At 60.3% G+C, this 56,034-nt stretch carries 56 protein-coding genes and 1 tRNA gene (1 of these 57 only partly in view); 22 read left to right on the top strand and 35 right to left on the bottom strand.

Features of this window, described 5'->3' with window-relative positions; translation table 11 throughout:
• The 3 genes in view from THS5294_RS00455 to THS5294_RS00445 are tightly spaced (each overlapping or abutting the next) and all read right to left on the bottom strand, a layout consistent with a single transcriptional unit that may run on beyond the window.
• A protein-coding gene (locus THS5294_RS00455) for a DUF2948 family protein (RefSeq protein ID WP_038006182.1) crosses the window boundary here: on the bottom strand, window positions 1-29 show its 5' end (the start). The gene continues 430 nt to the left of window position 1, outside the view; only the first 29 of its 459 coding nucleotides appear in the window; it begins with the start codon at window positions 27-29; its stop codon lies beyond the left edge, outside the window.
• Complete coding sequence (gene murA, locus THS5294_RS00450) at window positions 22-1,296, bottom strand: UDP-N-acetylglucosamine 1-carboxyvinyltransferase (RefSeq protein ID WP_058122170.1); 1,275 nt, start codon at window positions 1,294-1,296, stop codon at window positions 22-24. Before murA ends, THS5294_RS00455 begins: the two co-directional genes overlap by 8 nt.
• Complete coding sequence (locus tag THS5294_RS00445; RefSeq protein ID WP_038006188.1) at window positions 1,289-1,492, bottom strand: hypothetical protein; 204 nt, start codon at window positions 1,490-1,492, stop codon at window positions 1,289-1,291. The genes murA and THS5294_RS00445 overlap by 8 nt, the downstream gene beginning before the upstream one ends.
• Window positions 1,493-1,585: 93 nt before the next feature.
• Between THS5294_RS00445 and THS5294_RS00440 the strand changes: the two genes are divergently transcribed.
• Window positions 1,586-1,660, top strand: a tRNA-Thr gene (locus THS5294_RS00440).
• A gap of 53 nt (window positions 1,661-1,713) precedes the next feature.
• Here THS5294_RS00440 and THS5294_RS00435 read toward each other — a convergent pair.
• From THS5294_RS00435 to THS5294_RS00420, 4 genes are all read right to left on the bottom strand, one after another.
• Window positions 1,714-3,300 (bottom strand): hypothetical protein, encoded by a 1,587-nt coding sequence (locus THS5294_RS00435; RefSeq protein ID WP_058122169.1) that lies wholly within the window; start codon window positions 3,298-3,300, stop codon window positions 1,714-1,716.
• A 184-nt stretch (window positions 3,301-3,484) separates the two neighbouring features.
• On the bottom strand, window positions 3,485-4,969 hold the full coding sequence (locus tag THS5294_RS00430) for a tripartite tricarboxylate transporter permease (protein ID WP_082644910.1): 1,485 nt from the start codon (window positions 4,967-4,969) through the stop codon (window positions 3,485-3,487).
• Window positions 4,966-5,457 (bottom strand): tripartite tricarboxylate transporter TctB family protein, encoded by a 492-nt coding sequence (locus THS5294_RS00425; RefSeq protein WP_058122168.1) that lies wholly within the window; start codon window positions 5,455-5,457, stop codon window positions 4,966-4,968. The genes THS5294_RS00430 and THS5294_RS00425 overlap by 4 nt, the downstream gene beginning before the upstream one ends.
• Window positions 5,458-5,539: 82 nt before the next feature.
• Window positions 5,540-6,517, bottom strand: coding sequence for a tripartite tricarboxylate transporter substrate binding protein (locus THS5294_RS00420; protein WP_038006196.1), 978 nt, complete (start codon window positions 6,515-6,517; stop codon window positions 5,540-5,542).
• Window positions 6,518-6,701: 184 nt separating this feature from the next.
• On the opposite strand from THS5294_RS00420, the gene THS5294_RS00415 reads away from it, so the two are divergent.
• Together THS5294_RS00415 and ltnD are read left to right on the top strand one after the other, a co-directional pair.
• On the top strand, window positions 6,702-7,325 hold the full coding sequence (locus tag THS5294_RS00415; protein WP_058122167.1) for a glutathione S-transferase family protein: 624 nt from the start codon (window positions 6,702-6,704) through the stop codon (window positions 7,323-7,325).
• On the top strand, window positions 7,322-8,212 hold the full coding sequence (gene ltnD, locus THS5294_RS00410; RefSeq protein ID WP_058122166.1) for an L-threonate dehydrogenase: 891 nt from the start codon (window positions 7,322-7,324) through the stop codon (window positions 8,210-8,212). Before THS5294_RS00415 ends, ltnD begins: the two co-directional genes overlap by 4 nt.
• Before the next feature lie 53 nt (window positions 8,213-8,265).
• Here ltnD and THS5294_RS00405 read toward each other — a convergent pair whose 3' ends face one another.
• The 11 genes from THS5294_RS00405 to THS5294_RS00355 all read right to left on the bottom strand — a co-directional run bounded on the left by THS5294_RS00405 (window position 8,266) and on the right by THS5294_RS00355 (window position 16,821).
• Window positions 8,266-9,147: a bile acid:sodium symporter family protein gene (locus THS5294_RS00405; protein ID WP_058122165.1), complete on the bottom strand. Its 882-nt coding sequence runs from the start codon at window positions 9,145-9,147 to the stop codon at window positions 8,266-8,268.
• 4 nt (window positions 9,148-9,151) lie between these two features.
• Window positions 9,152-10,864, bottom strand: coding sequence for an AMP-binding protein (locus tag THS5294_RS00400; protein ID WP_058122164.1), 1,713 nt, complete (start codon window positions 10,862-10,864; stop codon window positions 9,152-9,154).
• 108 nt (window positions 10,865-10,972) lie between these two features.
• Complete coding sequence (ureG, locus tag THS5294_RS00395) at window positions 10,973-11,596, bottom strand: urease accessory protein UreG (RefSeq protein WP_058122163.1); 624 nt, start codon at window positions 11,594-11,596, stop codon at window positions 10,973-10,975.
• A complete protein-coding gene (locus tag THS5294_RS00390) occupies window positions 11,593-12,225 on the bottom strand; it encodes an urease accessory protein UreF (RefSeq protein WP_038006213.1) in 633 nt (210 codons plus the stop codon). Before THS5294_RS00390 ends, ureG begins: the two co-directional genes overlap by 4 nt.
• The gene (locus tag THS5294_RS00385; protein ID WP_058122181.1) at window positions 12,215-12,685 is read right to left on the bottom strand and encodes an urease accessory protein UreE; all 471 of its coding nucleotides are present in this window, start codon (window positions 12,683-12,685) and stop codon (window positions 12,215-12,217) included. Before THS5294_RS00385 ends, THS5294_RS00390 begins: the two co-directional genes overlap by 11 nt.
• A 71-nt stretch (window positions 12,686-12,756) precedes the next feature.
• Window positions 12,757-13,353 (bottom strand): hypothetical protein, encoded by a 597-nt coding sequence (locus THS5294_RS00380; protein ID WP_058122162.1) that lies wholly within the window; start codon window positions 13,351-13,353, stop codon window positions 12,757-12,759.
• 9 nt (window positions 13,354-13,362) lie between these two features.
• Entirely contained in the window at window positions 13,363-15,123 is a 1,761-nt protein-coding gene (gene ureC, locus THS5294_RS00375) for an urease subunit alpha (RefSeq protein WP_058122161.1), read from the bottom strand.
• 48 nt (window positions 15,124-15,171) lie between these two features.
• Window positions 15,172-15,366, bottom strand: a complete 195-nt coding sequence (locus THS5294_RS00370) for a hypothetical protein (protein WP_058122160.1) — start codon at window positions 15,364-15,366, stop codon at window positions 15,172-15,174.
• Window positions 15,366-15,671, bottom strand: a complete 306-nt coding sequence (locus THS5294_RS00365) for an urease subunit beta (protein WP_038006225.1) — start codon at window positions 15,669-15,671, stop codon at window positions 15,366-15,368. Before THS5294_RS00365 ends, THS5294_RS00370 begins: the two co-directional genes overlap by 1 nt.
• A 12-nt stretch (window positions 15,672-15,683) precedes the next feature.
• On the bottom strand, window positions 15,684-15,986 hold the full coding sequence (locus THS5294_RS00360; RefSeq protein WP_058122159.1) for an urease subunit gamma: 303 nt from the start codon (window positions 15,984-15,986) through the stop codon (window positions 15,684-15,686).
• Window position 15,987: 1 nt separating this feature from the next.
• On the bottom strand, window positions 15,988-16,821 hold the full coding sequence (locus THS5294_RS00355) for an urease accessory protein UreD (RefSeq protein WP_233486368.1): 834 nt from the start codon (window positions 16,819-16,821) through the stop codon (window positions 15,988-15,990).
• 160 nt (window positions 16,822-16,981) lie between these two features.
• Here THS5294_RS00355 and THS5294_RS00350 point away from each other — a divergent pair, with 160 nt between their 5' ends.
• From THS5294_RS00350 to THS5294_RS00325, 6 genes are all read left to right on the top strand, one after another.
• A complete protein-coding gene (locus tag THS5294_RS00350; protein WP_058122158.1) occupies window positions 16,982-18,784 on the top strand; it encodes a sensor histidine kinase in 1,803 nt (600 codons plus the stop codon).
• Window positions 18,781-20,112, top strand: coding sequence for a sigma-54-dependent transcriptional regulator (locus THS5294_RS00345; protein WP_038006228.1), 1,332 nt, complete (start codon window positions 18,781-18,783; stop codon window positions 20,110-20,112). The genes THS5294_RS00350 and THS5294_RS00345 overlap by 4 nt, the downstream gene beginning before the upstream one ends.
• Window positions 20,113-20,361: 249 nt before the next feature.
• A complete protein-coding gene (locus THS5294_RS00340; protein WP_038006231.1) occupies window positions 20,362-21,348 on the top strand; it encodes a TAXI family TRAP transporter solute-binding subunit in 987 nt (328 codons plus the stop codon).
• A 106-nt stretch (window positions 21,349-21,454) separates the two neighbouring features.
• Window positions 21,455-23,917 carry a TRAP transporter permease gene (locus THS5294_RS00335; protein WP_058122157.1) on the top strand — a complete coding sequence of 821 codons (2,463 nt, stop codon included), beginning with the start codon at window positions 21,455-21,457 and terminating at the stop codon, window positions 23,915-23,917.
• A 158-nt stretch (window positions 23,918-24,075) separates the two neighbouring features.
• A complete protein-coding gene (gene hisD, locus THS5294_RS00330; RefSeq protein ID WP_058122156.1) occupies window positions 24,076-25,404 on the top strand; it encodes a histidinol dehydrogenase in 1,329 nt (442 codons plus the stop codon).
• A 151-nt stretch (window positions 25,405-25,555) separates the two neighbouring features.
• Entirely contained in the window at window positions 25,556-26,287 is a 732-nt protein-coding gene (locus THS5294_RS00325; RefSeq protein ID WP_072936795.1) for a hypothetical protein, read from the top strand.
• A gap of 13 nt (window positions 26,288-26,300) precedes the next feature.
• Here THS5294_RS00325 and THS5294_RS00320 read toward each other — a convergent pair whose 3' ends face one another.
• The 6 genes from THS5294_RS00320 to THS5294_RS00295 all read right to left on the bottom strand — a co-directional run bounded on the left by THS5294_RS00320 (window position 26,301) and on the right by THS5294_RS00295 (window position 32,293).
• A complete protein-coding gene (locus THS5294_RS00320; protein ID WP_038006622.1) occupies window positions 26,301-27,272 on the bottom strand; it encodes a DMT family transporter in 972 nt (323 codons plus the stop codon).
• Between the two features lie 192 nt (window positions 27,273-27,464).
• The gene (gene leuB / locus THS5294_RS00315; protein WP_038006241.1) at window positions 27,465-28,568 is read right to left on the bottom strand and encodes a 3-isopropylmalate dehydrogenase; all 1,104 of its coding nucleotides are present in this window, start codon (window positions 28,566-28,568) and stop codon (window positions 27,465-27,467) included.
• A gap of 82 nt (window positions 28,569-28,650) precedes the next feature.
• Window positions 28,651-29,583, bottom strand: a complete 933-nt coding sequence (locus THS5294_RS00310; protein WP_199484371.1) for an endonuclease/exonuclease/phosphatase family protein — start codon at window positions 29,581-29,583, stop codon at window positions 28,651-28,653.
• A 92-nt stretch (window positions 29,584-29,675) separates the two neighbouring features.
• A complete protein-coding gene (locus THS5294_RS00305; protein WP_038006247.1) occupies window positions 29,676-30,494 on the bottom strand; it encodes a hypothetical protein in 819 nt (272 codons plus the stop codon).
• Window positions 30,495-30,812: 318 nt separating this feature from the next.
• A complete protein-coding gene (gene leuD, locus THS5294_RS00300) occupies window positions 30,813-31,418 on the bottom strand; it encodes a 3-isopropylmalate dehydratase small subunit (protein ID WP_038006249.1) in 606 nt (201 codons plus the stop codon).
• Window positions 31,419-31,468: 50 nt separating this feature from the next.
• Entirely contained in the window at window positions 31,469-32,293 is an 825-nt protein-coding gene (locus THS5294_RS00295) for a DUF4198 domain-containing protein (protein ID WP_072936794.1), read from the bottom strand.
• 1 nt (window position 32,294) lies between these two features.
• On the opposite strand from THS5294_RS00295, the gene THS5294_RS00290 reads away from it, so the two are divergent.
• From THS5294_RS00290 to THS5294_RS00270, 5 genes are all read left to right on the top strand, one after another.
• The gene (locus THS5294_RS00290; protein ID WP_072936793.1) at window positions 32,295-33,431 is read left to right on the top strand and encodes a HupE/UreJ family protein; all 1,137 of its coding nucleotides are present in this window, start codon (window positions 32,295-32,297) and stop codon (window positions 33,429-33,431) included.
• Window positions 33,432-33,519: 88 nt separating this feature from the next.
• Window positions 33,520-33,834, top strand: a complete 315-nt coding sequence (locus tag THS5294_RS00285; RefSeq protein WP_058122152.1) for a hypothetical protein — start codon at window positions 33,520-33,522, stop codon at window positions 33,832-33,834.
• Between the two features lie 63 nt (window positions 33,835-33,897).
• Window positions 33,898-34,725, top strand: a complete 828-nt coding sequence (gene fghA / locus THS5294_RS00280) for an S-formylglutathione hydrolase (protein WP_038006255.1) — start codon at window positions 33,898-33,900, stop codon at window positions 34,723-34,725.
• Window positions 34,722-35,342, top strand: a complete 621-nt coding sequence (locus THS5294_RS00275; RefSeq protein ID WP_058122151.1) for an HAD family hydrolase — start codon at window positions 34,722-34,724, stop codon at window positions 35,340-35,342. The genes fghA and THS5294_RS00275 overlap by 4 nt, the downstream gene beginning before the upstream one ends.
• A gap of 9 nt (window positions 35,343-35,351) precedes the next feature.
• Entirely contained in the window at window positions 35,352-36,266 is a 915-nt protein-coding gene (locus THS5294_RS00270) for an alpha/beta fold hydrolase (protein ID WP_058122150.1), read from the top strand.
• On the opposite strand, the gene THS5294_RS00265 is transcribed toward THS5294_RS00270, so the two are convergent.
• Window positions 36,263-37,513 carry an MFS transporter gene (locus tag THS5294_RS00265; protein ID WP_058122149.1) on the bottom strand — a complete coding sequence of 417 codons (1,251 nt, stop codon included), beginning with the start codon at window positions 37,511-37,513 and terminating at the stop codon, window positions 36,263-36,265. The two genes, THS5294_RS00270 and THS5294_RS00265, sit on opposite strands and share 4 nt — an antisense overlap.
• A 187-nt stretch (window positions 37,514-37,700) precedes the next feature.
• Between THS5294_RS00265 and zapE the strand changes: the two genes are divergently transcribed.
• Window positions 37,701-38,774 carry a cell division protein ZapE gene (zapE, locus tag THS5294_RS00260; protein ID WP_058122148.1) on the top strand — a complete coding sequence of 358 codons (1,074 nt, stop codon included), beginning with the start codon at window positions 37,701-37,703 and terminating at the stop codon, window positions 38,772-38,774.
• Between the two features lie 9 nt (window positions 38,775-38,783).
• Here the strand turns inward: zapE and THS5294_RS00255 are convergent, their stop codons facing one another.
• The 4 genes from THS5294_RS00255 to THS5294_RS00240 form a co-directional block, all read right to left on the bottom strand.
• Window positions 38,784-40,070, bottom strand: a complete 1,287-nt coding sequence (locus tag THS5294_RS00255) for a bifunctional folylpolyglutamate synthase/dihydrofolate synthase (RefSeq protein ID WP_058122177.1) — start codon at window positions 40,068-40,070, stop codon at window positions 38,784-38,786.
• A gap of 92 nt (window positions 40,071-40,162) precedes the next feature.
• A complete protein-coding gene (gene accD, locus THS5294_RS00250; protein WP_058122147.1) occupies window positions 40,163-41,104 on the bottom strand; it encodes an acetyl-CoA carboxylase, carboxyltransferase subunit beta in 942 nt (313 codons plus the stop codon).
• Window positions 41,105-41,201: 97 nt separating this feature from the next.
• Window positions 41,202-42,113, bottom strand: a complete 912-nt coding sequence (locus THS5294_RS00245) for a fatty acid desaturase (protein ID WP_082644909.1) — start codon at window positions 42,111-42,113, stop codon at window positions 41,202-41,204.
• Between the two features lie 151 nt (window positions 42,114-42,264).
• Window positions 42,265-43,086 carry a CPBP family intramembrane glutamic endopeptidase gene (locus THS5294_RS00240; protein WP_158508568.1) on the bottom strand — a complete coding sequence of 274 codons (822 nt, stop codon included), beginning with the start codon at window positions 43,084-43,086 and terminating at the stop codon, window positions 42,265-42,267.
• Window positions 43,087-43,279: 193 nt separating this feature from the next.
• Between THS5294_RS00240 and ilvD the strand changes: the two genes are divergently transcribed.
• The 4 genes from ilvD (at window position 43,280) to THS5294_RS00220 (ending at window position 49,114) form a co-directional block, all read left to right on the top strand.
• Window positions 43,280-45,013: a dihydroxy-acid dehydratase gene (gene ilvD, locus THS5294_RS00235; RefSeq protein WP_058122145.1), complete on the top strand. Its 1,734-nt coding sequence runs from the start codon at window positions 43,280-43,282 to the stop codon at window positions 45,011-45,013.
• Between the two features lie 87 nt (window positions 45,014-45,100).
• Complete coding sequence (locus tag THS5294_RS00230) at window positions 45,101-45,949, top strand: hypothetical protein (protein WP_139278665.1); 849 nt, start codon at window positions 45,101-45,103, stop codon at window positions 45,947-45,949.
• Window positions 45,950-46,044: 95 nt separating this feature from the next.
• A complete protein-coding gene (locus tag THS5294_RS00225; RefSeq protein ID WP_058122143.1) occupies window positions 46,045-48,060 on the top strand; it encodes an NADPH-dependent 2,4-dienoyl-CoA reductase in 2,016 nt (671 codons plus the stop codon).
• A 148-nt stretch (window positions 48,061-48,208) separates the two neighbouring features.
• Window positions 48,209-49,114, top strand: coding sequence for a LysR family transcriptional regulator (locus tag THS5294_RS00220; RefSeq protein WP_038006279.1), 906 nt, complete (start codon window positions 48,209-48,211; stop codon window positions 49,112-49,114).
• Between the two features lie 68 nt (window positions 49,115-49,182).
• Here THS5294_RS00220 and THS5294_RS00215 read toward each other — a convergent pair whose 3' ends face one another.
• From THS5294_RS00215 to THS5294_RS00200, 4 genes are read right to left on the bottom strand one after another with little or no spacing between them, the layout of a single operon-like run.
• A complete protein-coding gene (locus THS5294_RS00215; RefSeq protein WP_058122142.1) occupies window positions 49,183-50,088 on the bottom strand; it encodes an OmpA family protein in 906 nt (301 codons plus the stop codon).
• Window positions 50,085-50,654 carry a peroxidase-related enzyme gene (locus tag THS5294_RS00210; RefSeq protein ID WP_058122141.1) on the bottom strand — a complete coding sequence of 190 codons (570 nt, stop codon included), beginning with the start codon at window positions 50,652-50,654 and terminating at the stop codon, window positions 50,085-50,087. The genes THS5294_RS00215 and THS5294_RS00210 overlap by 4 nt, the downstream gene beginning before the upstream one ends.
• 5 nt (window positions 50,655-50,659) lie before the next feature.
• Window positions 50,660-51,376, bottom strand: a complete 717-nt coding sequence (locus tag THS5294_RS00205; RefSeq protein WP_058122140.1) for a GNAT family N-acetyltransferase — start codon at window positions 51,374-51,376, stop codon at window positions 50,660-50,662.
• Window positions 51,373-52,104: a competence/damage-inducible protein A gene (locus THS5294_RS00200; protein WP_058122139.1), complete on the bottom strand. Its 732-nt coding sequence runs from the start codon at window positions 52,102-52,104 to the stop codon at window positions 51,373-51,375. Before THS5294_RS00200 ends, THS5294_RS00205 begins: the two co-directional genes overlap by 4 nt.
• 48 nt (window positions 52,105-52,152) lie before the next feature.
• Here THS5294_RS00200 and sfsA point away from each other — a divergent pair, with 48 nt between their 5' ends.
• From sfsA to radC, 3 genes are read left to right on the top strand one after another with little or no spacing between them, the layout of a single operon-like run.
• Window positions 52,153-52,875, top strand: coding sequence for a DNA/RNA nuclease SfsA (gene sfsA / locus THS5294_RS00195; protein WP_058122138.1), 723 nt, complete (start codon window positions 52,153-52,155; stop codon window positions 52,873-52,875).
• Window positions 52,876-52,923: 48 nt separating this feature from the next.
• A complete protein-coding gene (gene map / locus THS5294_RS00190; protein ID WP_038006289.1) occupies window positions 52,924-53,736 on the top strand; it encodes a type I methionyl aminopeptidase in 813 nt (270 codons plus the stop codon).
• 60 nt (window positions 53,737-53,796) lie between these two features.
• Window positions 53,797-54,585 (top strand): RadC family protein, encoded by a 789-nt coding sequence (gene radC / locus THS5294_RS00185; protein WP_058122137.1) that lies wholly within the window; start codon window positions 53,797-53,799, stop codon window positions 54,583-54,585.
• A gap of 121 nt (window positions 54,586-54,706) precedes the next feature.
• Here radC and THS5294_RS00180 read toward each other — a convergent pair whose 3' ends face one another.
• Both THS5294_RS00180 and THS5294_RS00175 read right to left on the bottom strand, forming a co-directional pair.
• Entirely contained in the window at window positions 54,707-55,138 is a 432-nt protein-coding gene (locus tag THS5294_RS00180) for a DUF6641 family protein (RefSeq protein ID WP_058122136.1), read from the bottom strand.
• A gap of 512 nt (window positions 55,139-55,650) precedes the next feature.
• Window positions 55,651-56,034, bottom strand: a 384-nt coding sequence (locus THS5294_RS00175) for a DUF6626 family protein (RefSeq protein WP_233486367.1), incomplete at its 5' end; no start/stop codon positions are given.

Raw genomic sequence — 56,034 nt, 5'->3', positions numbered from 1 at the left:
GCACCGTCTTGGAATGTTGCGTCAGACATCGTCCTTCACCCGCTCGATTTTCGCACCAACACCGCTCAGCTTGCGCACAACATGCTCGTACCCGCGATCTAGGTGATAAACCCGGCTGACCTTCGTTTCACCCTCGGCGGCCAAACCCGCAAGGATCAACGACACGGACGCACGCAGGTCCGTCGCCATCACCGGGGCGCCGCGCAAACGGTCCACGCCGGTTACAGTCGCCGTGCCGCCATGGACGTCGATCTTGGCCCCCATGCGGGTCAACTCAGGTGCATGCATAAAGCGGTTTTCAAAGATTTTCTCGTCCAGAACACTCGTGCCCTCGGCGGTGCATAGCATCGCCATCATTTGTGCCTGCAAATCCGTGGGAAAGCCGGGGAAGGGGGCGGTTTCGACATCCACTGCCCGCATCGGCCCATTCGCGCGCCGCACCGTCAGGCCCGCGGGGCTTTCGGTCACTTCGGCACCTGCGGCCTCAATCCGCTCACAAAACGCCTCCAGCAAACCACGGCGCCCGCCCTGAAGCGTGACCTCACCACCCGCGATCAGCGGGGCCAGCATGTAGGTGCCCAATTCGATCCGATCTGTCACAACAGGGTGCGTGGCACCGTGCAGCCGGTCCACACCTTCAATCGTCAGCGTGCCGGTGCCTTCGCCCTCAATATGCGCACCCATCGCCCGCAAACACTGGGCCAAATCCACGATCTCAGGCTCGCGCGCGACGTTTTCAAGAACAGACGTGCCCTTGGCTAAAACAGCCGCCAGCAACGCGTTTTCCGTGGCCCCAACCGACACAATAGGAAAGGCATAGCGCCCGCCCTTAAGCCGCCCACCGGTGGCCTTGGCATGCACATAGCCCTCGCGCAGGTCCAACTCCGCCCCCAACGCCTCAAGCGCCTTGAGATGCAAATCAACGGGCCGCGCGCCAATCGCACAACCGCCGGGCAGGGACACAATCGCATGGCCATCGCGCGCGAGCATCGGCCCCAGCACAAGGATCGAGGCCCGCATTTTGCGCACAATATCATAGTCGGCAGTGTGGTTGTTGATGTCATGCGATGACATCGCCAGCACACCACCCTCCGCAAGGCTCGATACCTCAGCCCCCAATGACTGCAACAGCAGCGTCATCGTGCGGATATCCGACAGCCGAGGCGCATTCGTCAGGGTCAGCGGCTCTTCGCTCAGAAGGGTCGCGGGCATCAGCGTCAAACACGCGTTCTTGGCCCCCGCAATGGGGATTGACCCCTTCAGAGCCTGCCCGCCCTGTACGACTATACTATCCATGGCTCTCGTCCTCATTGTGCGCGTTAGCGTCCGCCTCGGTCCCCGGTTGCGAATCCGTCTCTGATCGCGCTTTTGCACGGGCCTGCGCCTTGCGGCGGCCCATGTTGGCCTTGAGCGCGGCCTTCAGGCGTTGTTCACGCGCAGCAGCCGCTTTTGCGGCCGGTGTCTCGGGGTGTTTGGCTGGGTTTTTTGTCATCTTAGAGACGGGTGTAGCCTGCCTTGCAAAAAGGGTCCAGATTGCCCTTGCGTGGATGTTCATTCCGGTCTAATCACCCGCCACCGGAAACATGCTGTGGTAGCTCAGTGGCAGAGCACACCCTTGGTAAGGGTGAGGTCGAGAGTTCAATCCTCTCTCACAGCACCACCGGCCCTCCCTTGAGATTGCTGGTGATAAGTTTCCACGCTGCTTCGGTGCCTTTAGCGCGCCACTGGATGAAATTCCAAAATCTCAAAGAATGATCCCCGGGCCAAGGGCGCGCCCAGATTGTGCAGCCCGGCGGCTTGGGCACGCGCGGCCTCGTCCGGCGCAAAAAGCACCAATGTATGCGTGTAAAAATCACGCCAATCCGCCAGATAGCTGTCTGCTTCAAAGACCTCATGGTCTTGGTGAATAGGCATCAAGACCTGCCAAGGGATTGGAAACAAATGCGTCTTGTCGCGCGGGGCATAGGCGGGCAGGGGGGCGATGGCGTTGCCTCCGGTGAAGACCCCGGTCCAATACGGCCCCCGGTCACGCAGGATATACGCGGCAGAGTGGGAATGCAGCCGGATCGTCTGCGCCTGCTCATGCCGTGTCACCAATAGCCGATCCTGCGGCGACAAAACGGCCGCCGCAGCGCGCAATTCGGCAACCTGCGCGTCGTGCAGCGCCCATTTGTCCGTTAGCCACAGCATTTTGCCCGCCAAGAGGACCAGCATCGCCCCGGCAAACACCCACAATGTGCGGGGCGTAAAGTCCACCCGGATCGCGGCCAACACCACAGGGGCCAACAGCACCGGAAACCGCATGTTGGTGTAGGCGATGCCCGAGAAATAATAGGGCACCAACAGCGTGATCAGGGCCAGCGCGGGCAGGGCGAACCGTACGCGCGGGTCCAAGGACATCCGCAGCCCGGCGCGGCGGACCCACAGGATGATCGCCGCCGTCACAGCCAACCCCAACAGCCCGGCCACAATCGTGTCCACGGTTGAGGCGAACAGCCCAAAGCTGGCAAATGGGGCGACAAAGGCGGTCAGGAATTGGATCGGCGTGCCGTAGTCGATCCCGCCGGCCTCTAGCTCCGTTGAGGCCCGCAGCGCGCCCACCAAATGCACCGCCGGGATGAGGGCAACAGCCATCACCATACTCGCCCGCCGCAGAATGGCGGCCCGGGTTGAAGGCGCGCGCGTGACGTCGTGCAGCTCCAGCAGGCCGATGATCAACATGATGAAGCCGAACGCATACAGGTGCATCACATAGACCAGCACCGCGCAGGGCCAAATCACCGCCAACCGCACAACGGCCCCCCGTGCGGCCATCGCAAACCACAACGCCAGCACCAAAATTGCCGCCGGTGCCGCCAACACAAAGTTCTCAAACCCAAAGGCCCAAGTCATGTTGTGCATCACCATCACGGTGATCAGCGGCCACACCGACCACGCGCCCCAGATCGTGCGGTGCAGCACGGCCGTCGCGGCAAACAGGCCAAAGGACCCCACTTGGATCAGCACCTTTTGCGTCACCTCAAGGTCCGCGCAAGCGGCGGGCCACGTGTGGATCAGGTCTGAGGTCAGGTTAGGCACGATGTCTAGGGCAAATGCATAGTAACGCGCGACGTGCTCGGCCCCCGCAGCCCCACATTGCAACACATGGCGCGCCATGTGGTTGGGCCAGTCGATCAGGGGCGGCGTGTCGTACCCCCACAACATCATGTTCAACGCAAACACCCCAATCGCCGCGATGAAAAAGAGGATCGTTTCCCCTTGGACGGGGCGGATAGGGGGCTTGGGTGCGTGCTTACCCATGCAGGGCTAGGGGCAGGATCGGGGCCATAATCCCTCTTTTCATGGCGTCTTTAATGGTGGTCAGGCGCGGTTTGATACAACGCGCCTGACCTAAGGGAACCATTAACCTGTTGCCGCAGGTTTCTCAACGGTTTCAAGGGCCTCGAAGGTTTTGCGATGCGCCCCGGCCACACAAACAGGCGGTCTACACCGCTTGCTTGCGCATAATCGCCCGTCCGATGGCCGCAATCGTCAACAACGTCATGGCCCAGAAAAACCACGTGATTGGCCCACGCAGCAGGATGCTCGGGTCGCTGCCCGACATCAGCATGGATTGGCGGAAGTTGTCCTCTAGCAAGGGGCCAAGAATGAACGCGATCAAGAAGGGGGCGGCGGGGATGCGATACCGCATCATGACATAGCCCACCCAGCCCATCGCAAACATCACGCCTACGTCAAAGATGTTGTTGTTCACCGCGAACACCCCATAGATGCAAAGGATCAAAACGGCGGGCATCAGGATGCGTTTGGGCACATCCGCGACGAACCGAAAGCCCTTGATCGCGACACTGCCCACGATGAACAAAAACACCGAGCTGACGATCAACCCGATGAACAGCCCATAGATGATGTCGACATTTAGGATGAACATCATCGGCCCCGGTTGCAGCCCATGCACCATGAACGCGCCGATGATGATCGCGGTGATCACATCCCCCGGCACGCCCAGTGCCAGCAGCGGGATTAGCGTGGCCCCTGCCACCCCGTTGTTCCCCGCCTCAGAAGCCGCAACGCCCTCAATCTCACCCTTGCCAAAGTTGGCCTTGTTCTTGGATTTTCGCCGCGCCTCAGAATAGCTCAAAAAGGCCGAAGGGGCCGCCCCGATCCCGGGGATCGACCCCAAAAACACCCCAATCAGACTGCCCCGAAGGATCGACCGAAAGCTTGCGATATAGTCTTTGATCGTGACCTTCGCATTGCCAAGCGCGCGGGCCTTGCCCAAATGCGCCGTGGGGTTCCATGCCATTGCGATGATCTCAGGGATGGCGAACAGGCCGATCAAAACGGCGATAAAATTCAGCCCCCCCATCATGTTCGGGTCGCCAAAAGTGAACCGGTTGGTCCCATACACCAAATCCAACCCCACGGTGGCCAGCAACAGCCCCAGCAACGCCGACAAGGCCCCGCGCAACAGGCTGTCGCCCGACACCCCGGCAATGATCGTCAGCGAAAACAGGATCAGGGCGAAAAACTCAGGCGGGCCAAAGTTCAACGCAAAGGACGCAAGCCACCCCGCAAACAGGATCAGCGCAAGGTTGGACACCAAATCCGCCGTGCACGACGCCCATAGCGCCATGCCCAAGGCGCGCCCGGCCTCACCGCGTTCGGCCATTGGGTGACCGTCAAGGATGGTGGCCGATGACGCTGGCGTGCCGGGGGTCTTGATCAAAATTGCGGGGATACAGCCGCCAAAAATCCCGCCCTTATACACGCCCAGAAGCAGCAAAATGCCGGTGATCGGCTGCATCGAAAACGTAAATGGCAGCGTCAGGGCGACTGCCATCGTGGCCGACAGGCCCGGAATGGCGCCGCCGATGACCCCAATCACAATGCCCACAAACAACGCCAAAAACGCCTCAACCGAGGCGACAAGGCTCAGACCTGCCATCAGGCTGTCAATAAAACTCACGGAAGCCTCACAAATATGCCTTGGGGGATCGCGACCCCCGCCACTTTGGCGAAAAATAGATACAGCGCGAGCGGGATCACCACCGCGCAGATAAGGGCCGTGATGGGATGGCGCGTGCGGAACAAAAAGGCCGTCAGGACGAACACAATCATCGCGGTCCACACCATGCCCAAACGGGGCAGGGCGAACATTGTCGCCACCATGATCACGGCCAGAGCAGACAGCCGCACCCATGATAGACCGTCGTCGGCGGCGGGTTCTGCCTCGGCGTCAGGGACAGGTGATGCCCCGCGCGCGGCCAGCAATAGCCCCAAGCCCACCAAGCCCGTGATACCCGACAACGCATAGGGCCAAAACACGGGTGCGAGCACGATGTTGGACACATTGCTTGGCGACGAAACCCAGTTCGGGATCGCCCAAAGCACAAGGAACGCGGCGGCCAAACAGGCCCCTAGTCCCAATTGAAATTGAATGGTTTTCGGTGACACCTCACATCCCCCAGTGTCAAATCTCGTGAAGAATGCGGCCACCCAAAGACAGCCGCATCCAGTGTTTTCAGTCCGTTAGGGCTTAACCTTCAATGCGCATCCCAAGGTCTTCGACCAGCGTGCGGAAGGTGTCGTACTGACCTTGAATGAACTCATTGGCCTTGACCGGGTCCATCAATTCGATGACCGAGCCGCGGGCCTCCATGGTTTCGCGGAACTTGGGGTCGGCAGTGGCGGCGGCCATCCACTCACCCCACTTTGCGGCCACATCATCGGGCAGATCGTCAGGGCCTGCGATCCCGGTCCAACCGACCAATTGGTTCAGCTTATCCTTGCCCAATTGGTTCGCGGTGGGGGCATCAAAGCCGACAACGGGCTCGGCCGTGGTCACCAACAGCGGTGTCAGCTGCTTGTTGGCCACAAACGACGCAAGCGCGGATGAGTTGGTGCACACAAACGTCGATGTCCCGTTCAGAACAGCCGTGATCGCGGCACCGCCACCCTTTTGCGGGATGTGTGTGGCGTCGGTCAGCGGGTCGGCCACGCCGAACTCCGACAGGACCATCGCGCTGGCCAGATGCGGCATCGATCCCACACCGGATGAGCTATAGCTGATGCCGCCCTCGGCGACTTTTGCAATCAACTGATCCATCGACGTGATGCCCGACGCCGGGCGCACCGCGCAGGCCACAGGGTTGATTTCATACACGGTCACAAAGCGGAAATCTTCCAGTCCGTAGGGCAGTGTGGCCTTCATCGCAGGGTTCACGGAATGTGAGCCGACCCGCGCAAACAGCATCGTATAGCCATCCGCGCTGGCGTTTTGTACGGCAACCGACCCAGTCGCGCCGCCCGCACCGGTGATGTTCGCCATCACCAAGGGCTTGCCCACCGCCGCGCCCAAAGGCTCAGAGATGGTGCGCGCAGAAATGTCAGTGGCCCCACCCGCGCCGTAGGGGATCACCATATTGATCGCCCGCGTCGGATAATCAGCATAAGCCGCCGTCGCGCCCAAAAGGGCCGCGGCCGTGACGGCAAAGGTCAAAGTCGTGTGTTTCATGTAGTCCTCCCAGTGGTTGTCGTGGCCCTCTTGCGGGGCTCTGAAAAAACGATAGGCGTAAGTTCCGCTTTACGGAAGTTAAAACAACTTACCATCCATGTAAGCGTAAGTATCGTGCGCCCGTGCGGAAATCGTGGGCATTTCGGGGTAGTCTCTGCGCGCGGCCGGCCCTACGGTGACCGACATGTATACACTTTATTACTCCAAAGGGTCCTCTGCGCTTGCGCCACACATCCTCGCCCTAGAGCTGGGTGTGGACCTCGCGCTGGTTGAGGTGCCGATCCCACAGGGCGCGCATCAGGCGCCCGAATTCCTTGCGCGCAACCCAAAGGGCCGAGTGCCGCTGCTGGATACACCCGAGGGCAGCCTGACCGAAAACCCCGCGATCCTTGAGTATTTGGCCGCGCGCCACCCACAGCGGGGGCTGCTGCCGGAAGGCCATTTGGCCCAAGCCCGCGCGCGCGAATTATGCGCCTATCTGTGTGCCGCGGCTCACATTGCATTCGCGCACAAACTGCGAGGCAAGCGCTGGGCGCAGGACCCCGTGGCCTTGGCCGATATGCAAAAGTACGTACCGCAAAACCTAACGGAATGCGCGACTTACCTCGAAACCACCCTGCCATTGGGGCCATGGGCGCTGGGCGCAGACTATAGTTTTTGCGACCCCTACCTTTATGTCTTTGCCCGCTGGTTGGACGCCGCAGGGGTGTCGATTGATCCTTTCCCAAAACTCGCCGCGCACAAACTTGCAATGCTGGCGCGCCCCGCTACACAGGCCGCGTTGGCCGCACAGGAGATCCAAGAATGACAACAACCGCAATCGTGGGCCTCGGCTCAATGGGCTATGGCATGGCGCAATCGCTGCTGCGCGCAGGGATGCGCACCCACGGCTATGATATCTCGGCCGAACGCACGGCCCAGTTTCAGGCCGAAGGCGGCGCTGAGGGCGCGTTGGGCGATGTTGCGGGCACGTTGGATGCGCTGGTTGTGGTGGTCCTGAACGCGGCCCAAACCGAGGATGTTTTGTTCGGCGCGAACGGCGTGGTTCCGGGTCTGCGCCCTGGCGCAATTGTCCTTAGCTGCGCAACCGTGCCCCCCGCATTTGCGCGCGAAATGGAGGCACGCTGCGCGACCAGCGGTGTCCTGTACCTCGATGCGCCAATTTCGGGCGGAGCGGCCAAGGCGGCATCGGGCCAATTGTCGATCATGGCGTCTGGCACACCGACGGCTTTTGCCGCTGCGCGCCCCGTGTTGGATGCAATGGCCGAGACGGTGTTTGAATTGGGCGATGCCGCAGGTGCTGGCTCGGCGATGAAGGCCGTTAACCAGTTGCTGGCGGGCGTCCACATTGCAACCATGGCCGAGGCCCTGACCTTTGGGATGACCCAAGGCGTGACGCCTGCCGCTTTTGTTGAGGTGATCTCAAAATGTGCGGGCACGAGCTGGATGTTGGAAAACCGCGCGCCCCACATTGTGGACGGCGATTACGCGCCGCGCAGTTCGGTAAACATCTGGCCCAAGGACCTTGGCATCGTGCTCGACATTGCGCGCGACGCGGGCTTCGAGGCGCCGATCACTGACACCGCGCTGGCACAGTTCAAGGCCGCCGCTGAGATGGGTTTGGGGGGTGTCGATGACGCCGCCGTGGCCAAGGTCTATGCCAAGCAAGCGGGACTAAAATTACCGGGCGAATAATGTATACATTAATGTGTACATTAAACGCCCAGCGGTGGGGGGCGCTTTGCCCCCTATAGCAACCCGTCCGGCATCGCCTGTTCCGCGGCCGTATTTGCGCGGCGGAAATAGAACGTCACACAGGTTGAGACGATCACGATGAACAGCGAATACAGCACCGGCACCGCCATGTAACTTTGCGCCTCGGTGCCCGAGAACGTAAACGCGATGATCGCCACCGCGAGGGGACCGTTCTGGATGCCGGTTTCAAGCGCCACGGTGCGCGCATTTCGGGGGTGTAATTTCAGGGCGCGGGCAAAGTTGTAGCCGATGAAAATACCCACCAAACCCAGCGCTGCTGAGGCTGCGTAGGTGGCCCATGTCGTCTCCATCAAAAAGCCCCAGTTGCGCGGGATCCAGGACACGATCAGAAAGACGATAAAGAACACCGCAAGGGCAGAGCCCATGAACTCTGTCACCGCGCCGACATTGGCGTTCAGCTTGCGCAGCGTCATGCCAATCGCGACGGGTACAAGCAGCAAAACCAGCGTGGCGATGATGTTTTCGCGCGGAATTTCGAGGTCCAGCGCACCTGCATAAACCAGCAAAACAATCGGGATCAAAAGCACCCCAAAGATCGTGGAGGTCACGGTCATCAAGACTGACAGTGCCAGATTACCCTTTGAAAAGTATGTGAAAATGTTCGATGTCGTGCCGCCGGGCATACAGGCCATGATCAACGTGCCGACCGCAATCGCCTCTGGCAAGGGCAGGGCCGTGATCAGCAAAAAGCCAATAAACGGCATGAACCCGTATTGCGAGACCACCCCAATCGCGAGGCCCTTTGGCCGCTTGAGCGCGAGGACAAAATCGCGCGGCGTGAGCGATGCGCCCATGCCCAACATAATCACTGCAATCATTAGCGCCAGAATGGCTTGTTCAAAAGGTCCGACCATGACGCTATCCCTTGCTCAGTTCTTCGGCGCGCAGGTCCTTGCGCAGGATTTTTCCGACGTTGGATTTGGGCAAATCATCCCGGAATTCAATGACTTTGGGCACCTTGTAGTTGGTCAGGTGCTCTTTGCAGTAGGCGCGTAGGGTGGCTTGATCGAGGGTGTCGTCCAAGGCCACGACATAGGCCTTGAGGGCCTCGCCACTGGCGCCATCGGGCACCCCGATCACTGCGGCTTCTGACACGCCGGGGTGGCGGGTCATGCAGTCTTCGATCTCATTGGGATAGACGTTAAAGCCCGACACCAGCACCATGTCCTTTTTACGGTCCACGATGCGGAAATAGCCGTCGGCGTCCATCGTGCCGATATCTCCCGTCAGGAACCACCCGTCGCGCAGGACATTCGCGGTTTCTTCGGGGTTTTGCCAATAGCCCTTCATGATTTGGGGGCCTTTGGCGGCCAGTTCGCCCGCGCTGCCTTGGGGGACTTCGTCGCCGGCCTCATCCACGCATTTCATGTAGGTCGAGGGCACGGGCACGCCGATGGAATTGACTCGTGTCTTGCCCATCGGGTTGAAGCTGAGGCAGGGGGCGGTCTCGGTCAGGCCGTAGCCTTCGAGGACAGGTTTGCCGGTGATCTCTTCCCACCGTTCGGCCACGGCGGACTGCAATGCCATGCCACCAGCGGCCGCAAATTTTAGGTGCTTCGGCGGGGAATCCAAGAACCAGATTTCATTATTCAAACCATTAAAGAGCGTATTGACCCCGCTCAGTACCGTAATCTTATAATTTTCGAACGCGCGCTTCAGATTGCTGAGCGGGCGAGGATTGGGGATCAACACGTTGTTGGCCCCCAGTGAATAGAACCCCAGAAGGTTCACGGTGAAGGCAAAGATGTGGTACATCGGCAGCGCGGTCAGCACGACCTCGGACCCGCTTTCGAGGCCCTCTAACAGTTCCAGCGTCTGCTCCATGTTGGTGAGCAGGTTGGCGTGGCTCAGCATCGCGGCCTTGGATACACCCGTCGTGCCGCCGGTGTATTGTAGGCACGCAAGGTCGTCGCCCGTCATGTGGGCGCGGTATTCTTCGACCACGACTTGGTCGGCGTCGCGGCGGCTGCGCCCGCTGGCCAACGCGTCGGGCAGGCGGATATGCGGGACCTCAATCGGGGAAAGCGACCGATCCCAGTATTTTTGCACCAAGCGCACGATGCCGCGCGGGGCGGCGGGGAAAAACTCGGCCACTTGGGTGACGATGATGTTGGGGATCGGGTGGCCCTGCATCGCCTCGACCAGCTTTTCGGCAAAGATATCAACGATGACGAGCGCGTTGGGCGTAGCATCCGCGAACTGCTTGGCCATTTCCTCGGCGGTATAAAGGGGGTTCACGTTCACCAAAACGCAGCCCGCCTTCATCACCCCAAAGGCGACCACCGGAAAGGGCAGGCCATTGGGCACCTGCAGCGCCACACGGTCCCCCGCCGACAGGCCCGCGACTTCGCGTAGGTAAATCGCGAAAGCGTCTGACATTTCATCGACTTGCGCATAGGTGAGCCGCCCGTTCATCCCGTTTGGCAGGCAACAGGTGAACGCGGTTTTGGCCCCATGCAGATGGGTCATGGCGTTGATCAAATCACCGATCGTGCGGTGCAGCGGGGCGGGAATATCCGCGCGCGCATTTGGCCCGTAAAAGGCCGTCCACGGCCGGTTTTGTTCGCTCATGAGACCCTCCCCAAGGTTTTTGGCACCCTAGCAGTTAAGCGTGTTTTGGAAAGAGTCATCATGCGTCACGGGCAAAAGGTCCGCAACGTCACCTTGGGTCTGTGGCGGCTAGGGCGTATTAAGGAGTAGCCCGCCAATCGCCTCGGCTTGGGCGGCGACCTCGGCCACGCCTGTGCCGTGCCGCAGGGCGCAGAACTGGAACGGACGGCCTGCACGCATCCGGGTGGCGTCCCGCTCCATCACGCTCAGATCGGCGCCGACATGGGGCGCGAGGTCGGTTTTGTTGATGATCAACACGTCTGAGCGGGTGATCGCGGGGCCACCCTTGCGGGGGATTTCCTCACCCGCGGCGACGTCAATGACATAGAGCGTGATGTCCGCCAGTTCGGGTGAGAAGGTGGCCGACAGGTTGTCGCCCCCGCTCTCGATCAGGATGACGTCCAGATCAGGGTGGCGCGCGTTCATCTGCGCCACGGCGGCCAGGTTGATGCTTGCGTCCTCACGGATGGCGGTGTGGGGGCAGCCCCCGGTTTCGACGCCGATAATCCGGTCTGAGGGCAGGATTTGCATCCGGGTCAGGGCCTCGGCGTCCTCTTGGGTGTAGATGTCGTTGGTGATGACGGCCACGGACAGCCGGTCTTTCCAATGGGCGGCGAGGCGCGCGGTGAGGGTTGTTTTGCCAGCGCCCACAGGGCCGCCGATGCCGATACGAAGGGGGCCATTTTGGCTCATGTGCGGAAGGTCCTTGAGTAAAGAGTTTCGTGCTGCATAGCGTGGATATCGGCCAAGAATGCGGTGCCTGAGAGGGCGTCTAGGTCGCCCTGTGCGGTGTCGGTGGCGATGGTTTTGCACAGGGGCGATAGCGCGTGGATCAGCGCGTGACCTTGGGTTTGGCCAAGCGGGATCAGGCGGATGCCGACGGACACAAGTGTGCTCGCAAAGGCCTGAAGGTAGTATTGTGTGGTCAGCTCTAGGGGCAGATCCAGCAGGTGCGCGGCCCGGCCCACAGCCACCGGGTAGGCATAATCGGGCAGGTCGATCGGCCAGATCGCGCGGGTGGTCGCGGCAAAGGCGGCCCCTTGTTGCGTCGTCTCCATCACCCGCTCCGCCGATGAGGCAAAGGCGCGGCAGAGATCATCGGCCTGCGCAGGGTCGCCGTGAAAGGCCGCCGCTAGAAATAGCGCGTCATTGCGGCCCGAGCCGTGGGTCAACACTGGCGTGATCCATGCGCGCAGGCTTTCGGCATCGTGGACCAAGCCGCCCTCAATCGCGGTTTCGAGCCCATGGGAATAGGCAAAGGCACCAACGGGGTAGGCGGGTGAAAACCACTGCGCCAGGGTGAGGGTCGCGTCAGTGGTCATGGGGGACCGGCCCGTGCTGGTGGGAATGGTCGTGGCCGTGGGTGCGGCCATGGCCATAGGCGCCGCCCTCGGGGGTGAAGGGGGCGGTGATTTCAGCAATCTGCGCGCCGAGGCCGCGGAGCATGTCGGCCATGATCGGGTCCGCGCGGATGATCAGGTGGTCGGCTTCGATCTGGCAGGGCGTGTGGCGGTTGCCGATGTGCCACGCCAGCCGGGGCAGGTTACCGGTGATGCGTAGGCACGGCTCATCCGCCGCGAGCACCGCAATATGCGTGCCGTCCGTGCAGACCAGCACGCCACCGGGCGGCAGCGATGTGGCTTGGGCGAAGTCCACCAGCACTTGGTTGCCTTGGTCCGTGGTCAGCACCTTGCGGCGCAGAAAGCGGGCGTCATAGCTGAGCGTCAGCGCGTCGCTGGGCGCGCCGTGGGGATGAGGGTGGGTGGTTTGGGCTGTTTTCATCGTGCTCATGCTTTGGGGATATCCTTGGCAGTGATCGGGGCGGTCCGACTTTGGGCTGGGTGCTTTGATGGTTAAAATACCTTTGAGTTCGAAGCTTTTTCTCGTTCGTGCTGCGAAACCTCTATTATGCCCGCGCACAAGGCGAAGGTGGCATGGTATTCAGGATAGGTTGTTATCCCGAAACGCGGATATCTTACTGAATGCCAGTACTTTTTGATCTCTTTCCCGAATTCTATTTTCGTCATCTCAGATTGCCCAAGCACGCCCAAAAGTCTGAATGTGTGAGCTAGCCCAAGTGGCTTGTAACGCATTGATGCCGTTTCTACTTCGATCGCTGCTTGGGAGAGCTTATGCTGTGAGCCAACAAATTTTGAATGTATTTTCCCAAGTCTCAACTCCACTAGCTTTCGATAGATACGTCTTAAATGAATGCGATCACCTGCTTGGGTAACTGTCCGTAACAGAACGACCAAGTCGTGGCTGTTGTGCGTATCAAGACCACGGGATTTTCCAAGCGACTTTAGGCCGAGTTCGGCGGAATGGAGGAGCAGGAAGTAAATGGGATTACGGTTCTCCCAATCCTTGGAGTCTTCGGCCTGAAAAACGATCTCGGCGGCACGCAAGTATTCTTGCGCACGTTCTAGATATAGATCGGCCTCAGACTTCATTCGGCGCCCTCAAAACAGAAAATACCGCTGGGCCATGGGCAACTCGCTTGCGGGTTCGCAGGTCAGGAGTTCGCCGTTGGCGCGGACCTCGTAGGTTTCGGGGTTCACCTCGACTTCGGGGGTTGCGGAGTTGAGGATCAGGTCCGCCTTGGAGATATTGCGCGTGTTTTGTACGGCCTCCATGCCCTTGGCCGTGCCCAGTGTGCCACGCAGGTCGGCGGCCATCGCGGCCTCGGAGACGAAGCACACCGAAGACTGCTCGACCGAGCGGCCAAAGCTGCCGAACATCGCGCGCGAGTAAACAGGCTGCGGCGTCGGGATCGAGGCGTTCGGATCCCCCATTTGCGCCACGACAATCGTGCCGCCCATCAAGACCATCTCAGGCTTTACACCAAAGAACGCAGGGCTCCAGAGGACCAGATCGGCGCGCTTGCCTTCCTCAATCGAGCCGACGTGCTGGCTGACGCCGTGTGCGAGTGCCGGGTTGATCGTATATTTCGCGATGTAGCGGCGGACGCGGAAGTTGTCGTTGTCGCCTGTTTCCTCGCTGAGCCGCCCGCGCTGTTTGCGCATTTTGTCGGCGGTTTGCCATGTGCGGATAATCACCTCACCGACGCGGCCCATGGCCTGACTGTCTGATGCGATGATGCTGAACGCGCCCATGTCGTGCAGGATATCCTCGGCGGCGATGGTTTCGCGGCGGATGCGGCTTTCGGCAAAGGCCACGTCCTCGGGGATGGATTTGTCGAGGTGGTGGCACACCATGAGCATGTCGAGGTGTTCCTCCAGCGTGTTCACGGTGAAGGGGCGCGTGGGGTTGGTGGAGGAGGGCAACACATTGTCCGCGCCGCATATCTTGATGATGTCGGGGGCGTGACCGCCGCCCGCGCCTTCGGTGTGAAAGGCATGGATGGTGCGCCCGCCGATGGCTTTCATGGTGTTCTCCACAAAGCCGCTTTCGTTGAGGGTGTCGGTGTGGATCATGACCTGCACGTCCATGTCATCGGCCACGGACAGGCAGCAGTCGATCGCGCCCGGGGTGGTGCCCCAATCCTCGTGCAGCTTGAGGCAAGACGCCCCGCCCTCGACCATTTCGCGCAAGGCATCGGGCTGTGACGCGTTGCCTTTGCCCGCAAGGCCGATGTTCATCGGGATCGCGTCAAAGGCTTGGAACATCCGGCCCAGATGCCACGGGCCGGGGGTGCAGGTTGTGGCCAGCGTGCCGTGCGCAGGCCCGGTGCCGCCGCCAAAGCAGGTCGTGACGCCCGAATGCAGGGCGTCGTCCATTTGCTGGGGGCAGATAAAGTGGATGTGGCTGTCGAACCCGCCGGCCGTCAGGATACGGCCTTCACCGGCGATGGCCTCGGTGCCGGGGCCGACGACGATGTCGACGCCGGGTTGCGTGTCGGGGTTGCCAGCCTTGCCGATCTTGTGGATGCGCCCGTCCTTGAGGCCCACGTCGGCCTTATAAATCCCGGTGTGATCGACGATCAGGGCATTGGTGATAACAGTGTCCACTGCGCCTTGGGCACGGGTGGCTTGGGACTGGCCCATGCCGTCGCGAATGACCTTGCCGCCGCCAAACTTGACCTCTTCGCCGTAGTGCAGCGCGTTGGCACCTGCGCCCCCCGTTGACGCCGCACCGGCGCGTTCGGCGATGAGGTCCCGCTCAACCTCAATGATCAGGTCGGTGTCTGCCAGCCGCAGCCGGTCGCCTACTGTGGGGCCAAACATGGCAGCGTAATCGGCGCGGGAAATCGTGGTGGCCATGGGGTCGTGTCCTTTGGGGCAGTGCGTGGGCAGGCAGGAGCGGCGGCGTTAAGCGTGCCGGGGTGCGGTGCGTTGCAATGGTCGGAGGTAGGGGTTCAGCGCGGAGGCCGTGTTCATAAAGCGCAAGGTCATCTCGAAGTTGGCTTGTGCCAAAACGCGGGCGGCTTGCAGTGAGGGCGCCCAGAAATCGAGCGGCCATGTGACGGCGTAATGGGGGGCAAAAGGGCTTAACTCGGTACGCATTAGAGGTCTCCCATGACCTGTTGATTGAAACCAAAAACACGGCGCGCGCCCCCAATGGGGATGAGCGGCACCTCCCGGCGTTGGCCGGGTTCAAAACGAATGGCAGTGCCCGCCGCGATGTCGAGCCGCAGGCCATGTGCTGCCGCGCGGTCGAACTCCAGCGCAAAGTTGGCCTCTGCGAAATGATAGTGGCTGCCGACCTGCACGGGGCGGTCGCCGGTGTTGGCGACCATCAGGGTGACGGCCTGGGTGCCGGGGTTGAGCGTCAGATCGCCCTCAGCGGGCAAGAGTTCTCCGGGGATCATCGCAGCGGCCTCCTAGCGGATGGGATTGTGAACGGTGACCAGTTTGGTGCCGTCGGGAAAGGTCGCTTCGACCTGAATTTCGTGGATCATCTCGGCGATGCCGTCCATCACGTGATCGCGGGTTAGGACTTGGGCACCGGCCTCCATCATATCCGCCACGGAGCGGCCGTCGCGCGCGCCCTCGACCACGGCCTCGGTGATGAGGGCGATGGCCTCGGGGTGGTTCAGTTTGACGCCACGGGCGAGCCGTTTGCGGGCGACTTCGGCCGCCATTGCGACCAGCAGTTTGTCTTTTTCGCGGGGGGTGAGTTGCATGTCAGATCATCCAAGTGCGGGGCAGGGGGCCGTGGCTAAGGAGCCGCAGGGCCGGAAGGAGCGTTTGGCGGAGGCCAAATCCATCGGGCGCCAAGAGGCGCAGGTGAAGCAGGTCCGGCGCCAGAAGCGAGGCGCCGGATGTGGAGTTAAGGACGGCGCGCACGGGTGTCAGCAGCGCCTCAGCGTTTGGGGCCGCGAGGATCACACTGGCCAGAGCGCCAGCGCCGCCTGCGGCTTGCGCCATTTGGGCGCTGACATCTCCGCTCAGTGCCATGGCGTCCGCAAAAATAAGCGCGCCTGCACGGCGGATTTCGACCCGGTCGTGGAAGGCGGCGTTGTGCAACGTCTCGCCCATGGCGACCCGGCCCAGCACGAGGGATTCGACAAACATAAAGCGCGCCGTTTCGTGCAGATCGACTTTCATGTCACGGCGCACGCAGCTGTTTTCAAACAAGATTGTTTCTTGGGGGAGCCAATTGAGCTGCGCGCCCTCAGACACGCGAAGCCTATTGGTCACGCGGCCCGTTTCACCGGGCTGTGCGCCATAGGCGCGTTCCGCGGCTTGGGTGGTAAGGGTTAGCTGCGTGTCCGGCCCCGCCGTCGCCGAAAGGGCGAACCGATCGCCCCCGGTGATGCCGCCTGCGGTGTTGACCAAAACAGCCTGCAATCCGGCACCGCCGCGCGGAAACACCAGCTTGGACGAGCCCGCCTGCCGCAGGCTTGCGATGACGCTGGCCCCATCGCGGGCCTTGGCCGTGACCTGAGCCTCGCCGCGGGCGCGGGGTTGGCTGGGCGTTGTTATGGTGTGCAGTTCGGTGATCGGTTCGTCCCCCAATGAGGGTTAACTATCTCAGGAGTTCGCCAAAGTGCGACGGGCGGGCTGCCATCCGCTGCCTACTTTTCGCTCATCTGCCTGTGTTTTGACGCGTTTGGTGAAAAAATAGGCATGTGCGCAATCGCTGGTGCGAGCGGTGAACTTGGCGTAGCTTTGCGCCATGGTATTTGCGTCGAAAAAACCGCGCCTTCGGGCTGCGTTGAACCTGCAAGTTGCGGTGGTGCTGGTGGCGATGCTGACGGCCCTTTGGGTACTGGTCTGGCCCCGGTTGGAGCGGTATTTCCTGCTGCAAGCCGCCGAGCAAAACGAGGTCACGCTGCGGCTGGCGAGCGACTCGTTACGGGCGGCGTTGGATCGATATGCCCCGCTGCCGCATCTGATCGCGCAGTCCCCGACGCTTGGGGCGTTGCTGCGCGCGCCCGGGGCCCCCGGCGCGGTGGCAGCCGCCAACACAGAACTGTTGAACACCGCGCTCGCTGTTTCGGCGTCCGATGTTTACGTGATGGGCGTGGATGGCACTGCGCTTGCGGCCTCGAATTACTACAAGGGGGAGGGGTCGTTTATCGGCAATAATTTCAGCTTCCGCCCCTACTTTACGCAGGCCCTTGATGGGGGCTTGGGGCGGTATTTCGCACTAGGGACCACCTCGGGCGAGCGGGGGTATTTTTACGCGACCCCGGTGCGGGATGGGCCCGAGATTGTGGGCGTTGTGGCCGTAAAATTCACCGTGGATGCGTTTGAGGAAAACTGGCGGGGTGCGGCCTCAGAGGTGATCGTGACGGATGTGAATGGGGTTGTGGCGATGTCGTCGCAGCGGCCTTGGCATTTTCGCACGACCCAGCGGTTGGATGATGAAAAGCTAAAGGCCATCGCGCTGAACCGGCAGTACCCGCTGGATCAGCTGACGCCGTTGGATATGCAGCGCCGCGCGCTGAGCGGATCGGCGGATATCGCGACGGTGGGGGGCATGGAATACGTCGCCTCCTCGGCGGAGGTAATCGAAACGGCAGGCTGGTCCGTGACGTCATTGGTGCCCACGGCGGGGGCGCGGACCCAGGCGATGTGGGTGTTGGCGGTGTTCGCGCTCGTGGGTTTGTTCGCAATCCTTGCGGTGGCCGCGTGGCGGCAGCGTGGGTTGCAGGCGGCGGCCGTTCAGCGCGAGTTGGAGGCCCGGGTCCGCGAGCGAACCGATGCCCTGCGCATTGAGGTAGAGGAGCGGCGCGCCACGGAGGCCGAGTTGCGCCGCACCCAAGCGAGCCTTGTGCAGGCGGGTAAGTTGTCCGCACTTGGCCAGATGTCCGCGGCCCTAAGCCATGAGTTTAACCAACCGCTTGCCGCCGTCAAAAGCTACGCGGAAAACGCGGGCAGTTTTCTGGACCGAGGCCAGACCCAACAGGCGCGTGAGAATATCACCCGTATTAGCGGGTTGGCCGACCGGATGGCGCGAATTTCAAAGCATTTGCGGAACTTTGCTCGTCGCCCCGATGAGGCCAGCGGCCCGGTCGCCTTGGACAAGATTATAGAGGACGCCGTGGCCGTGGTTGAGCCGCGCCTAAAGCGTGACGCGATCACGTTGGATATCGCGGGGCCAGAGGCTGCGGCGGTGGTAAACGGTGGGCATGTGAGGTTGCAACAGGTGGTTGTGAACCTCCTTACGAATGCGGCGGATGCCTCGGGGCCCGGGGGGCGCGTCGTGTTAGGGGCGGCGCCCTTGGAGGGCGGCTGGCAGGTGACGGTGCGCGATTTTGGGGCCGGCATCCCCCAAGATGCCCAGAGCCAGATGTTCGACCCTTTCTTTACCACCAAAGAAACCGGCAAAGGCCTTGGGCTGGGCTTGTCGATTTCATTTAATATTGTACGTGATTTTGGCGGCACCCTATGGGGCCGTAATCACCCTGAGGGTGGTGCGGTGTTTGGCGTGGATTTGCGCGCGGCTGAGGGCGTGCAGGAGGCGGCGGAATGAGCGAGACAATCCTGTTTGTCGATGACGAAGAAGACCTGCGCATCGCGGCCAGCCAAACGTTGGAATTGGCTGATCTGCCGGTCACGGCCCTGCCGGAGGCGGATTTGGCCCTGTCCCGCGTTGCGCGCGATTTTCCGGGGATTTTGGTCACAGATATTCGGATGCCCGGTATGGACGGCATGGCCCTCCTGCGTGCGGCGCTTGAGATTGACCCCGCCCTGCCGGTGATCATCGTGACGGGCAATGGCGATGTTGAGCTTGCGGTGCAGGCGATGCGGGACGGGGCCTATGATTTCCTCGAAAAGCCCTATGACCCCAAGCATCTGGTGGCCACCGTGCGCCGAGCTTTGGATAAACGCCGCCTGACGTTGGAAAACCGCGCGTTGCGCAATCAGGTCGGTGGGCGCGATGTGGTTGAGGCGCGGCTGATCGGGCGGTCGGCTGCGATGGTCGCGCTGCGCACGCAGGTGCGGGCCGTGGCCGAGACCGAGGCCGACGCGTTGATCACGGGGGCCACCGGTACAGGCAAAGAGATTGTCGCCCGCGCCCTGCACCGCGCCAGCCCCCGGCATGACCGCCCGTTTGTGCATATCAACTGCGCCGCTATGCCCAAAGATTTGGTCGAATCCGAGCTGTTTGGCCATGAGGCGGGCGCGTTTCCCGGCGCGCTGAAGCCCCGCTTTGGGAAGTTGGAGTTCGCCCGTGGCGGCACCGTTTTCTTGGATGAGATCGATAGCCTGCCCGTGGACGTGCAGGCCAAGTTTTTGCATGCGATCCAGAACCGGCAGATTACCCGGTTGGGCAGCAATGAACCCGTGGATCTGGACGTGCGGTTCCTTGCGGCGGCCAAGGCACCGCTGGATGCTGCGGTTGAGGCGGGCAGTTTTCGGGCCGATCTGTATTACCGGTTGAACGTTGTAACCCTGCATGTGCCGCCCCTAAGTGCGCGGCGCGAGGATGTGCCGCAATTGTTCATGCACCTGGTGGGCGAGGCCGCGACCCGTTACAAACGCCCCGTGCCGGATGTGCGCGACGCGGTGCTGGCGCAGGTCGCCACGCAGGACTGGCCGGGCAATGTGCGTGAGCTGCGCAATGCGGCGGATCGGTTTGTTCTGGGCTTTGGCCCAACCGCCGAGGCCGCAGCCCCATCCGCCAGTGATGAGACCTTGGCCACGCAAATGGCAGCCCATGAGCGCGCGCTTGTCGCTGCTGCGCTGTCGGCACACAACGGCGCCCTTAAGCCCACATATGAGAGCCTCGGGATCAGCCGCAAAGCCCTGTATGAGAAGATGCAGCGCCATGGGTTGGACCGCGAAAGCTATACCTAAGCGTCGCGCAAACCGCAGGAGTGTCACCCAAACGACCCACCGTTAGCGCCACCATGTTCCGAATGTGACCCATTGGCTGGGCGCCTTGATGCTCAAAATGCGAATCCGCGCAATCATCGCTTGCGTGATGGGGCATTGCCCGCCTCCATGCGCGCATCCTGATCTCAGGGAGCTGGCCCAAACCATCGGGCCGGGAGACAGGTGGGACGCGATCAAACGCCCCCACAAAACTTTAAGGGAGAGAGTTATATGAAACTCACGACACTTCTGGCTGCGACAACTGTTGTGTTCGCAGGTCAAGCATTCGCCGACGGTCACGTGGACCGCACAGACTGGCCCACCAGCTTCACCGTTGGTACGGCGTCGCAGGGCGGCACCTACTTTGCCTACGGCTCCGGCTGGGCGAACCTCGTGGCAGAAGAGCTGGGCCTGACCGGCGGCGGCGAAGTCACTGGTGGCCCCATGCAGAACATGGCGCTGGTGCACACAGGTGAAGCCGCATTCGGCATGACCACAATGGGCCCAGCAGCGGAATCGCTGAACGGCACCAACCCAATCGCACCCGGCCTTGCAATGGACAAAGCCTGCGCGATGTTCCCAATGTACCAGACACCATTCTCGGTGACTGCGCTGACATCGTCGGGCATCACATCGGTTGCGGACATCCCCGCTGGCGCGAAAATCGGTTTCGGTCCTGCTGGTTCGACGTCCGACACATACTTCCCACGCATGATGGAAACACTGGGCGTCGACTTTGAGCGTCGCAACGGTGGTTGGACTGACCTTGGTGGTCAGCTTCAGGATGGTCTGCTGGACGTGATCGCGTTTGCGGCTGGTGTGCCTGTGCCCGCCGTGTCGCAGCTTGAGGTCCAAACGGACGTCAACATCATCGAGTTCACCGAAGCTGAGCAAGCCAAGATCCTCGAAACTTTCCCGGTTTCGCAGTTCGACATCGCAGCAAGCACCTACACCACACTGGAAGCCGATGCGCGTTCCGTGTCGATGTGGAACTTCTCGATCGCCAACTGTGATCTGCCCGAGAGCTTCGTAGAAGCCGTTGTCGACGTCGTTATGTCCGACAACGAGCGTATGCTCGGCATCCACAAAGCAGCCCGTTCCACAGTGCCCGCCAACTGGGACAAAAACGGTGTTCTGATGTGGCACCCCGGTGCGGCCAAATGGTTCAACGAAAACGCAGGGGCATCCATTGCCGCTGACATGATCTACGGCGGCTAATCGCCTTAGATTACGATGATAACCTCTCGCCGCGCCAAGCGGCGGGGGGCTTTTGGGCGACCCGCGCGTCAGACCTCGGGCGTCCAACATATGAGCGAGGGACGCCATGACCAATCAAACCACCGATAGCCCCGTGATTGCCGAAGGTGTGGACGACGAACCCGTCGAATCCAACCGTCGCCTGTTTACGGGACGCACGTATATTCTGGTCGCGGCTCTTTCCGCGTTTTATGCGGGCTTCCACATGGCCGCGCTGAATGGCGTGTCGATCGCAGCATGGACCGGGATCACGATCCCGCTGTTGCCATCCTTTCCCCTAGAGACTTGGAACTTCCGCATCGTGCACATTGCGGGCGCGTTGATCCTTGGCTTTATCCTCTTTTCGGGCCGGTCGTTCCCGGATGATGACGCAGAGGCGTCGGGTCATTCGGTTCTGGACTACGCGGCCTATGGCCTGATGCTGCCAGCGTTCTATGCGCTGTGGACGGCGCTGGGCTTTGCCTCGGACATCGCGGGTGGTGTCGCTTGGAACGGTATTGATCCGGGCATCAAATCGCGTGAGATCTGGCACTTTGGCGTGCCTTTGCTGGCCGCGACTGCGGGTGGCATCGTGATCGGCTGGGTCCGCACACGGGCGCGGGGCCAGATTGTGCCCGCCGACCTGTTGTTGGGCCTGTGCGGGATCGCAGCGGCGACCTATTTCATCACGATCTATGGCACGTTGATGCGCAACTCGACGGGCACGCCCTTTGCGCCCATCGGGATTTCGCTGGCGGCTGTTGCGGGTGTGGCCCTGATCATGGAACTGACGCGCCGGGTGGCGGGCCTTGCCCTGATCATCATTTCGGGCGTGTTCTTGGTGTATGTTTTCACCGGTGAAATGCTGCCGGGGTTCCTGAATGCGCCTGACATTGCGTGGACGCGGTTCTTTAGCCAAGTCTACACCGACGCCGGGATCCTTGGGCCAACCACGGCTGTGTCCTCGACCTACATCATTCTGTTCATCATCTTTGCGGCATTCCTACAGGCGTCCAAGGTGGGGGATTACTTTGTGAACTTCGCCTTCGCCGCCGCAGGGCGCGCCCGGGGTGGTCCGGCCAAGGTGGCGATTTTCGCCTCTGGCCTGATGGGTATGATCAACGGCACATCTGCGGGTAACGTGGTGGCCACTGGTTCGCTAACGATCCCGTTGATGAAAAAGGTTGGCTACCACAAGAAAACCGCCGGCGCGGTTGAGGCTGCGGCCTCAACAGGCGGGCAGATCATGCCGCCGATCATGGGGGCAGGCGCCTTCATCATGGCCGAGATCACGGGCATCCCCTACACCGACATCGCCATTGCGGCGATTATCCCGGCGATCCTCTATTTCGCGTCGATCTACTTTATGGTCGATTTTGAGGCCGCCAAACTGGGCATGCGCGGGATGCGCGAAGATGAACTGCCCAAGTTCCGCGCCATGGTGCGCCGTGTGTTCCTGTTCCTGCCGATTATCATTTTGATCGTCGCGCTGTTCATGGGCTATTCGGTGATCCGGGCTGGGACCTTGGCCACGGTGGCGGCTGTTGTCGTCAGTTGGGCCACGCCTGAGCATTTCTCGCTCAAGCAGGCGGGGTTCACGTTGCAGCGTCTGTTGGTCTTGGCGATTGCGGTTCTGACCGTGGTCCTGACGGTGGCCTATGTCACTATCACGCCCGCAGAGCCCGGCGCGCCATCGCCTGCGTTGATCACGAACCTGTCGCTGATCATCTCGGCCCTAGTGGCGGTGACGTTTGTCTATGTCACCTACATCGAGATGGCCGGCAAATCGGAGCAACAGGGTCTGGGCCTGAGCGGGATGCTCAAGGGGTTGGAACTGGCGGGTGTCATGTCGATCCAGATCATCGCGGTGTGTGCCTGTGCAGGTATCATCGTGGGTGTGATTTCCCTGACGGGTGTGGGGGCGCGGTTCTCAAGCGTTCTGTTGAACCTTGCGGGTGTGTCGCAACTGCTGGCGCTGTTCTTTGCGATGTGTATCGCGATCCTCTTGGGCATGGGCATGCCGACGACAGCGGCCTATGCGGTGGCGGCAAGCGTGGTGGCACCGGGTCTGGTGCAGCTGGGTATCCCGCAGCTGACGGCGCACTTCTTTGTGTTCTACTTTGCCGTTGTCTCGGCCATTACGCCGCCTGTGGCGTTGGCCAGTTACGCGGCGGCGGGGATATCGGGGGCCAACCCGATGGAGACCTCGGTGGCGTCGTTCAAGATCGGCATCGCGGCGTTCATCGTGCCGTTCATGTTCTTCTACAACTCTGCGATCCTGATGGATGGCACGTGGTTTGAAGTGGGCCTTGCGGGTGTGACGGCGGTGTTTGGGGTGTTCCTGCTAAGCTCTGGTGTGCAGGGCTGGTTCGCGGGGGCGCGCGTGGCGTGGTTCATCCGTGCCGCCCTGATCCTTGCGGCGCTGTTCATGATCGAAGGCAGCTGGGTCACGGACGTCATCGGCGTGGTTCTGACGGGGGCGATCTTTGCGGTGCAAAAGGTTTTTAACCCACCTTCAGATGCGCAAATCTCGGTCCACGGCGCGGACTAAGGCCTGCGTAAATCTTCAGGCGAAAATCCTGTTGAAACATTGAAAACCCCCGGCCGCGCGTCGGGGGTTTTTCGTTGGTGAATGGCTTGCTTGGCCCGCGTGCTTGGACTAGCGTTGCATAGGTATGCAATTGCGATTTGCAAAACGGAGCCAAGCCCATGACGATCACTTACCTCAAGCGCGGCATTTCGGATGATGTTCGTGCCGATGATGACGCCAAAACCGCCGAAATCGTGGCCGCCACGCTGCGCGATATTGAGACGCGCGGCGACACGGCTGTGCGCGAATTGGCCAACAAGTTCGACGGCTTTGATCGTGAAAGCTACCGGCTGAGCGAGGCCGAAATTGAGGCGATTGTCGCCCAAGTTTCACCCGAGGATATGGCGGATATCAAATTCGCACAGGATCAGGTGCGTGCCTTTGCCCAAGTGCAGCGCGATAGCATGCTCGATGTTGAGGTCGAGACGATGCCCGGCGTGATTTTGGGCCACAAGAATATCCCCGTGCAATCCGTGGGCTGCTACGTTCCGGGCGGTAAGTTCCCGATGGTTGCCTCGGCGCATATGTCGGTGGCGACGGCCAGTGTGGCAGGCGTGCCTCGGATCATCGCCTGTACGCCGCCGTTCAACGGGGTGCCGAACCCTGCTGTGATTGCCGCGATGCATATGGGCGGCGCGCATGAAATCTATGTCCTCGGTGGTATTCAGGCCGTGGGCGCGATGGCGATCGGGACGGAAACGATTGACCCCGTGCATCTGTTGGTCGGCCCCGGCAACGCCTTTGTCGCAGAGGCCAAGCGCCAATTGTTTGGCCGCGTAGGCATCGACCTGTTCGCAGGCCCAACCGAAACGATGGTGATTGCCGATGACACTGTTGACGCCGAAATGTGCGCGACGGATTTGTTGGGGCAGGCCGAGCATGGCTATAACTCGCCGGCCGTGTTGCTCACGAATTCGCGCAAACTGGCGGAGGACACCCTGCGGGAGATCGACCGGCTGCTAGAGATCCTGCCTACGGCGGACACCGCTTCGGTCAGTTGGCGCGACTACGGCGAAGTGATCTTGTGCGACACCTATGATGAGATGCTGGCCGTGGCGGATGACATCGCGTCCGAGCATGTTCAGGTCATGACGGACCGCGATGATTGGTTCCTTGAACATATGACATGTTACGGTGCGCTGTTCTTGGGGCCGCGCACCAACGTGGCCAATGGTGACAAGGTTATCGGAACGAACCACACGCTGCCCACCAAGAAAGCAGGCCGGTATACGGGCGGTCTTTGGGTGGGTAAGTTCCTCAAGACGCATAGTTATCAAAAGGTCACAACCGATGAGGCCGCGGCGCAAATTGGGGCCTATGGTTCACGGCTGTGTATGCTTGAGGGGTTCGCGGGCCACGCAGAGCAATGCAACCTGCGAGTACGGCGCTATGGGGGCGTGAATGTGCCCTACGCCGAGGCCGCGCGTCTGCCGAGTGAAAACGCCTAACGAGGGCGTGCAAACCTGAACATTAGGGTCGCCTTAGGGCGGCCCTTTTGCGTTTTGACCCATGCGCTGCGGTAAGGAAAACCTGACCCCAAAAAGTTAACGCGGCCTGATAATATATCTCCGTTGTTGGTTAATGAGTATGGAGGGTCCCATGCGGGCTTGGACAGTCGCCGTTGTTATGTGCGTTTTGGGGGCAGGTTGTGCAGAGAAGAGCCTGCTGCGGGAAGAGGACGCGGTATTGGAAAGCAAGCCGGTCACTTCAACTAGCGATTTGAAGACCTTGGCGGAGCACAGTGAAGCGCTATCGATGGCCTATAGGAAAGCGGCGCGCGAAGCCACCGAGGGGCAAAATGTGGCAGCCGTTTTGACTTATTTGGCGGCTGGCAGCTTTGTGGTTGGGGCTGTGGGCAGCGCGTCGGATGTGGCGCTTGCGAACCGGGGGCTAGTGGGGGTGGCGAGCACTTCGGTGGCGTCGCGCACGGTGTCCAAAGACACAATTAAGGGCATCTATATCGCGTCCAAACGCATGAATTGTGTGGCCACGACGGCCAATATGGGGCGCTTTTTGTTGGCGCGTTCGACAGGGCCGACTAAGAGTATGGCCCGGGCTGCCACCTACGGCGCGGTGGAAGAAATCCGCATTATAACGCGTGAAGCATTGGTGCGCGATGTAGCAGATTTCACCACCATACGAGACGCTCTTTTGGCGGGTGTTGGGCGCAACGAGGAGGGGGCGAGGGTTGCTAGTGACAAAGCAGAAGGAGCGCCGCCGCGCACCGAGATCGATTTTATTCGTCTCAACCAATACTTAGGTCTGCTCGACAATTGTTTGCTTGATGCAGCTAAGGTCACATCTGTCGCCACAATCTCCAAGGGGGAATGACCTGGGAGCGCTACTACAGGCTGGCGTCCTTTTCCGCCTCAGTTAGCATTGGGCTGACGCGGGGGGCGGTGCCTGTTTCGGGCCGTGAGCGTGTGCGTAAAACCGGGGTTGTGGCGGACCCGCCGCCGCGCGCTTCGCGCAGGACAATATACAGCCCGCTGGCGATGATGATCCCGACGCCAAGGATGGTTGAGGCGTTGATCGCCTCGTCGAAGAATAGCCAGCCATAGACCGCCGCCCAGATGATCTGGGAATACTGCATCGGAGCCACGAGGGCGGCATCGGCCCGGCGATACGCGCCGATCAGGCACAGGGTCGCCACAAATCCAAAGACCGCGACCACGACGACCAGCCCGAAATCCTGCAAGGGCATGGGTTTGTAAAAGAACGGCAAAAGCGCCCCCATGACGACCACATTTGCGACCATCGGATAGAGCATCAAAACGGCGGAGCGTTCCTCGCGCCCAATTTTGCGCACGATCACAGAGGCCAAGGCCCCCGCACCCGCCGCAGTCAGCCCCGCGACATGCCCAAGCGTGAAGTCCGTTGCCCCCGGTTGCAGCACCACCAGCACGCCCACAAGGCCAACGATCACTGCCATGCCCCGCCGCCAGCCCACGGTTTCGCCAAGGATGGGTACGGCGAGCAGGGTGATGATCAACGGTGTCGCGAACAACAGCGCGTAGGTCTGGGCCAAGGGCAGGACCGAGAACGCATAAAAGGCCGATATCCCCGTGATAACGGCCGCCGCCGTGCGCAGCCCGCTCCACCACGGGCGGTTTGGGCGCAGGTTTGCGGTGGTCGCATCCCGCAGCAACATCACCGTCACCAGGGGAAAGCCCAACAGCACGCTGAAAAAGACGATTTGGAAGGGCGCGTAGGAGCCGCCAAGCGCCTTGACCGCAATATCGTGGGTGGCAAAGACGCCGAATGCGGCGAGGCCCAGAAGAAGCCCGGACAAAGAGGAAGAGGGTGCAGACGACATATCAGAGCTTTGGGTTTTTGGTGCGTGCGGTCCCGCTATACCTGCGCCTGTGTTTGGTTTTCGGCAAGGCTTGATTTTGAGCGCGGGCATTGGGCGCGCGTTTGCGCCATAAAAAATGCGCAAAGGCGGATGGGCCTTTGCGCATGATTATTGGGCGTTTGATGCCGCCTTTGGGGGTGCGACAGCCGGACCTTAGAGCGAGGCGTCGAGTTTTGCCAAGATCGCGTCGGTCATGCCGGATGTGGACACGGCCGTCGTATTCGCATCGCCCAGCAGGTCGCCAGTGCGCACGCCGTCGGCCAAAACGCCTTCGATCGCGGTTTCAAGGCGCGCGGCTTCGGTGCCTTGGTCGAACGAATACCGCAGCGCCATTGCGAAGCTGAGGATACATGCGATCGGGTTCGCTTTGCCTTGGCCCATGATATCAGGCGCGGAGCCGTGGACGGGCTCATACAGTGCTTTGGGGCGGCCATTTTCCATCGGCGCACCCAGCGAGGCGGAGGGCAACATACCCAACGAGCCGGTCAACATCGCGGCACAGTCGGACAAGATGTCGCCAAACAGGTTGTCGGTCAGGATGACGTCGAATTGTTTGGGTGCGCGCACCAGCTGCATCGCGCCGTTGTCGGCGTACATGTGGCTCAGCTCAACATCGGCGTAGTCCTTGTGGACGGCCGTGACGACTTCGCGCCACAGAATGCCCGACTCCATCACGTTGGCTTTTTCCATCGAGCAGACCTTGCCGTTGCGGCGACGGGCCAGTTCGAACGCGGAGCGCGCGACGCGGTCGATCTCCGCTTCGGTGTAGCGTTGGGTGTTGATGCCCACGCGCTGGCCATCTTCTTCGAAGATGCCGCGCGGCTCACCGAAGTAGGAGCCGGAGGTCAATTCGCGCACGATCATGATGTCGAGACCCGCAACGATGTCCTTTTTCAGCGAGGAGAAATCGGCCAAGGCGTCAAAGCATTGCGCGGGGCGCAGGTTTGCGAACAGGTCCATTTCCTTGCGCAGGCGCAGCAGGCCGCGCTCTGGCTTTACGGAGAAATCGAGATCGTCGTACTTGGGGCCGCCGACGGCGCCCAGAAGGACTGCGTCGACCTCTTGGGCGCGGGCCATCGTGTCGTCATGCAGCGGCGTGCCGTGCGCGTCATAGGCCGCACCGCCCACAAGGTCTTCGCTGACATCGAAAGCCAGCCCGCGTTTGTCCCCGAACCAGCCGATGACGCGCTGCACTTCGGCCATGACCTCGGCGCCAATCCCGTCACCGGGCAAAATCAGGAGGGAAGGGTTGGACATGCGGGCGCTCCTTGCACTGCGTTATATATCGCAGCGGTGGGTAGCGGAGGTCTGCCCCGGGGTCAAGAATGGGCGGCATCTGTTAGCGCGTGACGGTCACCCAGACCAAACGGTCCGCGCCTGCTTGTGCCACCGTTTCGGCAAAAGGGTCATCGGGGGCGGGCCACAGGACCCCGCTGTCAATGAGGGTCCAGTCACGGCTGGGCAGGATGTAATCCACGCGCAGGGGGCCGGGGGGCTTTTGCCACGCGGCGGTGTCCTGCGCGGGGGGGCCTGTGTTGGGAATGTCGCTTTCAAAGACCGCGCCGCCGGGGCTGATCGGGGCGGGGTCCTGAAGGCGGGGGTGGCTCAGGAGGGCGCGTAGTGCGGTGCGGTGGCCTTCGCCGTCCATGGGGTCAAGGTTGAAGCGGCCCGCGAGGATCGGCGCGGTAAAGGCACCGTCGGACAAGGCATTGGCCCAAAACAAAAGTTGGTCACGGTTGCGCAGGCCATTTCGATCCTCGGGGCCGTCAAATACGGGGGGCGTTGCGGCCATGGCCAGCAGGTCAAACGTGCCGCTTTGGGCCATGACAGGGACCCGCCAATGCGCCGTTGAGGCAAGGGGGACTACGTTTGCCGCGGTTACCGATAGCACGTCACGGGCGGCGGAACCGGGCACATCGGCCCAAAGCACGCGGCCCAGATCTTCAATCGCGCCTAAGGGGAGTTTCGACAGGATCGCGAGCCCGTTTTCGCCGCTGAACCAACCGTAGCCAAGGGCGTCTTCGGGTTCATTGAGGCGGCCATCGCCGTCGATATCCACACCGGATGCCTTGCCCGACATGGGGGAAATCGCGGCGATGTGGGGGTAGGTTTGGCCCGCCTCAGTCAAGCGGTTCTGTAACGCGTGCACGCCATGCAGGCCGTAGTCGTGATCAATGCCACTAAGCACGAGGATATCGGCGGTGGCGGCGGCCAGGACGGCGATTGCGGCGGTGGATTGATCATCGGGGCGGTCCGTGAGGGCGCGCAACATCAAGCCCGGTCCCTTACGGGTGAGGCCTGTGTCCATCCAAGCGATTTTGAGCGTATCAGCGCGGGCTGCGGGTGTGCCCAGCAGCAGGCAGACTAGAAGGCGTGCAACCCATCGCCGTGGTCCATGCTGGCGTCCACGAGGCGTTTGCGCTTTGCCTCGATCATGTCGGACAGGCGGTGCATGGCGATGCCGCGCATGAACAAAGAGGCTGGCAAAAAGGCCCATAGAGTGACTGTCCACACGAGTGTTAGGTCGTTGGAAAACATCGAAAGGTTGTGGTTTGCGGCAATGAAGGCCGCGAGAGGTGGGGTGATGTATGGCAGCACAAAGCCTAAGATAATGTTAACGCGTGCGTCCCGGTTTAACCGTTTAACCACGTCGGTGCCGGCGGTTGGGTCAAACGTGGGCAGGTTGATCCAGACGTTGAAACTGCCCGTAGGGGAAGGCCAGCTGCGCAGCCGGATCAAGATTGCGAAGACTGTAAGCGAGACCAGAGCCACCAAATAAGCCAACCCGGCTGCAATTCGCACCATCTGGGCTTGCTCAACCGTGGTGCCGCGCGGCAGGGCGTCCATGACGATGCTCAGCGGGCTGTAGGGAAAGTCGACGCTGTGGCCCAGCAACAGGCCAATGGCAGTGACGAATTCGGCCAAAGGAGTGGGGTCATACTGTCCGCGACAGGCAACCGTGATCAGAAACAGCGTCGCAAGCAGCATCAAGAAACGCACGCGGTTATAGGGCGGTGCGTCGCGGAACTCGACCAAGCCGGGGTAGGTGGCGGCGTATTCTACAAACACGAAAAACGCCGCAAAGATCGCGAGCAAAGCCACGATCTGTGTGATCTCTTGACCCAATCCGGGCAAAAGAAGGGACGGGGTCGCCACGAGAAGCGCCACCAGAATAGCACGCATCAACGCGCCTGTGAGCTGCGAAATCACTGCCTCATTACCTCAATTTGGACGGACGCGGTACGTGCCTTGTCCTTGTCCCAAGTTGAAACCCACCTTTGCGGAGGGCTGCCTCATTTATGCCATCACTTTGCCCAAATTAAGGCTGTCGCGCAAGCATCTGGACTCACAGCAGAATCTTTTTATTTTTTCATTTTTATTGAGGATGCGTTTTTAAAGGGTTTACCAAAGACTTAGGCCCGCGCGGTGAGCACGGGCCTATATATTGTGTCGAAAAGTGAGTCTTTTGAGTCACACTTCGCAGAGTGTTTTAACGCGGTGTTAAACCCACGGGCGGGCTTGCGAGGCCTGCGCTTCAAAGGCGTCGATCGACGCGGCTTTTTCCATGGTCAGGCCAATGTCATCAAGACCTTCAAGCAGGCAGTGCTTTTTGAAGCTATCGACTTCAAAGGCAAAGGCGGTGCCGTCAGTGATGGTCACGGTCTGCTCTTCGAGGTTGACTGTGATGCGGGCGTTTTCGCCCTTTTGGGCCTCTTGCATGATCACATCGACCTGCTCTTGGGGCAACGCGATGGGCAGGATGCCGTTTTTGAAGCAGTTGTTGTAGAAGATGTCAGCAAAGCTGGGCGCGATTACGGCACGGATACCGAAATCAAGCAGCGCCCAAGGGGCGTGCTCGCGCGACGAGCCGCAGCCAAAGTTATCACCGGCGACGATGATCTCGGCGTTGCGATACGCGGGCTGGTTCAGCACGAAATCAGGGATCTCTTTGCCGTCGTCGTCAAAGCGCATCTCATCAAAGAGGTTCACGCCAAGGCCGGACCGCTTGATCGTTTTCAAAAACTGCTTGGGGATGATCATATCGGTGTCGATGTTGATCAGAGGCAGGGGGGCGGCGACGCCCGTGAGCGTTTCAAACTTGTCCATGGGGTTCTCCTTTGGGGCACCTGTAGCGCCCTGCGCGGGCGGGCGCAAGATCAGGGCACGGCGAAGGTGAGTGCCGCCCAAAGTGAATGATACGCCACCCCGGGCGCCTCGGCCGGATCGCGCGGTTGTAGGGTGACGGCATCCACAAGGTAGCTGTGCCCGGCGCGCACGGGCAGGACCGCGATCCCGTCGCTATTTGTGCGGTGCAAGGTAATCGTGACCGTGCCATCCGGGGCCTTTTCGAACAGCTCGACCTGCGCGTTTGTGCGTGGTTCGCCCTCAAGCATCACAAGAACTGGCAGGCCATTCGAGAGGTCATCGGTGTAGGGGTTGGCCTGTGCAATGATTTCGGTTCGCAGGCCAAAGACGCGGTCCTTGCCTGCACCGTCGCCGACACCGATCAGGGCCTTGGCGTAGCGGCTATAGCTTTCGCGAAAGTTTTCCGTGGGCAGGCCACGCGCCGTGTGTGCGCTAAGGACATCGCCGAAATCTTTGTGGTCAATGAACCTCTGGAACTTGTCCCATGTTTTGTAAGCCAGCGTTTGTGCGGCGGCCTCATGCGCAACGATCAGCAGTCCCTCCGGCGCGCCGGTGAGTTGAAAGGCCGGGTTATCGCCCACGGTCGCCGCGACCTCAGCCTGCGCGCCGCCTGCGACCTGTTCAAACCGAACCGAGCGGCGAGGCACATAGATAAACGTGGGCCCTTTGAAATCTTGGCCTACGTGAAACGCCGCGCGCGCGGTTTCGCCGGGTGCGATTTGATAGGCTTGGGGTTCGATCCAGAATTCATGCGCCTGTGCGGCACCCGAAACCAAGACTTGTGCCGCGTACACAAACGCGCAAACTGCGGGCAACAGCGATTTGAGGGGAAACATAATGGGCCGGGTCCTAACTTCGATATTAACCATGATGACGCTTTTGATGGGGCTGTCGTTCGGCGCGAGCGCGCATGAGGTGCGCCCCAGCGTTGCCGACATCACCGTGGCACAGGATGACGTGACCGTGCAATTGACGATCATGTTAGAGCCTGTTCTGGCGGGCATTGACCTTGGCGCGGTCGAGGACACCGACGAAAGCGCGCTGTCGGATCAGAATGACGCGTTGCGCGGGTTGGACCCCGCTGCCCTGCGCGCAGAGTTTGACGCCGCTTGGCCCACGATTGCCCAAAGCATTGTGATGCGTGCGGGCGACGCCCCCCTGACCCCTGAGGTGACCGCCGTCATGATCCCGGAGGCGGGCGATACCGACCTGCCGCGCGATACGATCCTGACGCTTGTGGCACCCTTACCTGCGGGCGACGCGCCTGTGGTGTTCGGCCTTGCGGCAGAATTGGGCAGTGTGGCGGTGCGTCAACAAGCGGAGGGCGCGTCCTACAGCGCGTTTTTGCAAGGCGGCGCGGTCAGTGACCCGTTGCCCCGAGGTGAGATCGCCGCCCAAAGTACCGCCGACGTTGTCACAAAATACGTGATCTCAGGGTTTGAGCACATCATCCCGCTGGGCATTGATCACATCTTGTTCGTACTGGGCTTGTTCTTTTTCTCACTCGCGTGGCGGCCTTTGCTGTGGCAGGTCTCAGCCTTTACGTTGGCGCATACGATCACCTTGGCGATGGCCACTTTGGGTGTTGTGACCGTCTCACCGGCGATTGTTGAGCCGCTGATCGCGGCCTCCATCGCCTATGTCGCGATTGAGAACATCTTTCACAAGCAAGACCGCACCATTGGCTGGAGCCGCATCGCGGTCGTGTTCGGGTTTGGCCTGCTGCACGGGTTGGGCTTTGCCTCGGTGCTGGGTGATTTCGGCTTGAACGACGGGCAGTTCATCGTGTCGCTGATCGCGTTCAACGTAGGTGTCGAGTTGGGCCAGATCGCGGTGATTGCCGTGGCCTTTTTGGCCGTTGGCATTTGGGCCGGGCGCAAGGCGTGGTACCGCCCTTACGTTGTGGTGCCCATGTCGGCGGCGATTGCGGTTGTTGGACTTTGGTGGGCGTTTGAACGGACGTTCCTTGCCTGATCTAACATAGCCTTTGCGGGGCGGGGGCATCCGTCCCGCTAGGGATGTAAACCGTGTGGTCAGAGCCGCACCAAGAACGGAGCGGCGCATGGGACGTTTGTTTGGCCTGGTCTTGAGCCTTTTGGGTGGGATCGCCTTTGGCCTTGGCGCGTTTTCGCTGCTGACGGTGCCGGAGGCGGGCTGGATTTCGGCACAGGGGGCGGAGGCCGTTGGCACCGCGATTTTGCCCGGATTGGCGTTGTGGTTTGCGGCGTGGATCGCTTTTGCGCTGGACGCGCTGCAACGCGACTTGGACGCTCTGCGCCAAGAGACGGCGGTTGTGGGGAACACGCTGAACCGCTTCGTCAAACAGGTGGAAGCCGCGCAGACACGTCCCAATCCGAACGCGACGCGTCGCTCCTAGCGCTTGCCTGTGCCGCACGCGCGCCTATGCTGGCGCCAACATAGCACGCATGGGGGCAACAGCATGGATATCATCAGCGAAAATCGCTGCTTTGGGGGCGTTCAAGGGGTCTATGGCCATCGCTCTAAGGCGACGGGTACAGACATGACGTTTGGGCTGTTCCTGCCGGCTGAGGCGGCGGATGGTCCGGTGCCTGTTTTGTGGTACCTTTCGGGGCTGACCTGCACACATGCCAATGCGATGGAAAAGGCGGGCGCGCAGGGTTGGGCCGCAGAGCAAGGCATTGCCGTGATCTTTCCGGACACCTCGCCGCGCGGCGAAAATGTGGCCAATGATGCGGCCTATGATTTGGGGCAGGGCGCGGGCTTTTATGTCGATGCGACTGAGGCACCGTGGGCGCCGCATTTCGCCATGGAAAGCTACATCATGCAGGATCTGCCGAGCACGGTGTTTGACGCCTTTGCCTTGGACCCGAATGCCCAAGCGATCACGGGTCATTCCATGGGCGGGCACGGGGCGCTGACGCTTGCGATGAAACACCCCGGGCGCTTTCGCTCAGTTTCGGCGTTTGCGCCGATCTGCAACCCTGCGGCCAGTGATTGGGGGCAAAAGCAGCTGGGTGCCTATCTGGGCGAGAACGCTGATTTTGAGGCCCATGACGCCAGCCACCTGATGCGCACTGACGGGCTGGATGTGCCCTTGTTGATCGACACGGGCACGAATGATCAGTTTGGTGATTTGCTCAAGACCGAGGCGATGGCCAGCGCCGTGGCCACCCGCCGTGCCGAAGCCACGTTGCGCCTGCAAAAAGGTTATGATCACAGCTATTTCTTCGTCTCCTCCTTTATGGAGGACCACATGACCTTCCACTCCGAGGCCCTATACGCATGATCGACGCGGTTGTTTTTGATATTGGCAATGTTCTGATTGAATGGCAGCCAGAGCGCCATTTTGACCGTCACTACGGCGAGGATCGTCGCCGGGATCTGTTTGGATCTGTTGATTTGCACGCTATGAATGATCGTGTCGATGGGGGTGAGAATTTTCATGCGGTCCTCAAGGACACAGAGGCGCAATACCCGGAGTTTGCCGTGGAAATTCGGGATTGGCACGACAATTGGATCCAGCTTGCCTCCCCCGTGATCCCGCATTCGGTTCACTTGTTGCGCGCGTTGCGCCGCAAGGGTGTGCCCGTGTTCTCGCTGACCAACTTTGGGATTGAGACGTTTGACTATGCGCTCACGTTCTACAGTTTCCTGAGCGAGTTTGACCGCGATTACGTGTCGGGGCGCATGGGGGTGATCAAACCTGCGCCGCGCATCTATGAGATGTTGGAACAAGATTGCGGCGTTGCGCCTGAGCGTCTTTTGTTCACCGACGATCGTGCAGACAACATCCAAGCCGCCTCCGCGCGTGGTTGGCAGACCCACCAGTTTGAAGGGCCGCAGGGCTGGGCTGAACGCCTCATCGCGGAGGGGCTTTTGACACCTCAGGAGGCCACGCCCTAGGGCGCCCCGATGGAGGCGATCTGGGCTCTTGTGGCGCTTGGCGCGCTGGGCGGGCTCGCGCGTGCGGCCGTTTGGGGTGCGGAACAGCCCATGGATGGGGCTGCGCGCAATGCCGCCCCCGGTCAATTCGTTGGCTTGTCTGAGGGGGTGACCCATTACCAGTTGGAGGGGCCAGAGGATGGCCCAGTTATTCTGTGCATTCACGGGCTGACTACGCCGTCGTTTGTGTTTGATGCCATGGTCCCGGGGCTGGTCGCGGGGGGCTACCGCGTGCTGCGCTATGATCTTTACGGGCGTGGGTTCTCAGATCGGCCCAAGGGGGCCTATGACGTGCGCCGGTTCACGGGGCAGGCGATTGAGCTGTTAGATGCCCTGCAGATCGACGCGCCTGTCACGGTTTGGGGGTATTCCATGGGGGGGGCTGTCGCGACCACACTGACGCAGGCGCATGGGGCACGGGTCGAACGGCTGGTACTGTTGGCACCGGGCGGGTTGGGGCACGATCTGGGGCGGTTTTCTGAATTGTGCGCGGCGGTGCCTGTGTTGGGCGATTGGGCGTTTGCGACCTTGGGTGGCTGGGTCCTGCGCCGTGACGCAGGGAATGCGCCCGACACCGCGGGTGCGGTGCGGGACCTTACGGCCCGTATCCAAGCGGAAACGCGGGGGCGCGGTTATATGCGCGCGGTCCTGTCGAGCCTGCGGCATATGTTGTCCGTGGATCAGGCCGGGACACACGCGGCGCTTGCGCAATCGGGCGTGCCGGTCACGGCCATTTGGGGGGCTGCGGACACGGTCATCCCGCTACAGGCAATGGACCGCCTTGCACGCGCGAACCCGTCCGCGCGCCAAGAGGTGATCGAAGGCGCAGGACATGACCTGCCCTCTGGTCATAGCGCAGAGGTGCTGCGCCTTTTGTTCGGCTAGGCGGCGGCTGCGCGGGCCTCTAGCGGGGCTTCCTTAATCGGCAGGTGCACCAGCGCGGACACCGCCCCAACCCCAACGCCGACCCACCAAACGATGGTATAGGTGCCATAGGCATCATAAAGCGCGCCGCCCAGATAGACCCCCAAGAACCCACCCAGCTGGTGGCTAAAGAACACCAAGCCATAGAGCGTGCCCATGTAGCGCATCCCGTAGATGTGCCCCACAAGCCCGGATGTCAGTGGCACCGTGGCCAGCCACAAGGCCCCCATCACAAGCGAGAAAACGATCACCGAAAGGGGCGTGATTGGCAGCATGATGAAGGCTGCAGCCGCGATGGTACGGCCCGTGTAGATCGCCGCGAGCAGGTACTTGCGGCTGTAGTGCTTGCCCAGATACCCCGCGTAGATCGTGCCCGCGATGTTGGACAGCCCGATCATCGCAATCGCCATCGCCCCCAGTGCTGAGGTGGTCGTGATCCCAAAGGACCACAGCACGCTGTTTGGGTCAATCGGGCCACAGATTTCGGTGATCATTGCGGGAAAGTGCGCAGTGATGAATGCCAATTGATACCCGCAGCTGAAAAAGCCCACGAAAATCAGGATGAAGGATTTGTCCTTGATCGCGCCGCGCAGGACCTCACCCATGGATTGCTCTAACTCGGCCCGGGTGGCGGGGGGCTGAACAGACCGCATCATCGGCAATGCAAACAGGGTCAAAAGGATCAGGCCCGCAAAGATCACGAACACTTCTTGCCACGCGAAACTGCCCAGCAGGTATTCGGCCAAGGGCGCGCCAATCACCTGACCCGCGGAGCCCGCCGCCGTTGCAATACCCAACGCCATGGAACGATGTTCATCACTGGCGGCGCGGCCCACGACCGCGAGGATCACGCCAAACCCGGTGCCGGCGATGCCGAACCCCACAAGGATTTCGAGCATTTGATGCGCCTCGGGCGTGACGGCAAATGACGACAGCACAAGACCTGCGGCATAAAACAATGCGCCCAGCACGATGGCCTTTTTGTCACCAAACCGTTCTGCGATGGCGCCAAAGATTGGCTGTCCGATCCCCCACGCCAGGTTTTGGATCGCAATCGCGAGGGAAAATTCCGCCCGCAACCAGCCAAATTCATTGGCAATCGGCAGTTGAAACACCCCAAAGGACGCACGGATCGCGAACCCCATCATCAAGATAATCGAACCCGCAATCAGCACGGGAGAAATCAAAGAGGTACGGGTGGCTTGCATGACGGCTCCGGCGGGCTGGGGTTTGGCGCAAGGTGGGGGGAATTTGCGCGGTGGTCAAACATGGATTTCTTGAACCGACGTAAATTATTTTTAACTGGGCGTCTGCATCAATCATGGCGGTCGCTGCGGCAAGGTGCGCGGGTCGGGGTGTCTTTTGTTCCCGGCGTGCGCAGGCTACGTAGTCGGTATGTCTGATCCATTGACCGCCATATATGATGCCAAAATTGCCGAAGGCAGCCTGCGCCCAGACCCTGCGCAGCGGCTGGCCGTTGCGGCCCTAGAGGATCTGCGCCTGCGGATTGCGAAGCCGGAGAAAAAGGCGCTGTTTGGTATCTTTGCCAAGAAAAAGCCCAGTGAGGGGCCGCTTGGTCTTTATATGTGGGGCGGTGTCGGGCGGGGCAAATCCATGTTGATGGATCTGTTCTATGAGGCGCTGGATGTGCCAGCGCGGCGCGTCCATTTCCATGCCTTTATGCAAGAGGTTCATCGCGCAATGACCGCCGCCCGCAAGAACGGGGTGGAGGATGCGATACTCCCCGTGGCCGAAGGCATCGCGGCGCAAGCACGGGTGCTGTGTTTCGATGAGATGCAGATCACGGACATCACGGATGCGATGATCGTGGGGCGCTTGTTTGAACAGCTGTTCGCGCGCGGCGTGTTTATTGTGACGACGTCCAACCGGGTGCCGAATGATCTGTACAAAGACGGGCTGAACCGCAGCCTGTTTGTGCCGTTTATTCGCCAGCTAGAGGCGCGGTTGATCGTACATGAACTGATTTCCTCAAAGGATTATCGGCAAAATCGGCTGGCAGGTTCGCCGGTGTATTTCGCACCCCTCGGGGCCGAGACGCGGGCTCAAGTGCAATCCATTTGGGATGATCTGACGGGTGGCCAATCCGAAGGGCTGACCCTGCATGTTACGGGGCGTGAGGTTGAGATCCCTGCATTTTGGGGCGGTGTCGCTAAGGCTGATTTCATGGAGCTATGCGGTCGGCCCTTGGGTGCTGGTGATTACCTTGCCCTTGCTGAGGCCGTGCGCGTGTTGATCCTGACGAACGTGCCACAGCTGGATAGCACCCGGTTCAATGAGGCCAAGCGGTTCGTCACCCTCATCGATGCGCTGTATGAAGCAGGGACCAAGCTGATTATCTCGGCCGCGGCCCAGCCCGAGATGCTATATGCCGAGGGCGCGGGCACGTTTGAGTTTGAACGCACCGCGAGCCGCCTGCGAGAAATGCAGGCCGCGGATTGGGGCCAGTAGCCCCGCCCGCTAGCCGTTTTCGCGCAGGATATAGCCTGCCAGATAAAGCGAGCCGCAGATCAAGATGCGGGCATCGGGCGTGTGAGTGATGATCTCACGGATCGCGCTGGCGGCGTCTGTGGCCGTGGTTGCTGTTAATCCTGCGCGGGTTGCGGCCTCGACCGTTTGCTCTGGCGTCAGGGTTGCGGCTTCATCCGGGACAGCAATCGCGTGCAAATGTTCCGCCTGAAGCGGCGTCATGTAGCCGGCGGCATCCTTGGTGTTGAGCATCCCGCAGATCAGGTGCAGCGGTTTGGCTGGAAGCCGTGTAAGCGCCTCTGCCAGTGCGTGGCCCGCTGCGGGGTTATGACCGCCGTCGAGCCAAACCTCAGCCGCGCCCGCCAGTTCCACCAGTGGGCCAGTGCGCAGGCGCTGCATCCGGGCGGGCCAAGTGGCGTCGCGTACGGCCGCCTCCATCGCGTTGTCGTCGAACTTGGCGGCCCCGCTACGCGCCAGATGGCGTAGGCCCGCAATCACGATGCCCGCATTTTGCACCTGATGCGCACCGATCAGTGCCGGAAGCGGGAGGTCCAAAAGTCCGTGTTCGTCTTGGAAAATCAGCCGTCCGCGTTCTTCCCAAACGTGCCAATGCTGGCCATAGATCAGGCATGGAGCACCCAAGGCGGCGGCGCGCGCCTCAATCACTTCGAGGGCGTCATCCTCTTGGGGGCCGACGATGCAAGGCACGCCGCGCTTAATAATGCCCGCTTTTTCCGCGGCGATCTTGGCGAGTGTGTCACCGAGAAAGCCTTCGTGGTCCATCGATACAGGTGTGATGACGGTCAGCGCGGGGGTGTCGATGACATTGGTCGCGTCCAATCGCCCGCCAAGCCCGACCTCTAGTAATGTGTAATCAGCGGGGGTGCGGGCAAAGGCCACGAGGGCGGCCACCGTCGTGATCTCAAAATACGTGATTGGGGTGCCGTTTTGGGCATCGTAACACGCATCGAGGACTTGGGTCAGGGCGTCTTCGGTGATCAACTCACCGGCCAGTCGGATACGTTCATGGAACCGCGCCAAGTGGGGCGAGGTATAGGCGTGCGCGGTCATGCCTGCCCCCTCAATCCCGGCGCGAAACATTGCTTGCGTCGAACCCTTGCCGTTGGTGCCCGCGATATGGATCACGGGGGGTAGCGAATTTTGGGGGTTGCCGACTTTTTCCAACAAGTCCCAAACGCGGTCCAGCGTGAGGTCGATGATCTTGGGGTGGAGCGTCATCATACGCGCCAACAATGCGTCAGAGGTCATTTCGGGCATGATGTGCAGGCCTTTGGGCGAGAGGATATGGCAACGCGCGGCAGCGATCAGGCACCGCGCGGCCAAGGCCCGCGCCGATCGCTGCGCGGGGTTTAGCTTTTGGGGGCAGGGTCCGAGGGTGCGTCTGCCGCGACACTGGGCGCAGGCGTCTCATCGGGTTTGGGTAGGTCGCCTTTGACCAGCGCGGGCAGCCCCGTGAGCATCCGAATGATCGTCGCCAATTCCTCTTTGAGGTGTTGGCGGTGCGTCACCCGATCAAGCATCCCGTGATCTAGCAGGTACTCGGCCCGCTGGAACCCTTCGGGCAGCGTTTCGCGGATGGTTTGTTCGATCACGCGTGGTCCGGCAAAGCAGATCAGCGCGCCGGGCTCTGCGATTTGGACGTCGCCCAGCATCGCGTAGGACGCGGTCACGCCCCCGGTGGTGGGGTGGGTCAGCACGACGATGTAGGGCAGGTTCGCTTCTTTGAGCATTTGGATCGCCACGGTTGTGCGCGGCATCTGCATCAGGCTCAGAATGCCCTCTTGCATCCGTGCGCCCCCTGCGGCCGAAAACAGCACAAGCGGCTTGCGTGTAGCGACTGCGCGTTCGGCGGCGGCGATAATCGCGTTGCCAACGTACATGCCCATCGATCCGGCCATAAAGCCAAAGTCTTGTGCCGCGGCCACGATGGGGGTGCGATAAATCTCACCCTCAGCAATCAGCATTGCCTCACTCTCAAGCGTGGCTTTCTGTGCGGCTTTCAAGCGGTCGGGATATTTCTTTTGATCGCGGAACTGTAGCGGGTCATGCGCAGGGGCGGGGACCTCTAGCTCTGTGAAAATGCCCCCATCAAACAGCGCGGCAAAGCGGTCGCGCGGCGAGATATGCATGTGGTTGTTGCAGTTCGAACAAACGTTCTGGCTATCGCTCAGCTCGCGGTGGAACAGCATCGTTCCGCATTCGTCACATTTGGTCCACAAATTCTCCGGGATCTCCCGGCGGGAGAACAGGGAGTTGATCTTGGGGCGGACGTAGTTGGAAATCCAGTTCATGGTGGCCCTTCGCGCTCAGTTCTTGGTCAGATAACCAGTGTGAGCGAGGTTTGCAATTCACTGTCGCCTGTTGCGTGTGCGCATCGGTACGACACGCCTAGGTGTGAGGGTGTTTTCGGTTTGAGAGTGTCCACATCGGGTGGGCCACGGGGTCCTTGGTCGTGCGCAGGTATTTGGCGAACACGTCGCGATAAGAGCGATAGGTGTAGCCCCCGTTGCGGGCCAAGAAACGTTCTCGGCGGCTGTTGAATAATGCGGGCAGTTGGTGCCACGGCACGCCCGGGTGGGCGTGGTGTACGGCGTGGTAATTGTTATTCAGGAACAACAGTGCCAAGGGGCCGCGATCTTCGATGATGACAGAGCGTCCCGCTGCGCGCTCATGGGCTTGATGCTCAAGATAGGTGCGGATTTTGAGCAGGGACATCGCGCCATAAGCGGCCAACAGATAGGCCCAGATCGGCAGCGGTGTGGCCCAGATCACCCACGCCAGCGGGACGCTCGCGCCGATCATATGTAACCCGTAGGAGGCCCAGACCCGTCGATTGCCGCGCAGCATCGCGCGCAGATCGCCTGCGTAAAACGCTGCAAGTCCCAAGGTCGGACCAATCAACATCCGCCCAATAAGAGTATTGTTGAACACCGCCAGCTTTTGGCGCCATGCGGGCAGGGCGTTCCAGTGAATAATGTCGAGGTAGTTGGTTTCGGGATCGTCGTAGGGGTCCGTCAGGTTGGGGTCATAGTGGTGGGCAAGGTGCGTGTCCTTAAACCGCAGATAGGGGATGAACAGCCCCAGCGCCGGAAAGACGGTCGCGTCGCTGAGCGTTTGGTTGCGGAAGGGGTGGCCGTGCAGGACCTCATGCTGAAGCGACGAATGTAGCCCAATGGTTGCGGCCAAAGCCGGAATGATCACCCACATTGGCAGGGACGCGGCGGCCAGTGTGAGGCCGGCAAAGATGGCGTACACAAGTATTAAGAGAGCCAGAGTGGGGGCCTCGTCGCGCATTGCCATGGTGCTACCTATCCTCGTCCAGCGGGTATGTGGGGGTCGCAAGGGCCTGTTGCGCGCCACGGCTTTGGGCGCGGCTGTGCAGGTTTGTGCGACTGAGCGAGTTATGCGTGGATTTGGTCATTGCGCAACCAAAAGTTGCGCAGCCCCTGTATTAGGTCCGCGCGGTTGTGACCCTAATCACGACCCGCAATACCGCCCAGAGCGATAGTGTGACCGCCATATCCCGCGCAATTAGCGGCAGCAGCGTTGCGGTGTCTGCGGCCGTAAATGGTGTTGTGTATAGGGCGAGGCCCGATAGCGGGCCATCCAGCGCTACGACCAGCAAAGCGAAGGCGTTGTTGGCAAAGTGAAACCCCCAAGCCACGCCAATGTTGCCCGTCACTCGGGTCAGGTCCGCGGCCAACAGCCCGAACAACCCGGTCGCGGCCACGGTCAGCCACGCAATGCTTGCGTCGGCGCTTGCGTTGAAATGCAGCAGGCCAAAGACCAAGCTGGGCAGCACGGCCCAGATCAGCGGTGATTTGAACCGTGCGGCCAGTTGTTGTTGCAAATAGCCGCGAAATAATACCTCTTCCGCGCCTGTTTGAATGAGCAGTCCCAACAGCGCGAGCGGTAAGAACGCCAACCAAACAGAGGCGTCTACGTTTGGCACCGGCGCATAGCCCGGGCCAATCAACAGGACTGACAACCCGATGATCCCGCCAACAACGCCCGCCCCAAGGCCAAAGCCGCGCAGCACACCGCGCCATGGTCCGAACACGGTCATAGCAGGGCGTTTGTGCAGGACTTTGGCCGCGATCATCGGGCCAATTGCCATGCCGCTGAACGTCGCCAAAACCAATAGAACGGCGCCGGGCGTGTTGCCCGCCGTCAACCGCGCCGACCACATGACCATCGCGTCAAACCCGGCACTTGCCCAGATCACGCCGAGTAGGGCGAGGATACCGCCAAAATAGACCGCAATGATCAGCATGATCCCCACCAGCAATCGCCAAATGTGCGGGTGGCTTTGGGCGGGGGCTACAAAGCGGGCATGAGGGCTATTTTGATGCATAACGTGGGTCATGGGTGTCAGATAGGTGATCAAAGCCGGTGCGGCAATCGCGCTTGTTTGTCCGAACCTTGGCGGGTATTGCTTCGCCCAAGAGTATGTGAGGAGAGACCCGATGACCAACCGTCCGGTGGATAAAACCAACCTTCCCAGCCGTCACGTGACCGAAGGCCCGCAGCGCGCGCCACACCGGTCGTATTTTTACGCCATGGGCTTGGATGAAAAAGAAATCCACCAGCCGTGGGTTGGTGTCGCCACCTGCTGGAACGAAGCCGCGCCTTGCAACATCGCGCTAAACCGTCAGGCGCAGGCCGTTAAGGTCGGGGTCAAGCGCGCCGAAGGCACGCCGCGTGAGTTCACCACAATCACCGTGACCGACGGAATTGCGATGGGCCATGAGGGTATGCGGTCTTCGCTCGCGTCGCGCGATGCGATTGCTGACACGGTTGAGTTGACGATGCGCGGCCACTGCTACGACGCGATTGTGGGTCTTGCTGGGTGCGATAAATCCCTGCCGGGCATGATGATGGCGATGGTGCGTTTGAACACGCCGTCGGTGTTCATCTATGGCGGTTCGATCCTTCCGGGTCGGCTTGAGGGCAAGGACGTGACCGTTCAGGACGTGTTTGAGGCCGTTGGCAAACACCAAGCGGGCAACCTCAGCGACGCTGAGTTGGAAGTTCTGGAACGTGTGGCGTGTCCTTCGGCGGGTGCATGTGGTGGCCAGTTCACAGCCAACACGATGGCCTGTGTGTCCGAGGCGATTGGCCTGGCGCTCATGAACTCATCGGGTGCGCCAGCCCCCTATGAAAGCCGCGATGAATACGGCGTGGCGTCGGGCATTGCCGTGATGAACCTGATTGAGAAAAACATCCGCGCGCGTGATGTGGTGACCCGCAAGTCGCTGGAAAATGCGGCGCGTGTCGTGGCCTGTACCGGTGGCTCGACCAACGCTGGTCTGCACTTGCCCGCGATTGCCCACGAAGCTGGGATCGACTTTGACCTGATGGATGTTTGCGAAATCTTCCGCGACACACCGTACTTTGTCGACCTGAAGCCCGGTGGCCAATACGTCGCCAAAGACCTGTATGAGGCTGGCGGCGTGCCCGTCGTTCTGAAGGAACTGCGCAAAGCGGGCCTGATGCACGAAGACTGCATGACCGCGACCGGTTTCTCGATGGGTGAGGAACTGGACAAGATCACACGTGAGGCCGATGGCCGCGTGATCTATCCGGTTGAAAAGCCATTGACAGCGTCAGGTGGTGTTGTCGGCCTGCAAGGCAACCTTGCCCCTGAAGGTGCGATCGTAAAGGTCGCGGGCATCGCCCCCGAGGACCAAGTGTTTACCGGCCCTGCACACGTGTTCGAATGCGAAGAAGACGCGTTTGCCGCCGTCAAAGCGCGCCAGTACGAAATGGGCGAAGTGTTTGTCATCCGTAACGAAGGCCCCGCAGGGGGGCCCGGTATGCGCGAAATGCTGGCCACTACGGCGGCTCTGTCCGGGCAAGGCGTGGGCAAAGAGATCGCACTGATCACCGATGGTCGTTTTTCGGGCGCGACACGCGGGTTCTGCGTGGGTCACGTCGGCCCCGAGGCTGCGCATTGCGGGCCGATCGGGCTGTTGAAAGACGGCGACATGATCACGATCAATGCCATTACGGGTGAGTTGTCGGTTGATCTGACGGACGAAGAACTCGCGGCCCGTAAGGCTGCGTGGACTGGCCCCCGCAAAACGATCTACGCCTCGGGCGCTTTGTACAAATACGCAAAGCTCGTGGGTGGTGCCAGAAAGGGTGCGGTCACGCATCCCGGTGCAGCTGAGGAAGAGCACATCTATATGGACCTCTAACGGGTCAAGAACCTTGAAACGCCGCCCCGCACTGGTCATGGTGACCGCAGACAAGCGGTAAAAACCGTGACAGTGCTGGGGCAAGGCATGAGTAGGTATGTTAAAACTGCGCTTTGCGCAGCTGTGTGTTTCATGGTTTCCGGCTGCGCGGATTTCTTGGCTGTCAGCCGGGGTATTCCTGTTCAGATGCAGGTGACGGTGGCTGATGGCTCGGTTGTTGTTGCCGGGCCGCGCGGGTTTTGCGTTGATCCCAAAAGCACGCGGACCGTCGGCAACGTGCCCTTTGTGATGATGGGCAATTGCGCGGCGATCTCAGGCGATGGCCGCGCCCCGCAACCGGGGATTGAGGCCGTGCTGACAGCAACGGTTGCGACGTTAGACCCGAATTTCACGTTTGACAGCAATGATCCCGCCTTGCCGATCTTTTTTGAGGGTGATGCGGGGCGCGCGGCGCTGAGCCGGGCAGGGGATCCGCGCACCGTCGAGGTGATCGAGAGTTTCGCGCGCGGGCCCGTGTTTTACGTCCATGCGCGCGATACCAGCCCCGCGCCGGTCGACAATATCGACGAAACCCATTGGCGTGCGATTTTTGAGGTGAATGGACGCGTTGTCTCAGCCTCGGTGCTGGATTTCAAAGGCAGCGCATTAAGCCCCGAGCGGAGCCTCAACGTGTTGACACGCTTCGCGAACCGTATCCGTGCCCAAAGCGTGGGGCGGGGGACTGAGGTGCGCGTGGCCGCTGCGCCAGTGCCGGTTGCATTGGGTGGGCAGTTGCGCCCGCTGCCGCGCCCAGATGGTAGGTCCGCTGTCGTGCCGGCTGTTCAGGTTGCACCGCCCGGTAACCGCCCCGTGGCGCGGCCTAGCGCACCTGCGACCCCAAAAGCCATACAGCCAGCCTTTCCACCGATTGGGTTTTTGCGACGTCTGTTCGGGTGATCCGTTTGCTCTAACTTCTCCCATGACGCTGCGTTCGGGGTGACGGCTTTGTCGGCCTCTGACAGTCTGGCGCAAACCGGGGGAGAAAAATACACATGACCGCCTATCCGCATATGCTGGCACCGTTGGACTTGGGCTTTACCACGTTGAAAAATCGCGTGCTGATGGGGTCCATGCACACGGGTTTGGAAGAAACCAAGGATTGGCCACGTGTCGCGCAATTCTATGCAGAACGCGCGCGCGGGCAGGCCGCATTGATCGTGACAGGCGGCATGGCCCCTAACCGCGAGGGCGGTGTGTTTCCCGGTGCGGCGGGGCTGTTCACGCCCGAAGATATTGCGAACCACCGGATTGTGACGGATGCTGTCCATGCCGAGGGCGGCAAGATTGCGATGCAAATTCTGCACGCAGGCCGCTATGCCTATAGCCCGGATTGCGTGGGGCCATCGGCGGTGAAATCGCCCATTTCCCCGTTTGCCCCGAAAGAACTGGACGAAGCGGGGATTGAGAAACAGATTTCCGACATTGCGACCGCAGCGGCGCGTGCGCGCGAAGCTGGCTACGACGGTGTCGAGGTGATGGGGTCTGAGGGCTATTTCCTGAACCAGTTTCTTGTGACGCATACCAATCGGCGCACGGACCGGTGGGGCGGGAGTTATGAAAACCGCATGCGTCTACCCCTAGAAGTTCTGCGCCGTGTGCGCGCGGCCGTGGGTGACGATTTTATTGTGATCTACCGGCTTAGCATGATCGACCTGATCCCAAATGGCTCCACTTGGGAAGAGGTCGTGCAGCTCGCCCGCGAGGTTGAGAAATACGCTACTATTATTAACACCGGTATCGGCTGGCATGAGGCTCGTGTGCCTACGATCGCCACCTCGGTGCCGCGCCGTGCGTTTACTTGGGTGACGCAAAAGTTAATGGGGGAGGTGTCTATTCCGATCATTACCTCGAACCGAATTAACTCCCCCGAAGTGGCCGAGGGTGTCTTGGCGGATGGCTGCGCGGACATGGTATCGATGGCGCGGCCGTTCCTTGCGGATGCGGATTTCGTCGCAAAAGCTATGGCAAGACAGGCCGATCAGATTGCGCCATGTATCGCGTGCAACCAAGCCTGTTTGGACCACACGTTTAGCGGCAAGATGTCTTCGTGCTTGGTTAATCCGCGCGCGTGCCATGAAACGGAGATCACGATCGTGCCGGCTTCTGTGCCGCGGCGGGTCGCGGTCGTTGGGGCAGGGGCGGCAGGTATGGCGGCGGCCATGACTGCGGCGCAACGTGGCCACAGCGTGACGGTTTTTGAAAAATCAGACCGTATTGGCGGGCAATTGAACATGGCTCGAGTCATCCCTGGCAAGGAAGAATTCCACGGCTTGGTCGCTTGGTTTGAGACGATGGCCGAGAGATTAAGTCTCGATCTGCGCCTTAATTCTGCCGCAAGCGTTGAGGTGTTAACCCAGTTTGATGACGTGATTATCGCGACAGGTGTCACCCCGCGGGACCCAGAGATCTTGGGTCAGGACGGCCCTAACGTTGTGACCTATATCGACGTTTTGGCTGGTGGGGCACAGGTCGGTGAACGGGTTGCCGTCATCGGTGCAGGTGGTATTGGCTTCGACGTTGCGGAGTATCTGACACATGCAGGCGATAGTCCGACCGAGGTGCCTGCACTTTGGCAAAAGGAATGGGGCGTGACCGATCCGTCGCTTCACCGTGGCGGTGTTGCCCCTGAAGGTCCGCAACCCGAAGCGCCCGCCCGGCAAGTCACTCTATTGCAACGAAAAAGTGAGAAAATAGGAAAGCGTTTGGGCAAGACAACGGGTTGGATCCACCGTGCAAGCCTCAAGATGAAACAGGTCAAGATGCTGGCCGGTGTGAGCTACGAACGGATTGACGCAGAGGGTGTCCATGTCCGCGTTGGCGACGATCTGCGGCTCATTGAGGCTGATACTGTTGTGCTGTGTGCGGGGCAGGTGCCCGAACGGTCTTTGGCCGATGGTTTGACCGCAAAGGGCGTTACGTGCCACGTGATCGGGGGGGCGGATGTGGCCGCCGAGTTGGATGCAAAACGCGCCATTGATCAGGGCACTCGACTGGCCGCTACGCTATGAGTTGTTAACCATTATATGGCAACAATGATCCTCTAGACGCCATTAAGCATCCCTTAAAGAACCCTGTTAATGGCTTCGCAGCGGCACAGCTTCGCCCCAATTGGCGGGGATAACTGGGTTACTGCAACTCGTGTGTCTGAGGTGACAAATGGATCGTTTAACGGAAATGGAGGCCTTCGCGACAGTCGTCGATCAGGGAGGTTTCACAGATGCGGCCAAGAAGATGGGGATTTCAAAATCCGCTGTCTCAAAGCATGTCTCGTCACTGGAAACGCGTTTGGGCGCACGATTGCTGAACCGAACAACGCGAAGGGTAAGCCCGACTGAAATCGGCCTCGCCTATTATGACCGCGCCCGCCGTGTTTTGAACGATGCAGGAGAGGCAGACGCACTTGTCACGGCCATGCAATCTGCGCCTTCGGGGCTATTACGGGTGTCTGCTGCCACGGACTTTGGCGTTAACCATTTGTCGCCTGCGCTAGGGGGCTTCCTGCATGAGTTTCCTGACATCACGGTTAATATGGTCCTAAACAACCGCTATGTTGAGTTAATCTCCGAAGGCTTCGACTTGGCGGTTAGGATTGGTGAGTTGGAGGACAGTTCGCTCAGGGCACGAAAGCTGGCTGATACGCACAAAATGATGATCGCCTCACCGAAATATTTTGAGGAATACGGTCGCCCGGAAAAAATCGACGATCTGAATGAGCACAAGCTGCTGCACTACTCAAACCAAGCCAGCGGCAATGTGTGGAAGCTGACGGCGCCCTCGGGTGAAAAACGTCAGGTGCGATCGGCAGGTTGGTTAACGGTGAATGACGGGCAGTCCCTGTTGAATGCGGCAATTAACGGCTTGGGCATCGCATTCTTGCCCAGTTTTCTCTACTCAGATGCACTGCGCGAAGGCCTGTTGGAGCCCGCGATTAAGGACTTACCGGTTGAGACGCAGGGCATTTACGCGGTCTATCCGCCGGGCCGCTACACGCAGCCCAAAGTGCGCGCGTTCATTGATTTTCTGGTCGAGCAGTTCAAGGACCGTGGTCCGGATGAGTGGTAAGTGATGACGCACGAATTAGCAGTTTCAACGGGTTGGGCGACGTTCCAACCCGTTTTCCTTTGCTCAGCCTATTCGGCGGTTTCCGTCAGGATGACCTCAACCCGGCGGTTCTGGGCGCGACCTTCACTGGTGAGGTTGCTTGCTCGGGGGGCTAAAAAACCGATCCCACGCGCTGCGACTTGATCCTCTGATACGCCTAGTTTTGTGATCAGGTACTGGCGTACGGCCTCGGCTCGGGCTTCGGAAAGCAGAACGTTTGGTTCCAAATCGCCCTCAGCGTCCGTGTGGCCCACCAATGCGATGGCATCCCCCGGTGCGGCGGCCAGATGCTGGGCCAGCGCCTCAAGCGAGGTAAATTTTGTTGCAGCCAAGCTGGCAGAGCCGGTGTCGAACACGACATCATCCAAGATCGCAACACCGTCTGCACGCAGGGTCGCGCCGATGCCTGATGCGTCGATCCGTGTGGATTTGGTAACGGTTAGGTCAGGGGCTGCCTCCGCACCGCCGATCACATCCATTTGCACCATATAGCCGGTGCCTGCGCGGCTGACCAACAGGCTCAGCACCGCATCATCCGTGGTATTTATGGCCGTCAGGTAGTGAAAATCGCTGAGATCGACGAACATGGTGGGGGCAGGTTCAACCTCAATCCCGAAGCGGAAATCATAACCACCGCAGGACTGGGTGGCGCAGGAAAACTCTACCTCAAACCCATCGCTTTGGATCTGTTCCCGAAACTGGCTCAGAAGTGCCGTGCTGCTGTCGTAGGTGTCCACGCCCCAGATCAACCGAGTGTGGGGCCCTTCGCGTGGGGTGACGGGGACTGCGCCCTGTTCGACCGGGCCGACAGCCAGATAGTGCACCGCCAGCGGCGATGTTTCGCGTAAAGTGATGTCGCCAGGCACGGCCAGGTCCAGCGCGAGCGCGGGCCCACCCAGTAGGAGGGCGGCGGCCAGAGGCCCGGCGGTTCTCACCGGGCTTGTCCGTGATAATCGGCGTTTGGAGTCATGGCTGTGGCCGATGCCACCCGGTTCGACATGTTGAAAAAGCCTGCCACGCCCGCAAGATCCCAGATGTCTCGGTCGCTGAGGCCCGCGTCGCGCAGGGCCGCGCGGTCAGGCTCTTCTATGGTGGCAGAGGCGCGTGTCATCTTGACTGCGAAATCCAGCATTGCGCGTTGGCGCGGGGTGATATCGGCCACGCGGTAGTTCATGACCAAGGCCTCACCCAGTTCTGGCTGGCCGGACAGCTGGCGCACCGCTGCCCCGTGGGCCACGAGGCAATAAAAGCATTTGTTCTCAGCTGAGACGACGACGGCGATCATCTCACGCTCAAGCTTGGACAGCCCGGATGGCGCGAGCATCAGGTCGTTATAAAGCGCGGTGAAGGCGTTTAGTTTTTCGATATCAAAGGCATAGGCGCGCAGGACGTTGGGCACGAAGCCCAGCTTTTCGACACAGATGTCGAAGTAGCGTTGTGTCTCAGCGGGCAGGTCGGCCTGCGGCAGGTCAAGGGCGGTGGGCAGATCGGGTGTTGTCATCGGTCTCACTCTGGGGCGCGTCTATAATGATAGTGTCCCACAAGCTGGGCGCCTTGGGAAGTATAGGCAGCGTTGGCGGGGGTGTTTGCGCGGGTTGTGACCATCGAAATCTCATCCCCGCCATTGGCTGCGGTCCAATGGCACGCTGCGCGCAGCATCCATGCGGATACGCCTTGCCGCCGGTGGGCTGAGGCCACTTCTACTGCGTGCATCATCGCAGTTTTTCCATGTAGCCCGACATAGGCGACACCTGCCGCGCGGTCACCCGCACGGCCAAGAACCGTGGTTTTGGGGCAAGCCGCCCGCTCCATCACAGCGCGGCGGGCAGGGCCGATGCCACCGGCATCCCACAAGTCGTCCATAATCGCGAGGCGGGGCCACATGGTAAAGGCCTTGGCGTAGGGCAGAGTTTCGGTGATCAACGGGGCGATGGGCAGGGCGTAAATGACCGACGGGTCCTCAACGACATAGCCACGCGCGGCGAGGGCCTTATCAAGGCGGTCCTCACCGGGTTTAATCATAAACAGTGGACGCTGTTTGACTGTATGGGCGGAGGCAACGGCGCGATCAATATCCGCGTCCTCCCACGGTTCAATCGCCGAGATTGATGACACCCGGCTGCCCGCGCCCACCGTCTGGCGCAGACGCCATGGCCCTTCGGTCACATAGCGTTCAGCGGGCCATGTCGCGTCGATGACGTCAAAGTAGTTGGCTTTTGTCATGCAAGGGCCGCTTCGAGTGCTGCCATCGCTGCGTCTAGGGCCGCCTCATCCGGTCCGCGCAGCACAAGGTTGGCACCATAAACGCCATCCTTCTGGAACGGATAGGAGCCAAAGGAGATATCCGGGTATTGGGCCGCGACCTCACCCAATGGACCCGCAAGGTCGCCTTCGCCGCGCATCATCCGCAGGGTCCGCGACACAAGCGGCTGGCCACCGGTCAGTGTGGGCAGAACGCTTTGCACCATTGCTTGGAACACGCTGGGCACCCCAGCCATGACATGCACGTTTTCGAGGGTAAATCCGGGTGCGACCGAGACCGGATTTTCGATCAGGGTGGCCCCATCGGGGATACGTGCCATGCGCAAGCGCGCGGCATTCAGCTCAGATCCTTGGCGGTCATAATGGGCCTGCAAGAGGGCGCGGGCATCATCACGGACGCCCACATGTACCCCAAAGGCTGCACCGATGGCGTCAGCGGTGATGTCGTCATGGGTCGGCCCGATCCCGCCAGAGGTGAACACATGGGCATAATCGGCGCGCAGCGCGTTCAGCGCACGAACAATGGCGGGTTGATCATCCGACACAACCCGAACCTCGGTAAGGTCGATGCCATGGGCGGTCAACTGCCCTGCAAGGTGGTGCATATTAGCGTCGCGCGTGCGCCCGGATAGGATTTCATCGCCGATCACCAACATTGCGGCCGTGGGGTTTGCTGCGGATTGGGCCATGCTCGGGCCTCCCTTGTTGTCTGTTAAACAAGGGTATAGGGCGAGGCCATGGAGTTTGCCACGCCTTTGATCCGCGCCACGCTGTTGCGCCGTTACAATCGCTTTTTGTCCGATATCCAGTTGGTGGACGGAACCGAGACGCGCGCCCATTGTCCTAATCCGGGCTCAATGATGGGGCTCAAGGACGCAGGCACTCCGATTTGGGTGGAGCCGAATGATGATCCCAAGAAAAAGCTAAAATACGGCTGGCGGCTGAGCGAATTGCCAGAGGGTCAGATGGTTTGCATCGACACCTCTTTGCCGAACCGTGTGGTCGGCGAGGCGCTGCAGAGCGGGCAGGTGGCTGAGTTGGCAGGGTACGGCCAGATCCGCGCAGAGGTGCCTTATGGCACGAAAAGCCGCGTGGATTTTTTGGTGTCAGGGGGCGCTTTGCCTGATGCCTATGTTGAGGTGAAAAACGTGACCCTGTGCCGGGACGGGGATTGGGCTGAGTTCCCCGATTCCGTGACTGCCCGAGGCGCAAAACACTTGCGCGAATTGGCGGATATGGCGGCTGCGGGGCACCGCGCGGTTATGCTATACCTTGTGCAACGGACCGATTGTAGACGCTTGCGTATGGCGGCGGATCTTGATCCAGCGTATGCAGCGGCGTTCGATGCCGCGCGTGATGCAGGGGTTGAGATGTTGTGCTACGGCACCCAAATCTCAGCCAAAGGGATTTGGCTCAGCGACGCTTTGCCCGTCGAATTACACGACCACGCCACTGGATAAATCGTCCCAAAAGGCGTAGTGAAAAGATGAAGTTGAAGGAGCATACCCGTGGATGACTACCGGGGCAGATTGACCAAAGATGGCATCCGTATCCATGAGGACGCGGATTTCGCTGGCATGCACGCGGCAGGCAAATTGGCCGCCCAAATTCTTGATAATATCGCCCCTCTGGTTGTGCCCGGCGTGACCACAGAGGCGCTTGATAAAGCGATCGAGGATCAGGTGAACGCCGCTGGCGCGACATCGGCCACCATCGGGTACAAGGGCTACAAACACGCCTCGTGCATTTCGATCAACCATGTGGTCTGTCATGGCATCCCAAGTGCCAAGACATTGAAAGACGGCGATATTTTGAATATCGACGTCACGGTCATTGTCGACGGTTGGTTCGGTGATACCAGCCGGATGTACGTCGCAGGCAAGCTGCCGCGCAAAGCGGAACGGCTGATCCAGGTCACTCATGATGCGCTGTTTAAGGGTATTGAGGCGGTCAAGCCCGGTAATACCTTTGGTGATATCGGCCACGCGATCCAAGCCTATGTCGAAGCGCACCGCATGTCCGTTGTCCGCGATTTTTGTGGCCACGGGTTGGGGCGGGTGTTTCACGCACCCCCTAACGTGCTGCACTATGGTCGCGAAGGGTCTGGCCCTGTGTTGGAAGAAGGCATGTTCTTTACGATTGAGCCGATGGTTAATCTGGGCCGTCCAGAGACCAAGGTTTTGGCCGATGATTGGACTGCCGTTACCCGTGATAAATCACTGTCGGCGCAGTTTGAGCATTCTATCGGGGTGACGGCTACGGGATGTGAGATTTTCACTCTGTCGCCTTCGGGCCGGTTCCATCCCACTTATGAGCTGTAGGGCGTAAAAACCGCTGCGTTCGTAACGGTTTATTTACCAGTTTAGCGCCATGCTCGGGTCATGGCAGCTGACCAACCTTCCAACGCTTTCAAAGAGGCGCCTTTGCCGGGGTTCCTCGTGGACTGCACACCACCTATCCCTAATGGGTCTCGTTCTACCCCACCCCCCCCCAGCGAACGAGATCACAGGCGTGACCACCGCTCCCGGCTAAGACATCGCTTTATGGAGGGCGGGGCAGCTGCCATGCCTGACTACGAGCTATTGGAATTGATATTGTTCCGCGCGCTTCCGCGGGGTGATACCAAGCCATTGGCAAAACGGCTACTCAAGACCTTTGGTGACCTGAATCGGGTAATGGCGGCCTCGCCTGCGCGGATCAAGGACGTGAACGGGGCAGGGCAGGCCGTGGTCGAACAACTCAAAATCATGGAGGCTGTGGCCCACCGCATGGCCCGGGCGCAAGTGATCCAAAAGCCGATCCTATCGTCGTGGGATAGCTTGCTAGGTTACCTTCAGACCGCCATGGCGCATCAGCAGATTGAGCAATTCCGCGTTCTATATCTGGACCGGAAAAATGTCCTGATCGCAGATGAGGAACAGGGAAAGGGCACCGTGGATCATGTGCCGGTTTACCCAAGAGAGGTCGTGAAACGCGCACTTGAGCTGAACGCCTCTGCGTTAATCCTCGTTCACAATCACCCATCGGGTGATCCGTCACCCTCGGAGGCCGATATCGATATGACCTACGCGATCCGCGACGCGGCGCAGGTTTTGGGCATCGTTCTGCATGACCATTTGATCATCGGCAAAGCGACGGAGCTAAGCTTTCGCAGCCAAGGCTTGCTTTAGTAGCTTCCGTGGCAGTGCTTGAATTCAAGCGGACAGTTGTTTCCCCAGCGTTATCAACAGCTTAACGCTCCGAAAACACGCTGCCTGACAAATGCCTAACACTGTAAGCGTCTGATATTGCTTATGTTTTCGGCGTGTTAACACGCTTACCATAGCTCGCTTGTTCTTCCAACAGCTTATCAAACTCGCCTTTATCCACAGCCTCACTCAGCCGTTTCAGAACAGTTGGCAGTTCATTAATGCTGTTCACCACTATGGCGTTCTTACCCTTAGCCAACTCCAACGCTCTGCTGCCATAGCGCACAGTCAACAGCACAACGCCGTCACTGCGCACAGTCCACCACCGCCGCACACGCTTTGGCACAGTCACACGCTGTTCTCTGCCTTCACTATCCTTATGCCAAGTTTGCTTGGTTGGTTGGTAGCTGCTGTCAGTGGCGTACAGTATCTGTTCGTCAATTTTAGCTACGAGCTTACGACGACGGTGCACGGTTGGTGACAGCTTGTTGTCAGTTTCAAATGTTGTGAGTGTGAATGCGTTGAGCAGCGACATGATAGTTCTCCTTCAGCTTACTCACACACTGTGCTTTCAGCAGAAGGTGGTTGTCATTCGTTTATTTAATTCCTCCGATACTCTTTACATCGGTTTCCGATGTAAGGCAGCGCAGGCTGGAATTTAGTTAAACATCGTTAGCCACTCAACGTCAGAAACTCATTATTACATAGCCCCTAACCCTACAGCACAACAGTTCTGCTCAACAGCGTGTTCAACAGAAAAGTGTTAGCTACAGAGCATAGTCTTCACGCTGTTCAACTGCGTTCGTTGCCCTATCAACTTGGCTTGATGGGTTTAACAGTTTTTTCTGCATCTAAACTGCGCCGTTTCGTGTTTAGCTTGCTCACGTTCTGCTCAAAGTCAGTCTTTGTGTTCGCAGTACGCTGCTTCGTTCGTTTGTTCGTTCTGCTCGTTTCAACTTCGTATAGGCGCATAATCACCAGCTCACATTGAAAAGTACTTCCGCACCATTTTCCGCAGTATGATTTTTCGCTGCCTCAAACCCCATTTCAGCACACATTCAGCCACTCTGCTGTGCTCTTAATATTAATCAGCTTATGACACTGTTCGCTGAGCTGTAAGAACTGTTTGCCAAGCTCACTATGCTGCTCTGTGTTCAGCATCCGTTTGCCATAGTGCTGAAGCTTGCTGGCACATATCGCAACAGCGCCAACACTTGCGTCACTGCCCTTAAATCTAAGTGTTCGTAGGTAGCATTCGCTTCTGCCAAGCCATTCCGTGCTAAACTCACCTTCACTGCGTACAGCACCTATGCTGTTCAGCAGTTCGTACACATCATTCAATATCGTTTTCGTCACTGTTTTCGGTCCTCGTTGATGGCTTTGTTGCACAAATCCCATCATGAGGGGATTCACTACGTGAAGCCAGCGTGG

The sequence above is a fragment of the Thalassobacter stenotrophicus genome (assembly GCF_001458315.1).
Classification (GTDB): domain Bacteria; phylum Pseudomonadota; class Alphaproteobacteria; order Rhodobacterales; family Rhodobacteraceae; genus Thalassobacter; species Thalassobacter stenotrophicus.
Note: the sequence above shows the minus strand (reverse complement) of the source record. Positions and strands in the feature narration are given on the sequence as shown.

Coding starts and splice junctions, on each gene's coding strand:
- THS5294_RS00325 (WP_072936795.1), top strand. CDS start 25,556: ATGCGGGCTTGGACAGTCGCCGTTGTTATGTGCGTTTTGGGGGCAGGT.
- THS5294_RS00385 (WP_058122181.1), bottom strand. CDS start 12,685: ATGAAAACAGCCCAAACCACCCACCCTCATCCCCACGGCGCGCCCAGC.
- THS5294_RS00400 (WP_058122164.1), bottom strand. CDS start 10,864: ATGAGCGAACAAAACCGGCCGTGGACGGCCTTTTACGGGCCAAATGCG.
- THS5294_RS00305 (WP_038006247.1), bottom strand. CDS start 30,494: ATGCGTGCTATTCTGGTGGCGCTTCTCGTGGCGACCCCGTCCCTTCTT.
- THS5294_RS00225 (WP_058122143.1), top strand. CDS start 46,045: ATGACCGCCTATCCGCATATGCTGGCACCGTTGGACTTGGGCTTTACC.
- THS5294_RS00220 (WP_038006279.1), top strand. CDS start 48,209: ATGGATCGTTTAACGGAAATGGAGGCCTTCGCGACAGTCGTCGATCAG.
- THS5294_RS00205 (WP_058122140.1), bottom strand. CDS start 51,376: ATGACAAAAGCCAACTACTTTGACGTCATCGACGCGACATGGCCCGCT.
- THS5294_RS00290 (WP_072936793.1), top strand. CDS start 32,295: ATGGGCCGGGTCCTAACTTCGATATTAACCATGATGACGCTTTTGATG.
- THS5294_RS00180 (WP_058122136.1), bottom strand. CDS start 55,138: ATGTCGCTGCTCAACGCATTCACACTCACAACATTTGAAACTGACAAC.
- sfsA (WP_058122138.1), top strand. CDS start 52,153: ATGGAGTTTGCCACGCCTTTGATCCGCGCCACGCTGTTGCGCCGTTAC.
- THS5294_RS00435 (WP_058122169.1), bottom strand. CDS start 3,300: ATGGGTAAGCACGCACCCAAGCCCCCTATCCGCCCCGTCCAAGGGGAA.
- THS5294_RS00210 (WP_058122141.1), bottom strand. CDS start 50,654: ATGACAACACCCGATCTGCCCACCGCCCTTGACCTGCCGCAGGCCGAC.
- ilvD (WP_058122145.1), top strand. CDS start 43,280: ATGACCAACCGTCCGGTGGATAAAACCAACCTTCCCAGCCGTCACGTG.
- THS5294_RS00365 (WP_038006225.1), bottom strand. CDS start 15,671: ATGATCCCCGGAGAACTCTTGCCCGCTGAGGGCGATCTGACGCTCAAC.
- ltnD (WP_058122166.1), top strand. CDS start 7,322: ATGACAACAACCGCAATCGTGGGCCTCGGCTCAATGGGCTATGGCATG.
- ureC (WP_058122161.1), bottom strand. CDS start 15,123: ATGGCCACCACGATTTCCCGCGCCGATTACGCTGCCATGTTTGGCCCC.
- ureG (WP_058122163.1), bottom strand. CDS start 11,596: ATGAGCCAAAATGGCCCCCTTCGTATCGGCATCGGCGGCCCTGTGGGC.
- THS5294_RS00405 (WP_058122165.1), bottom strand. CDS start 9,147: ATGGTCGGACCTTTTGAACAAGCCATTCTGGCGCTAATGATTGCAGTG.
- THS5294_RS00240 (WP_158508568.1), bottom strand. CDS start 43,086: ATGCTGATCATTGCGGTCTATTTTGGCGGTATCCTCGCCCTACTCGGC.
- leuB (WP_038006241.1), bottom strand. CDS start 28,568: ATGTCCAACCCTTCCCTCCTGATTTTGCCCGGTGACGGGATTGGCGCC.
- THS5294_RS00200 (WP_058122139.1), bottom strand. CDS start 52,104: ATGGCCCAATCCGCAGCAAACCCCACGGCCGCAATGTTGGTGATCGGC.
- hisD (WP_058122156.1), top strand. CDS start 24,076: ATGACGATCACTTACCTCAAGCGCGGCATTTCGGATGATGTTCGTGCC.
- THS5294_RS00230 (WP_139278665.1), top strand. CDS start 45,101: ATGAGTAGGTATGTTAAAACTGCGCTTTGCGCAGCTGTGTGTTTCATG.
- leuD (WP_038006249.1), bottom strand. CDS start 31,418: ATGGACAAGTTTGAAACGCTCACGGGCGTCGCCGCCCCCCTGCCTCTG.
- THS5294_RS00380 (WP_058122162.1), bottom strand. CDS start 13,353: ATGAAGTCTGAGGCCGATCTATATCTAGAACGTGCGCAAGAATACTTG.
- THS5294_RS00275 (WP_058122151.1), top strand. CDS start 34,722: ATGATCGACGCGGTTGTTTTTGATATTGGCAATGTTCTGATTGAATGG.
- THS5294_RS00370 (WP_058122160.1), bottom strand. CDS start 15,366: ATGCGTACCGAGTTAAGCCCTTTTGCCCCCCATTACGCCGTCACATGG.
- THS5294_RS00310 (WP_199484371.1), bottom strand. CDS start 29,583: ATGTTGCGCGCCCTCACGGACCGCCCCGATGATCAATCCACCGCCGCA.
- THS5294_RS00320 (WP_038006622.1), bottom strand. CDS start 27,272: ATGTCGTCTGCACCCTCTTCCTCTTTGTCCGGGCTTCTTCTGGGCCTC.
- murA (WP_058122170.1), bottom strand. CDS start 1,296: ATGGATAGTATAGTCGTACAGGGCGGGCAGGCTCTGAAGGGGTCAATC.
- THS5294_RS00255 (WP_058122177.1), bottom strand. CDS start 40,070: ATGCCCGAAATGACCTCTGACGCATTGTTGGCGCGTATGATGACGCTC.
- THS5294_RS00345 (WP_038006228.1), top strand. CDS start 18,781: ATGAGCGAGACAATCCTGTTTGTCGATGACGAAGAAGACCTGCGCATC.
- THS5294_RS00245 (WP_082644909.1), bottom strand. CDS start 42,113: ATGGCAATGCGCGACGAGGCCCCCACTCTGGCTCTCTTAATACTTGTG.
- THS5294_RS00360 (WP_058122159.1), bottom strand. CDS start 15,986: ATGCAACTCACCCCCCGCGAAAAAGACAAACTGCTGGTCGCAATGGCG.
- radC (WP_058122137.1), top strand. CDS start 53,797: ATGGCAGCTGACCAACCTTCCAACGCTTTCAAAGAGGCGCCTTTGCCG.
- THS5294_RS00415 (WP_058122167.1), top strand. CDS start 6,702: ATGTATACACTTTATTACTCCAAAGGGTCCTCTGCGCTTGCGCCACAC.
- fghA (WP_038006255.1), top strand. CDS start 33,898: ATGGATATCATCAGCGAAAATCGCTGCTTTGGGGGCGTTCAAGGGGTC.
- THS5294_RS00335 (WP_058122157.1), top strand. CDS start 21,455: ATGACCAATCAAACCACCGATAGCCCCGTGATTGCCGAAGGTGTGGAC.
- THS5294_RS00270 (WP_058122150.1), top strand. CDS start 35,352: ATGGAGGCGATCTGGGCTCTTGTGGCGCTTGGCGCGCTGGGCGGGCTC.
- THS5294_RS00285 (WP_058122152.1), top strand. CDS start 33,520: ATGGGACGTTTGTTTGGCCTGGTCTTGAGCCTTTTGGGTGGGATCGCC.
- zapE (WP_058122148.1), top strand. CDS start 37,701: ATGTCTGATCCATTGACCGCCATATATGATGCCAAAATTGCCGAAGGC.
- THS5294_RS00350 (WP_058122158.1), top strand. CDS start 16,982: ATGGTATTTGCGTCGAAAAAACCGCGCCTTCGGGCTGCGTTGAACCTG.
- THS5294_RS00340 (WP_038006231.1), top strand. CDS start 20,362: ATGAAACTCACGACACTTCTGGCTGCGACAACTGTTGTGTTCGCAGGT.
- THS5294_RS00295 (WP_072936794.1), bottom strand. CDS start 32,293: ATGTTTCCCCTCAAATCGCTGTTGCCCGCAGTTTGCGCGTTTGTGTAC.
- THS5294_RS00445 (WP_038006188.1), bottom strand. CDS start 1,492: ATGACAAAAAACCCAGCCAAACACCCCGAGACACCGGCCGCAAAAGCG.
- THS5294_RS00390 (WP_038006213.1), bottom strand. CDS start 12,225: ATGACCACTGACGCGACCCTCACCCTGGCGCAGTGGTTTTCACCCGCC.
- THS5294_RS00420 (WP_038006196.1), bottom strand. CDS start 6,517: ATGAAACACACGACTTTGACCTTTGCCGTCACGGCCGCGGCCCTTTTG.
- accD (WP_058122147.1), bottom strand. CDS start 41,104: ATGAACTGGATTTCCAACTACGTCCGCCCCAAGATCAACTCCCTGTTC.
- THS5294_RS00265 (WP_058122149.1), bottom strand. CDS start 37,513: ATGCAAGCCACCCGTACCTCTTTGATTTCTCCCGTGCTGATTGCGGGT.